This is a genomic window from Pseudomonas sp. AN3A02, assembly GCF_011765255.1.
Classification (GTDB): Bacteria; Pseudomonadota; Gammaproteobacteria; order Pseudomonadales; family Pseudomonadaceae; genus Aquipseudomonas.
The window spans coordinates 961,846-1,019,516 of sequence record NZ_JAARNI010000002.1 but is presented as its reverse complement, the minus strand read 5'-3'; the positions used below and the strand labels follow the sequence as shown (position 1 = coordinate 1,019,516).

The window sequence follows — 57,671 nt, the reverse complement described above, 5'->3', positions numbered from 1 at the left end:
ACCGCGGGTGACGGTCAGCGCCAATCTGACGGCGAACGGTGGCAGCATCAATGCGGGCAACCTGCTTAACCAGCCCGACAGGGATCGCGGCATGGCCGTGGGCGATGTGTACCTGCTGCCAACGGCGGGCAATCAGGCCTGGGTCAATGTGGCCGAAGGGGTCAAGCTGGACGCTTCCGGGCGCTGGAGCAACCTGGCGCAGGACGGCGTCAACAACGCCAGCGCGGCGTATCTGAATGGCGGCAAGGTCTCGCTGCGCAGCACCGGCGACCTGCAGTTGGCGGCAGGCAGTGGGGTGGACGTGTCCTCCGGGGCCACTATCGGCCTGGACGGCAAGGTCACCGGCGGCAAGGGCGGCAGCGCGACCCTGACGGCCTTGAACGCCCTTGAGCTGGGCAGTGAGATTCGCGGTTACGGCGTCAACGGCGGCGGCACGCTGGCCATACAGGCGCGCAAGGTGCAGATCGGTGACAACGCGAGTTCGCCGGGCGACGACACCCTGCACCTGGCAAGGGACTTCTTCAACAAGGGCTTCTCGGCTTACGACATTACCGGCAACGAAGGGCTGCTGGTCACTGACGGCACCCGGGTCGATGTGTCCATGCCGGTCTACCGATTGGGCGAACAGGCGCTGTCCACCCCAAGCGGCAGCGACCCGACCACGGCGCTGGAACGCTGGACACCCGAGCTGTATCAGCAGGACGCCGTCAAAGGCGTGTTGACTCAACGCCGTGGCGCGAGCCTGAACCTCAGCGCCGGTACGACGAATGCTTCAGGCGCGCTGGCCGCGACCACCGCCCTGAACGTCGGCAAAGGCGCGGTGATTAATGTGGACCCCGGCCAGGCGATCAACCTGCGCAGCATCGGCCAATTGACCGTCGACGGCACGCTCAATGCCTGGGGCGGCACTGTGAGCCTCGCGGGCTTGAGTAACACTGAGTCCTCACAAGTCGAGGGCAACGGCCATGGCCGTTCGATCTGGATCGGCGAACAGGCGTTTATTGACGTGGCCTCGCGGGCTGTAACCGCTGTCGACAATCGTGGCGGCGTGTATGGCCAGGTACGCGATGGCGGCAAGATTACCGTCGGTGGCGATATCGATCCGGCCACCGGCATCGCCAAGGCCAGCGACCTGTTTGTGGTGGTGCGCGAAGGTGCACGCCTGGACGCCTCTGGCAGCCAGGCGCTGCTCGATGTTCCGGGGCAGGGCCGCACGCGGGTGGCCAGCAACGGCGGCACTCTTGCGTTCGCGTCCAACAACGGCCTGTACCTGGACGGCAGCTTCGTGGCCAATGCCGGTGGCGCCGGCGCGGCGGGCGGGCGTCTGGCGCTGGCACTCGAGTCGCCGTTTTACTTGAAGCAGCACGTCAAAGACCGTGTGCTGCTGTTACGTGAACTGGTGATCAACCAGCAGCATCAAGCCAGCGCCTTGCCCGACACGGCAGAAGCGGCGGCAGACTCGTTGATCTACGGTCACGGCGCACTCGGCATCGACCAGATCCAGGCCGGTGGTTTTGACAACCTGACACTGCTGGTGCGAGGGGCGCTGAATCTCGACGGCGCTGCCTCGCTGCACATGGGGCAAAGCCTGCAGCTGTATTCCGGCGGTATTGGCCTGACCCGCGACGCAAACCCGACCTCGCAGATTAATCTCAGTGCGCCGCACGTGCTCCTCAGCGGCTTGCTTGAGCCGGACAGGTCCGGGATGGAAGCGTGGACCCGGGCGAACATCGGCGATACTTCGCCGACGTTTCGCAGCCAGGGCTTGTTGACCGTCGACAGCGACTTGCTGGACATCCGCGACCGCTTCACCTTTGGTGCCGATCAGGGCTTCGATCAGGTTCGGCTCAACAGCAGCGGCGACCTGCGCTTTCTCGCCGGGCGCGATGGCGGCAATACACCCAGTGGTTTCAGCACCGTCCTGAGTTCAGCAGGCGACATGACTCTGCGCGCCGCGCGTATCTACCCGGGCTCCGAGATCAAGGCCCAAGTGCTGGTAGGCAGCCTCGGCAACAACGGCAATCAACTGATCTTCGACCCGACTCGCACCCTGACGATCGAGAAGGTCGGCGATGACAACGGCGTTGCCCCGGACTCGGTATTCGGGCGCCTGCAAGTGGGCGCTGCCACCATCAGGCAGGGCGGTGTATTGCGTGCGCCGCTGGGGTTGATCGAACTCGGCAACCTGGGCAGCACCAAGGTCGAACTGCTGCCCGGCAGCCTGACTTCGGTCAGCGCCAAGGGCCTGGTCCTGCCGTATGGCGGCACCGTGGATGGCCAGGTTTATCGCTATAACGGCAAGACCGTGGTCTTCACCGGGCAGGGCGGGATCGGCGCTACCAACGGTGGAGAACTGTCGGTCGGGGTGATTCTGGGGGGCAAGTCGGTGGACGTATTGCCCGACGCCACGCTGGACCTGTCCGGTGGCGGAGAATTGCTGGGGGCCGGCTTTATTTCCGGGCGCGGCGGTTCTACCGATGCGCGTTTCAACCCGCTGGTGCAGTTCGGGGCCAATGGTGGTTTCACCTTGCCGGGGCTGAGTACAAACCCGGTCTATGCCATCGTGCCGGGGGTTCAATCCGGCTATGCACCCGCCACCGGCGAAGCCGGCGGCAGTACCCCGCTGGTGGGCCAGCAGATCAGCATCGTGGCCGGGGTTCCGGGCTTGCCGGCAGGCACTTACACCTTGATGCCGTCCACCTATGCCTTGAAGACGGGGGCGTTCCGGGTGGAGATCAACGGGCTCGCCGCCCAGGGCAGTGACGGCAGCACCACGCTGATGCGCAACGGTTCGTGGTCGACGGCCGGACAACTGTCGATTATCAACACCGGCATTCACAACAGCGTCAACAGCCAGGTGATCCTGACCTCGGCCGACACCTTGCGCCGCTACTCGCAGTACAACGAAACCAGCTACGCCCAGTTCGCGATTGCCGACGCCACGAGGCTCGGTGTGCCACGGCCGATGCTGGAAGTGGACGCCAAAACCCTCAAGCTGGGGTTTAACGGCGGCGGGGGCAAAGAGACGTTCTCGTTCCAGGGCATTGGCAACTTTGAAGCCGCCAAAGGCGGCTATGGCGGCACCGTGGGGGTGATCAACCTGGGCGGTGACACGGTTGAGAGCCGAAGCACCCAGATCGTTGATGCCAATAGTCCCTTGGCAGCCTACGAGGGCCTCACGCTCACCGCCCAAAGCCTTAATAATCTGGGCGCAAAACGCCTGGTTATCGGTGGCCTGCCCCAAGTCGAATATGGGCGTAACGGCAATATCATCAAGTTCCCCTTTGGTGCCAACGCCGCGGGTAATGGGGTCACCCTGCGCAGCGGTGCAACCCTCTCGGCACCGGAAGTGATCATGGTATCGGGCCGCGGCGACATCGTGGTCGAGCAGGGCGCGTCGATCAGTACCCTGGGGCGTGGTGCGGCGATCTACGACGCCCGTGACGGTTTTGTTTACCAGGGTGTGCCGAGCATGTTGGCCGTATCCAATGGCCTGCTCAATGTGCTGCCTTACGTAAACACCGGTGCCAATCCTTCGGGCGGTATCAAGATCGGTGTGTGCCCGAGCGGCAATTGCTCGGGCCAGACCACGCTCTATTCCGAGGGCAGTCTCGTCGCTGCGACCGATACAGCGCTGCAGCTGGACGACCAGGTGCGCTACGGCACGCGTCACCTGGCGCTGGCCCTGAGCAATATCAACGTCGGCAGCGCGGCGGGGCTGGCCGATGCCGCCGCGCGCAACGTGCTGCCATCGGGCCTGACCCTCAACCAGCAAGTGCTCGAACGCTTGCTGCGCGGTGACACCCAATCGGGTGCCCCGGCCCTGGAAACCCTGCAACTGTCGGCCGGCCAGGCGTTCAACTTCTACGGCACCACTACCCTTGATACCTACGATTCGGTGACCGGCAAGTCGTTGCTGAGCAACCTGGTGCTGTCGACGCCGGCGATCTACGGGGCGGGCAATGCCGATGATGTGGCGACCATTCACACCGCCAACCTGATCTGGCAAGGCGCCACAGGCGCACCGGGCGCAGTGATTGCTGACGGCGCCGGTCATGGCAGCGGACGCCTGGATATCAAGGCCGAGCGTATCGAGTTCGGTTATGGGGCGTTTGCCCAGCGCGATACCAACACGGTCTTTGATCGCTTGGTACTGGGCTTTACCAACGTCAACCTGAATGCCAGCGAGCGGATCACGGCCAACCACAAAGGCAGCCTGTCGGTGTATCAACGCCAGGGCGCGTATGACCCGGTCAGCGGTTTTGCCTACAGCGGCGGTAACCTCAACATCGTGACGCCGCTGATGACCGGTGAAGGCGGTTCGCTGAACCGCATTACCGCTGGCGGCACGCTTGATGTCGCAGGGGCTGCCGACACCCGTGGTGCGGTCACCGGCTACGGCGGCGAACTGTCGTTCAAAGGGCAAACCGTCCGCTTGGCGACCGCCGTGGTATTGCCCAGCGGCAAGGTCACGCTGCAAGCCACTGACGATCTGGTGTTGACCGATGCAGCGTTGCTCGACGTGGCCGGTCGTGCGGAGGTGTTTAACGACATCACGAAATATGGCGCAGGCGGCGATGTGCTGCTGGACAGCCGCAACGGCAATATCCGCCAGGCGGCGGGCTCGACCATCGACCTCTCGGCCAGGTACAACCAGGGCGGCAAATTGCGCGCCGTGGCGGTGAATGCGGCGGGCGGGTTGGTCGACCTGCAAGGCAAGATCCTGGGAGGCAGCAGCGGTTACTACAACGCCGGTGGCACCTATGTGCCGTATCAAGGCGGGGTTGTGGAAATCCAGGCCCAGCGCCTGGGCGCCAGTGGCTCGCTGGATCAGCCATTTGCCGCACTCAACCAGCGCCTGAACGAGGGCGCCGTGTTCGGCGGGCGCAGTTTCCAGCTCAAGCAAGGCGACCTGACCATCGGCAACGGCCTCAAGGCCAACACCATCAACGTCTCGGTAGACAACGGCAGCCTGCGCGTCAGCGGGCGGGTGGACGCCAGCGGTGAGCGGGTCGGCAGCATCAACCTGGCCGGCAAAAACGGCCTGACCCTGGACGGCAGCGCGGTGCTGGATGCCCACGGCAGCCAAGTGCGGGTCGACAGCTACGGCAAGATCATCGACTCACCGAACCGGGCGATGGTGGTACTGGGTTCCGGCAGCGGACAACTGACCCTGGCCGATGGCGCGACCATCGACCTGCGTCACGGCACGGCTGGCACGGCAGGCAATGACGGACGCAATCGCGGCACCCTGGAATTGAACGCGCCGCGCATCGACAACAATGACATCGCCATTGATGCACGAGGCAACCTGACGATCAAAGGCGCGCGTGCGATCACCCTCAACGGCATGGTGACTTACGACGACGCGCCGCTGATGACCGCCCCGACCGCCAGCGGCAGGCCGTACCAAGTCATCGATCAGGCGTATCTGGATGCCAAGCACGTGTTGAGCACGGCTTTTATCAACGCCGCGTTGCAAAACACCAACCTGCTGAGCAACAAGCTGGCCGGTTTGAACAACTCCACTTACGCCGACGCCTTCCACCTGCGCCCGGGCGTGGAGATCATCAGCAAGACCCCGGACGGCGACCTGGTGGTGCAGGGTGATGTCGACCTCTCCGGTTATCGCTACGCCAGCCTCAACCCCAACACACAGAAAACCTCGGTGTATGGCTCGGGCGAGGCCGGCAGCCTGACCTTGCGGGCCGGCGGCGACCTGAACATCTATGGCAGCATCAACGACGGCTTCTCGCCGCCACCGGAAACGATGAATGACAAGGGCTGGCTGTTGTTGGCGGGCCGGGACTTTGCCGGCGGCGAGATCATCGTGCCAGGCAATGGTGTGGTCTTGGCCGATGGCACCACCTACCTGGGCGGCTCGGTGCTGAACTACGACTTGCCGATCAAAGGCATGACCGTCGTCGCCGGCACTCGCCTGCCCACACGGGCAACGCTGGCCCAGGACCTGACCTTGCCCGCAGGCACCGTGCTCGCGGCAGCGGTCCTCGATGCTTCAGGCAATGTGCTGTTGGCGGCCGGTACGCTGTTGAACCAACCCTATGCCCTGCAAGCGGGCGTGCAACTGGAAGCCGGTAGCTTGCTGACCCAGGCCACCCAACTGCGCGCCATGACCTGGCCCAAAGGCGTGCCGTTGCCGGGGTTGAGCGGGGCGCTGGACGGTGGCCAGAATGTCGTCACCCTTGATGGCGACATTGCCCTGGCGCGTGGCGCGCTGATTCCGGTGGGCACCGACGTCAAGCTGGTGGGCGGGGTGGGTTCGATCGAGTTGCGCCCTGAAGTGGCCGGGCGCCAGGGGAAACTCTGGGCCATTGCGCCGATGCTGGCCGAAGGTTCGCAATCCTGGTCATTGCGTCTGGTGGCGGGGGCTGACACCGAGGCTGCGGACAGTCGCCTGCTCCAGCCTGACCCGAGCAGCGGCACGCTGCGCTTGGCCGACAGCCACTACGGCATGTTCGCCAAGGAAGTGCCGCCCAAAGGCGTGCTGGTGTGGACCGCTTTTGCGGTCGAAGACCTTGCCAATAACGGCGTGGAAGTCAAGGAAGGCGACCCGGTGGATCAAGCGATCCTCGATCAATTTGGCCTGGGTTCGGTTGCCGATTTCTGTAGCAGTAGCCCGGAATATTGCTCGGCCAAAGCGGGGTTTGCGTGGAGTCAGGAGGCTGAAACAGCGCTGGCTGAGCAAAACATTATTGTTAAGGCCGGAACGGCGATGGATGACGCCTGGATGCTGGAGATGACAGGCCAGACAGTGGCGCAATTTTGCCTGGATACACCGTCGTTCTGTGTGGCCCTGAGCGCCAAGGAATACGCGCCGACCCCATCAAACTCGCTGTTCAGCGTGGTGCGTACCGGCACCGGTGACCTGGAACTGCTGAGCGCAGGCAACCTGAGTGTGAACTCGACCTACGGTGTGTACACGGCGGGCACCTCGTCCACCACCACTGAGGCGGGTGACCCTTTCAACCAACCGCGAGCCCTGGCGGGCACCACCACGGTACTCAAGGATCCCAACAGCTACTTCGAACAGTTCGTCAACGGTGGCAGCCAGAGCCTGTACCGCGCCTGGTACCCGGAGGCGGGCGGTAACCTGACGCTGAACGTCGGTGGCAACCTGACCGGCCAGATGGATGCCGGTGGTCTCTCAGTCCCTTCGCGCCCAGACCCTTATGACGGCGGCAGCAATACGGCCGATGTCGGCAACTGGCTGTGGCGCCAGGGCAGCGGCAATCTGGCAACCGGCGGGCAGGCCCAGCCTACGGCGTGGTGGATCAACTTTGGCACCTACACCAACATCGCCGCTGACAACCTGATTGGCTTCACCGGTTTCGGTACCTTGGGCGGGGGCGACCTGGACGTAAACGTGGGCGGCGATGCGGGCTCGTTGAAAATCCCGAATTTTGTGGGGGACGTCACCAACAAACGTACCCAGGGCCTGGTGCTGGCAGTCGGCAGCACCGGCCGGGTAAGCAGCGACGGCACCCTGCAACTGACCGGTGGCGGTGACATGCGGGTGCGCGTCAGAGGTGCGCTCAACCCTGTCGCCACCCTGGAGGTTCCCGACAGCCGTAACGGCGTGCTGGTGAATACTCGCGGCAATGTGCAAGTGCAGGCCGCCAGCATCGGGCGTATCGACTTGCAGTACAGCACCACTAACCAGGTGCCCGGCGAGGTAAGGGCGGTTGAGCCTCTGCGCTCTAACCGCAGTACGCCACAAGGTGGGCTGACCCTGGTGGCAGGCGATTCCACGTTCAGCTTGCATACCCTGGACGACCTGGTGCTGCAGACGGTTGAAGATGCCGGGCGTGTGCGCCAGTACAACCGCTCGGCCTTCAGCCGTGACGGGGTGAATGGCGGCTCCAGCAGTTGGTTCACGTTGTGGACCCCCAACACCGCCATCGATCTGTACGCCGAAGGCGGCAACCTGACGCCGTTTGTCGGCGCTGTGACCAACACGGATTTGGCGGTGGTCTATCCATCGATCGTCAGGGCGACTGCGGCCAGTGGCAGCCTTTACTACGGCAAGGCCGCCACGCTCAATGATGTCGCCGGTTATCGCTATCCGCTGCTCCTGGCCCCCGGCCAAAACGGGCAATTGCAGTTCCTGGCGCAGGACTCGATTTACGCCGGTGGTTTTACCGTCACCCAATCCGGTGCGGCACCGAGCAGCATGGCCACCCCCTGGAATCCAGCCATTGTTGCCACCCTCGGCACGCAGAACTACGGCAATACGTCCAGCACCGGCAACTACAACACCTACGGCAATCAGGGGCTGTCGTTGTTCGCTTTCGGCCCGGGCACAGCGTCTGAACCGTTGAGCAACACCGCTGATCCGTCACGTTTCTACGCCCTGACCGGGGATCTGGTTGGCGTCAGCAGCGGCCGGATCATTGGTTTCAATAACGCGAATCTGCCCCATGCCGGCGAGACCTGGTACGAAGGCAGCCGGCCGGTGTGGATGATGGCCGGGCGCGATATCGTCAGCAGCGGTGCCAACCCCAACGACAACGGCGAGATCAATCTGGGTGTGCTCGCCACGGGCAACCTGTTCGTCCACAACAACAAGACCGACCTCTCCATCGTTTCCGCCGGGCGCGACATTATCTACAGCAGCTTCAACATCGCAGGGCCTGGCGCACTGGAGATCACGGCCGGGCGCAACATCGTGATGGACGACCAGGTCAGCGTGACCAGTCTCGGCCCGATCATTGCCGGCGACGTGCGTCCGGGCGCTAGCATCGTGATGCAGGCCGGTGCAGGTGCCAACGGTGCGGATTACCGGCGCTTTGTGGCGGCTTACCTCAACCCGGCGAACCTGATTGCCGTGGGTGAACCGCTATCGGCATCGGGCCGCAAGGTGGCGAAGACCTACGAAAACGAATTGGTGGCGTGGTTGACCGAGCGCTTCGGTTTTGCCGGTGACAGCGAGCAGGCCCTGGCGTACTTCATGCAATTGCCCGCCGAGCAGCAGCGCGTGTTTGCCCGTGAGGTGTACTTCGCTGAACTGCAGGCGGGCGGGCGCGAGTACAACGAGAGTGGCGGTGTACGGCAAGGCAGTTATGCCCGGGGGCGGGCAGCGATTGCGGCACTGTTCCCGGAGAAGGACGTGGCCGGCAACACCATCACCTACCAGGGCGATATCCGCCTGTTTGGCGGGGCGGGTGTACACACCGACTTTGGCGGCTCGATCCAGATGCTCACCCCGGGCGGTAGCCAGACCTTCGGTATCGAAGGCGTGGCACCACCGGCTTCGGCGGGCGTCATTACCCAGGGCACGGGCAACATCCAGCTGTATTCCCTGGGCAGCATCCTGCTGGGCCAAAGCCGCATCATGACCACCTTTGGCGGCTCGATCATGGGCTGGTCTGGCGAGGGCGATATCAACGCCGGTCGCGGTTCCAAGACCACCGTGGTGTACACGCCGCCCAAGCGTGTCTATGACAACTGGGGCAACGTGACCCTGTCGCCGGCGGTGCCGAGTACCGGGGCGGGGATTGCCACGTTGAACCCGATCCCGGAAGTGCCGGCGGGGGACATCGACCTGATTGCGCCGCTGGGCACCATCGATGCGGGCGAGGCGGGGATTCGGGTCTCGGGCAACATCAACATCGCCGCGTTGCGGGTGGTGAACGCGGCGAATATCCAGACCCAGGGCAAGTCATCCGGGGTGCCGGTGTCGGCGGCGGTGAATACCGGGGCGATGAGTTCCGCCAGTGCGGCCGGCGCAGCGGCGTCCCAGGCGGCGGAGGATGCGGCGCGCAGCCAGCAGGCGGCGGCCAAGCAGGGCCGGGCGTCGATTGTCACGGTGGAGGTGTTGAGTTTTGGCAGTGAGCCGGTGCAGCGCGGGCCCCAGGAACAGCAGAAGACCTCGGGCTACAACCCCAACAGCCCGGTGCAGGTGCTCGGTGCCGGGCCATTGAGTGACCAGGCGCGGGCGCGGTTGACCGATGAGGAGCGTCAGCAGATCAGTTTGTAGTGTTAGAAAAGGACCTCTCGTTGTATTTGGGGCGATCATTGATCGCCCCTTTTTTGTTGGCTGTCTTTGTAGGAGCGAGCTTGCTCGCGAAAAACCTGAGAGCGCCGCGTTCATTCAGGATGCCCGCGTCATCGTTAACGACCTTCGCGAGCAAGCCCGCTCCCACATTTGGACCGTGCCCGCTTTTGATTTGGCTTTTGCTCTAAAACACTCAAGCCGGCCTGTAGGCCGCTGTGCCCTTGATCTGCTTGTGATCTTGATCTTAGGCGCCCCGTTAAACCAGGCTCCAAAGCCTGCGTTCGGGCACACCGAGCCCAAGCGAGGTGCCGAGTGGTGGGGCAAGAGCCCTTTTGGTTACTTTTGGGGCTCTTTTCCAAAAGTGACCCGCTGTAAGAGCGGAACCAATACCCGCCATCACCCAAATAACGGATATACACCCAGCAGCGAACTTGCTCGCGAAAAACCTGAGAGCGCCGCGTTGAATCAGGATGCCAGCGTCATCGTTAACGACCTTCGCGAGCAAGCTCGCTCCTACAGAAGGCCTTCAGGGTTGGTCCTTGAGGGTCTGGAAGGCTTTCACGCGCTTGACCAGGCTTTTCTTGCTGGCCGAGTCGGCGCTGTTGAACAGGAACGAAAAGTCCGAGGCCAGCGTGGAGCTGCCGGCGATGGTCGCGTACTGATGACAGGCGTTGCAGTTATCGCCCTGGACGTAGGTCTCCAAAGTGGTGTTGGCCACCGGTACGTTGCCCTCGCTGATATACGGCCCGTAGGACAGCGGCACCGGCGCACCGACACCCGGTTCCGGTTGGATGGGCGGGTTGGGGCTGAGGGTCCAGAGTACGTTGATCAGTTTGTAGTACTGGAACACCGACTTGCCCTGGCTCTGCTGGGCGAAGTTGGCCTGCACCGCGCCGTTCAGGGCCTGCAGTGCGGTGGGCAGCGGATGTTCCCGGGTGGTCTGCACGGGCGCATCCCGTGGAAACGGCTCGGTGCAGTCGCGGTCGGGATGCTGCTGTTTGCACTGGATACGCGCCACGTTTGGCGTGCATTCGGGGCCGGTACCGCAGTTGGGGTTGTTGAAGGCAAAGCCGTCGGGCGGCGTCTGTTGTGGCGGCACCTGGTTGGGCTCCGGCACGTTGTCCACCTGCTCGAAGGTGGTCCAGATGAAGTTGGGTGAGGCCTGGGTCTTGTTGATGATGTGCAGGCCCACCAGGCCCACCACTTGCTGGGTGCACTGCAAGGTGGCCGGGTTTTTCAGCCAGGCGACGGTGGTCAGGTAGCGTCCGTAAAGCTCGGGTTTGCCAGTGAGGATCCGCCACGCCGCCTTGACCTCCAAGGCCCCCAGTTGCTCCTGCGGCACCGGGTTGGTCGGCAGCGAGCGCATGGGTTCACCGATAGGCAGGGAAAGCCCGCCCGGGTTCTGGTTGTTGAGGTTCTGCGCCACTGTCAGCTGGTTGGCTGCGTCGTACAGGCCTTTGCTGACGATGTAGTCGAACTCGGCCTTGCCCACCTTGCGTTCAAAAAACACCAGGTTCTGCGACTGGTCCGTCAGCCAGCCGCCGGAGGCTTCCATGATCGGGTCGGGAATCGAGGCGAGGGTGCCGCTGGACAAGTGAAAACCATGCCGGGCGTTGATCGCACTTTCGGAGGTGGCGGTCATGAACTTGCGCGCACCCACCGACATCGCCTTGAGGCTGCCCTGGGTGCTGCAATTGGACGGCACCAGGGTTTGCACGCCCCAGCCGGTGGGCGCGGGCGCGCCCGGCAGGAAGATATCGTTGGCGTCCTTGTAGCTGGCCCATACCGGCGCCACGCTCATTGGCTGGCCGGAGGCGGGCGGTACACCGAATTGCGCCGGGGTACTGTTCATGTCCGGCTCACCCGCGAGGGCGGGCGTGGCGGGCCAACCGGGATTCACCGGCCAGTTCAGGGCAATGAACAACTGCCAGCCAAAGCAATTCATAAAGCTCTGACCGGTGGCGTTGAAGTTGTTGACCGGCAGGAATCCGCCGCTTTTCGGGTTGAACACCAACTGTTGCTGCACGCAGGCGTCGGCGTCGGAAGTGGGGGATGCGTAGGCGGCCTGCATGGCGAACAGGCTCAGCACCACACTGGTCAGCAGCGATAAAACACTCAAACGTAACCTGGACATCATCGCGTTCCTTGCAAGCAGGTGAAGCCGCACCCTGGGTGGGTGCGGCTGATGGGCGGTATCAGTCAGGCGCCAGGCACCAGCGCCAATCCGGATTCCCATGGGTGTTCCGTTGCGCTTGGGTTATCGGCTTCGCCCGGGTTGAGCGCGCGCACCGTCACCAGCCCCGGTGCGGCAGTGGGGCTTACGGTGATGGTCAGCAGGTAGCCCTGGGTGCCACCGGAGTTGGTTTGCCCGGGGATGGCCGAGGCATCCGGCAGGAACCGGGTGACCTGCGCCGTCACCCCTGGATTGGAAAACTGCACCCGCGCCGTCTCGGCGGTGGTCTTGAGGTCGGCGCCTTGCACCACCAGGGCAAACTGCCCGCTGGTGCCGGGAGCGAGCCAGGCCGGCAAGTCGGTAGGCGACTGCCCGTAGAACAGATCCACCGGCAGCAGTTGCACCGGCCAGGGTTGCACGCCGTTGACCCGATCCGTCACGCAAGGGCAGGAATCCGGCGTCGGGCTGATCGGCGTGGTGGTCACACTCAGGCCCACCAGTAACTGCTGGGCAATCACCCACACATAGTCGATCGACTGGCCGCTGATGGTGATGTCGTTGATCGAGAACCCGGCGCTGACCGGCACTTCAAACACTGCTTGCAGGATCTGGTCGGAGCCGTTGACGGCGGATTTGGCGGCGCCACGGGTAATCTTCCAGTACTGGCTGACGTCCTGGCCTTGGGGGCCTTTCCACGCCGAGAAGTCGGTGGGTTGTTGCAGGTACAGGCCGATGGGATTGGTCAGGGACAGCCGGTTATTCACCGCCACGCCGTTGGCCGAGAAACCGATATGCGGGTCGGAGTTGCGGTAGTTCTGCCCGTATTGCGCGCAGCAGATCAACGCCTCGGAATTCTGGCTGCTGCTTACCGGCCGCAGAATGGTCGCGGCGGCGGCCAGGTACACCTCGGCACTCAGGGTGTTGGGACCGGAGGTCAGGTGCATCGCACCGCCGTATTGGCCAGGTACGCAGGCGGTGCCGGCGTTCCATTTGTTGACGGTGTCGTAGGCCGGTTGGCCGGTGGTGGGGTCGATGACCGGATCGCCGGTTTTGCCGGTCGGGCAGTCGGCGGTGTAGCGCAGGTAGAGGTCTTCGAGTTGCACCTGCGGGTCGATGTAGTCGCGATACAGCCCCAGTACCGCATTCGGATCGATGCGCCACATGGCCAGGAAATACGCCGGGTTTTCGCAGGTGAAGGTGATCTTGCGCATGTTGCCGTCGGCATCACGCACGATGGACCACTCGCAGTATTCGTCAAGCCAGCCACGCGGGCCAGATGGCGAGAAATCCTTGTACTTGCCTTGCCAGTCGATGCTGGGGCAACGGGTGGCGGGCAATTGCAACAGGGTGCCTTGCTTGTTCGGATCGTAGAGCGTGTAGAGGGTGTTGTTGAGGGTGATCTGTCCGTTGTCGGTCAGTTCCATCACCTGTTGCAGGGTCATGGCCTTGCCGCCCAATTGCGGGATTACCGCAGTGCCGTTGTTGTAGAAAAACGTCCATAGCCGGTTGGGGAAGGGCGCCCAGATGATCGCCGGCAGGGTGGTGGGGCCGTAGCCTTCCACCAGCGGGTTGTAATAGCCCGAGCGCGGCGCGTCATACAGGCCCGACCACGGGTTGCCGATGATCGCGGATTGGGTCCAGCCGGTGAGGTCGTTGTTCCAGTCTGTTTCAAACTGCGGCAACTGGTTTTCCAGGCCCAGCTTGTTGTAGTCCTTGGGTGCCTGCCCGGCGGGGGAGGTGAATTGTTTGAAGGGCGTGCTCATGGCGATTCTCCAGGTGTTGTGTGGGTGGAAGCAGCGCAGCAACCGGCACTGGGGGCAGGGCCGGTCATGGCCTGGCGCGGGTCGTCCCACACCAGTTGGGCGATAAAGCCTGGCAGCGGCGCGTACTCTTGCGGCGTCAACACCCGGGCACTATCGAGATGGGTTACAACCACGGACAACTGGGTAGTGTCGGTGGGAAGAAGGTTCAGCACCCTGGCATTGCGCGCGGCATTCAACGCGCGGCACACGCCGTGGGTGATGCAACGGCCCTTGTCATCCACCAGGCCCATGCCGATGCGACTGAAGCGCCCGACATAGTGCGGATTGTCGGCACTCACCTGCTGCGGTGTGGCGTCGGGCTGGTTGAGGAATACGTCGATCAGGTAGGTGTCGTGGGTGCAGCGCACATGGTCGAACACCACCCACGGCCCGAGCCCGGCCGCGTTGCCGGTGGCCGGGGCGGGTACCGAACTGTGTGGGCAGCACGCCTTCGCAGCGGCCTTGGTCGCACCAAACTGTGGGGCGACGGGCGTGCCGTAGTCGTAGCCGATATGGCGGCTGTCCTGGGCCATATCGCCCAAGGTGGTATAGCGCCAGGCATCCGCGCTGGTGAACGTGACGGTGCTGGCCCCACTCCCGGCAAACGGCTGCAGCAGGCACTGGGTGGTGTACTGCGCCGCCGGGTTGGCACGGATCCACACTTCCAGCATCCGGTCGATATTGGCGTGGTAGGAACTGAACACCGGGTCGAATGCGGTGTAGGCGTTGTCGGCCATGTCACCGCCGATCCAGCCGTGATAGTTGTCGTGGGGCTGCTCGTAGAGCCCGTCGAAATTCAGGGCGCGGTTGGGGTACAGGTGGTCTTTTTGCGGCGGGTCAAACACCGGAATATTCGCCCATGGATAACCCGGTACACCTTGAGGCTGGCTGAACGAGGTGAACTTCAGCGCGTCGACCACTTGCTGCTGGAAAATCCGGCTCATGGCATACAACTCAGTACGCTCACGGCGGAACGGCTCGCCTTGGGTATAGAACAGCGGGTTGCGCTGCACGAAGCGGCAGTCCACGCCGTTGACATCGCCCCTGGCACACACCTTCGAACTGCCGTCCTTGGCCGCCGCGTAACGCAGCGGGTTCGGCCGCACTTCACCGGTGTGCGGGTGTACGTAGGTTTCATCGAGAAACGCCTGGGGCAAACCGGCCTGGGGGCTGCCGTCGACACTGGCGTCTTCGGCCATCCAGTCCCAATAGGGAATCGCGCAGTCGATCAGCGCTTCGAGGTACAGCAGATAGGCCCGATGCCACAGGGCAAACGCTTCCTGGTAATGCAGGCACCAGTTGGTATGGATGTAGGCGTAGCGCTGCCAGGGCGAGCCGCTGTCGGGGTCGGCGACTTGCATCACATCATCCAGGCGCGAGCGGTACAGGTTCAGTTGTTCCTGTGTCAGGGCGCGAATGTCCTGACGTACCCGTTTGACCGGGTGGGGCAGGTCGGGCGGGGGAATGCGCTCGGCGACATCGAACGGCGAGCTGGGGGTCAGGCGCCAGCCCTGGTTGACCCACAGCCTGAAGGTTTCCAGTGCGTCGATGGGCCAGAACTGCTGCTGGTCGAGAGTCAGCGGCATGCTGCGGGAGGCCAGGTGCTGGTAGATGGTTTCGGACCAGGTCTTGACCGAGGCGGGGTCTTCGAGGAATACGAAGTAGGCGTTCATGCAGCCCACCCATGAGGCGGCGACGGCGGCGCGTTGGGCGGGCGGTATCCAGTAGGGGGTGCTGAAGAGGCCGTGGATGTCGGTGGCCCATGTCGGTTTCGCGACTATCATAAGATCCCTCTCATGCCGCCCCAGTGCCTGATTTGGCTGGGCTGCTAAGCTGGATTGATGTTAGTGCGCCGCTGCGCAGGATTTGTGCAAATTGGCGGGTGTTTACGGTGGATTCATTGCAGTTTTTTCAAGGAAGATATGGAAAAAATGACAGACGCCATGGATTTGAAGATTCTGGGGAAGTTGCAAAGGGATTGCTGCCAGAGTCTGGAGTTGTTGAGTGACAGTGTGGGGCTGTCGTCGACCAGTTGTTACCGGCGTATCAGGCGGCTGGAGAGTGTCGGGATCATAAAGGCGAAAGTGGCCGTGCTGGATGAGCGCAAGCTTGGGATTCAGGTGACGGCGTTCTTTTTGATTAAGCTTGATAGGGACAGTAATGATATCGACCGCAAGATGCAGCATATCCTGGCGAGTCATCCGGAGATTCAGGACTGTTATTTGCTGACCGGGGAGTTTGATTTTGTGATGGTGGCGAAGTTTCGGGATGCCACTGAGTACACTGATTATATCTATCGGTTTTTAGACATTTACCGGGATATTCCGATTCGTACTTATTCGTCTACTTTGGTGGTCAGGACGGTTAAGAAGTCCTATGAACTGCCGTTGCCGGGGGCTTTGGTTTGAGTACATATCCGTTGCTGCGGTAACGGCGGCTTATGGTTCCGCTCTTACAGCGGGTCACTTTTGAAAAGCGCAAAAGTAACCAAAACGCTCTGCCCCGCCTGTCGGCACCTCGCTTAGGCTCGGTGTTCCCTCACTCCGGCATTGCTCCGCGGGCCGCCGCGACGGGCCATCCATGGCCCGGCGCGGCTAAACCGGCGTCCTGCCGGTTTACCCGCTCCTCAATACCTGCGTTCGGCCTCGGGCTGAATGGGGCAGTCAGATCAAGATCAACAGCAGATCAAAAGCAGAGCACAGCGGCCTACCGGCCGGCTTGAGTGTTAAAAGCCAGATCAAAAGCCAGAGCGAATGCAGAGCTGTTTTTCTGTGGGAGCGGGCTTGCTCGCGAAAAACCAGAGGGCGCCGCATTCATCCAGAATGCCCGCGTCATCGTTAACTACCTTCGCGAGCAAGCCCGCTCCCACATTTGGACCGCGTTCGCTTTTGCTGTTGCTCTACAACACTCAAGCCTCCCGGCCGACTTGCTTCTCTGTAGGAGCGAGCTTGCTCGCGAAAAACCTGAGACCGCCGCGTTCATCCAGAATGCCCACGTCATCGTTAACGACCTTCGCGAGCAAGCTCGCTCCTACAGTGGATCGTGCCCGCCTTTGATTTTGCTGTTGCTTCACCACACTCAAGCCTCCCGGCCGGCTTGCTTCTCTGTAGGAGCGAGCTTGCTCGCGAAAAACCTGAGACCGCCGCGTTGAATCAGGATGCCCACGTCATCGTTAACGACCTTCGCGAGCAAGCCCGCTCCCACATTTGAACCGCGTTCGCTTTTGCTGTTGCTCTACAACACTCAAGCCTCCCGGCCGGCTTGCTTCTCTGTAGGAGCGAGCTTGCTCGCGAAAAACCTGAGACCGCCGCGTTCATCCAGAATGCCAGCGTCATCGTTAACGACCTTCGCGAGCAAGCCCGCTCCCACATTTGGACCGTGCCCGCTTTAGCTTTTGATTCTGCTGTTGCTGTTGCTTCACCACACTCAAGCCGGCCTGTAGGCCGCTGTGCTCTTGATCTGCTTTTGATCTTGATCTCAGGCGCCCCGTTAAACCACGCTGGCCGAACGTAGGCAGTACGGAGCGGGTAAACCGGCAGGACGCCGGTTTAGCCGCGACGGGGCAGGGACGCCCCGTCGCGGCGGCCCGCGGAGTAATGCCGGAGCTGAGGGCACACCGAGCATTAGCGAGGTGCCGAGTGGTGGGGCAAGAGCCTTTTGGTTACTTTTGGGCTCCTTTCAAAAGTGACCCGCTGTAAGAGCGGAACCAATAGTAGCCGTAACAAAACCAACGGATATACCCCCAACCCCCCCCCCCGCCCAAAAAAGAAGCTTTTATGACAAAAGTTCGGTAGCCCCCGGTGCCCCCAGTCTTGGCTATGTAACGCGCTCAACACCGCCAAACAGGCGATTTCAGAGCCGCAAGCAGGATGCCAGGAGTGGGGCGAATGGGAACTATGGAACGTTACTCGAAAGTCGGCATGCAGGAGCTCGACCAGCGCCTGTCAAAGATCGTCGAAGCCGCACGCAAAAAACCGGTCTCGGTCTACCGCTATGGCGCACCGTGGGTATGGATCGTCTCCCAGGACGACTGGCAAGGCGCCCTCAAGGAAGTCTCCAGCTATATCCCCGCCGGCCATTCACTGGTCCTGCTGCGCCCGCAGATCGACGAAATCCTCGACCACCACCGCGACCTGCTTCAGGCCGAACCCGGCACCCAGATCGCCCCCCAGACCGTATTGCAGATCCTGCTGCTGCAACTCCTGTACTCAGTCCCCAACGAACAGCAACTGCACGAACAACTCAACTACAACCTGCTGTTCCGCTGGTTCGTCGGCCTTGACCTGAACCAGAAAGTCTGGGGCATCAACCTCCTGCAACGCGACATCGCCACGTTCCTGAATAACCCGCAGGCGGTGCAGTTGATCCAGAAAATCATCGGTGAAGTGTTCTGTGGCGCCTTGCTGCACATGCCGGAGTTCTCCCTGAACTTCGCCCTGCTGCACACCTGGCTCGCCCGGCACGGCAACACCTCGATATCCAGCAATTGAACAGGCCAAACGCCGGGCAAACGGCGACGGCATTCATCTTGAGTAAACCAGGGGGCGGTGTGGAGCATCTGTTCAAATCAACGCTGGCGCTGTGCTGGCTGACGCTGGGCGCACTGGCGCAACCCGTGCAGGCCGAAGAGCAGGGCGCACAGCCCGAAACTCCGGCGCGGCTGGTGGACGTCAACGAGTACTTCGTGCGCGGCAATACCGTGCTCGATGCCCGCGCCATCGAAGAGGCGGTGTACCCGTTCCTCGGCCCGCAAAAGACCCTCGCCGACATCGAAGGCGCCCGGGATGCCTTGCAGAAGATCTATCAGGAACGCGGCTACCAGTCAGTGTTCGTCGAGCTGCCGGAGCAGAAGGTCGATGACGGTATCGTCTACCTGCAAGTCAGCGAAACCAAGGTCGGCCGCGTCCGCGTGGTAGTCGCCAAGCACTATTCACCGGTGGAAATCCGCGAGGAAGTGCCGGGCCTGAAGGAGGGCGCAGTCCCGGATTTCGCCAGCGTGCAAACCCAACTCGCCGGCCTCAATCGTGGTGTCGGGCGCCAGGTCACGCCGTTGGTACGCGAAGGCCAGCGCCCGGGCACCATGGACGTTGACCTGCAGGTGGAAGACCAGAACCCCTGGCACGCCAGCCTCGGCCTGAACAACGACTACAGCGCCGACACCAAGGAACTGCGCAGCGTTGCCACCCTTGGTTACGACAACCTCTGGCAACTGGGCCACAGCATTTCCATGACCTACTTCACCGCGCCCCAGGACAGCGATAACGCCAAGGTCTGGTCTGGCTCCTACACCGCGCCGTTGAGTGATCGCTGGAGCCTGCAATTTTCCGGTTATCAGTCCGACAGCAACATCGCCACCATCGGCGGCAGCAACGTGTTGGGCAAGGGCCATTCCTACGGTGTATCGGCGATCTACAGCCTGCCGGCCAGCGGCAACTGGGCCAACTCGTTCTCGGCCGGTGTGGACTTCAAGGACTTCAAGGAACAGATGAAGTTCGGCGGCAGCACGGACGATATCCCGCTCAAGTACGCCCCGCTGACCTTCGGCTACAACGGCTACCGCTACACCGAGCAGTCGCAGTTGGGGCTGGGCTTGAGCCTGGTGGTGGGCACCCGTGCGTTTTTCGGCTACGGCAGCGACGCCGAAGAGTTCCAGTACAAACGCGACCAGGCCAGCCCGAGCTTTGCGGTGCTCAAGGGCGACCTGAATTACACCTACACCTTCGGCAATGACTGGCAGTCGGCGTCCAAGGCCGGTTTCCAGTTGGCTTCGGGGCCGCTGGTATCCAACGAGCAATATTCCGCCGGCGGCGCCACGTCGGTACGCGGTTATCTCGCCGCCGAGCGCACCGGTGATGAAGGTTACCTGCTGTCCCAGGAGCTGCGTACGCCGTCCCTGGCCAAGTTCCTCGGCAGTTACGTGCAGGAGTGGCGCTTCTACGCGTTTGCCGAAGGCGCACGCCTGCGCCTGCATGACCCGCTGCCCGAGCAGGAAGACGAATACAGCCTGGCCAGTGTCGGCCTGGGCACCCGCGCCAGTTTGAGCAAGTGGTTGTCCGGCAGCCTGGATTGGGGCTACCCGCTGCTCGACGGCCCAAACACACAGAAACAGGACTCGCGACTGCACTTCAGTGTGCAGGCGACTTTCTGACCCTTTTTTTCGGAGACTGCTGACATGCAACGCCTATTTCTGAGCCTGTTGATCTGCCTGGGCTTCGCGCTCCCGGCCACCGCCCATGCCTGGTGGCAGGACGATTGGCACTACCGTAAACAGATCACGGTGGACACCACCTCCCAGGGCGCGGCCATCAGCCAGGCCTTGGGCCGCACCGCGTTGCTGGTGCGCCTGCACACCGGCAATTTCACCTTTGACGGGGTCAAGGACGACGGCGCCGACCTGCGCTTTGTCAGCGCCGATGACAAGACCGTGTTCAACCACCAGATCGAAAGTTTCGACCCGCTGATGGGCATGGCGCTGATCTGGGTGGATGTACCCAAGGTCGAAGGCGGCCAGCGCCAGGACCTGTGGATGTACTACGGCAACCAGAAGGCTCCGGCCACCGCCAACGGCCAACTGACCTTCGACCCGAATTACACCGCGCTCTACCACTTCGACGGCGCCAACGGCACGCCGCCCCGGGACACCACGGCCTACGGCAACACCGCCGTGAACGCCACCGGTGCGAGCATCGACGGGGTGATCGGCCGCGCGCTGCAGTTCAGTGGCCAGCCGTTGCTGCTGCCGGCGAGCCCGTCGCTGCAACACGCAGCGGGCGGTGCGTTTACCTTCAGCGCCTGGCTGCGCCTGGACCAGGCCGGCGGCGAGCAACTGGTCATGGCCCGTCGCGAGGGCACCCATAGCCTGTTGCTGGGCTTGAACCAGGGCATGCCGTTTATTGAAATCGACGGCCAGCGCGCCGTCTCGACCCAGCCGCTGAACCCGGGCCAATGGCAGCACCTGGCATTCACCGCCGAGGGCGACAAGGTCTCGCTGTACGTCAATGGCCGCGAGACCGCGACCCTTGCAGTGGCAATGCCGGCGTTCAATTCGCAACTGGCGATCGGCGCCGATTTGCCGGAGGCGGCCAGCGGTCACCTGCCGTTTACCGGCGCCATGGACGAGCTGCGCCTGTCCAAGGTGGCGCGCCCGGCAGCTCTGTTACTGGCCGATGCCACAGCCCAGGGCGCCGAGTCGAAACTGGTGGCGTACGGCGTGGATGAAGAACAGTCGGGCTTCGGTTTCGGCAGCCTGGGCTTCCTGCTCAAGGCCGTGCCGGTGGACGCCTGGGTGATCATCCTGGTGCTGGTGGGGATGATGTTTCAGTCGTGGTTCATCATGATTCGCAAGAACCGCCAGGTCAGCCGCGTGAGTGCCGCCAACGATATCTTCCGTGAGCAATTCGCGCAGATCGGTACGCGCCTGGAGATGTACTACGACGACGCGTTGCTGGCTGAGCGCCTGACCCATTCCTCGCTGTGGCGCCTGTACCGGGTGGCGGTCAAGGAAATCCGTACCCGCCGCGCCCAGGGCGCCGACACCTCGTCGGTCTCGGCAGCCACCATCGAAGCCATCCGCTGCTCCATGGACGGCGTGCGCACCCGGGAAAACCAGCAACTCGGCGCCAAGCTGTCGACCCTGTCCAACGCGATTGCCGGTGGCCCGTATATCGGCCTGCTCGGCACGGTGCTGGGGATCATGGTGGTGTTCCTCGGCACGGCGATGGCCGGTGACGTGAACATCAACGCCATCGCCCCGGGCATGGCGGCGGCCTTGCTGGCCACGGCCATGGGCCTGTTTGTCGCGATCCCGGCACTGTTTGGCTACAACCGCCTGATTACCCGCAACAAGGAAGTCAGCGCCGACATGCGCGTGTTCGTCGACGAGTTCATCACCCGCCTGGCGGAGATGCATGGCGAGAGCCAGCACAGCGAAGCGGCGCACCGTCGCGACCACCACGCCCACGTCCCGGCCTGAGGAGAATCAGCATGGCTTCCGTGAATGCCTCCCACGACGATGACGATGACGCACCCGTCGACAGCATCAACATCACGCCCCTGGTGGACGTGCTGATGGTGGTGTTGGTGATGTTTATCCTCACCGCCACCGCCCAGGTCTCGGGGATCCAGATCCACCTGCCCAAGGCCAGCGCTTCGGTGTCGTTGTCCGAGGCCAAGACCAAGGCCATCTCGGTGAACGATGGTGGCCAGGTGTTTCTCGACGCTTACCCGGTGACCTTGCCGGAGCTGGAGGAACGCCTGCGCATCGAGAAAGCGCTGAACCCGGACTTCCCGGTAATCGTGCGCGGCGACGCCATGGTGCAGTACCAGAAGGTCATCGAAGTGCTCGACTTGTTGCGTCGCCTGGAGCTGTCCCAGGTCGGGCTGGTCACCGGCAAACCGAGCCAGGGCTGAGCCATGACCGCACAGATGCCGATCACGCCGACGCCGCTCAAGAACAAGCCGCCGTTGCGCCCGCTGAAGTGGGGCGTTGGCCTGCTGCTGGCGGCCGTGGCTGCCTGGTTTCTCTGGCAGTGGGCCAATGACATGAGTGGCGTGCGCCGTGAAGCGCCCAAGGTGCCGACGATTATTCCGTTGCCGCCACCGCCACCACCGCCGCCGGAAAAACCCAAGGAGCCGGAGCCCGAGGTGCAGGAGAAAGTCCCCGAGCCGGAGCCCACCCCAACCCCCGACGAGGTCAAGCCCGAGGAAGAAGCGCCGCCTTCACCGGCGGACGACCTGGCCAACCCGATGCAGATCGACGGCGACGCGCAGTCCGGCAATGACGGTTTCAACATCGGTGCCGGCAAGGGCGGCGGCATGGCCGGTTCTGGCGGTGGCGGCCTGGGTACCGGGACGTTCAAGCAGTACCTGGCCGGGGTGTTCCAGCGCCTGCTGCGGGAAGACCCGGAGTTGCGCAAGAAGGCCTACACGGTGCAGGCCGATCTGTGGCTGAGCGCCGACGGCGAGGTGACCCGCGTGGAGCTGGCCAAGTCCAGCGGCGACGCCGAGACCGACGACCAGGTGCTGGCCGCGTTGCGCGCCACACCGCGCCTGAAGGAACGCGCACCCGCGTCATTGACCCTGCCGGTACGCCTGTCCCTCAAGGGCCGGCGCCCGGATTGATCGAACCCTTTTTTGCAGTTTTCTACAGGAGTTGTGTGCAGATGATTTCCCACGTGAATCGATTGACCCTGGCGGTCGGCATGGTCATTGCGACCCTGGTCGGCCAGGCGACGGCAGCCACGGCCGCGCCTTCGGAAAACGCCACGATCAACCTGATCCGCCTGCTGGTGCAGCAAGGTGTGCTCAAGCAGGAACAGGCCGAAGGGTTGATCGCCCAGGCTGAAAAAGAAGCACAGCAGGCACGCCAGGGCAGTACCGCCACGGCGGTAGCGGCAGGCCCTGCGGCGGCCCCCGGCGATGTGCGGGTGCAGTACGTGCCGGCAGCGGTGCGCGACCAGATTCGCGACCAGGTCAAGGCCGAGGTCATGGCCACCGCCAAGCAGGAAAACTGGGCCCAGCCCAACACCTTTCCGGACTGGGTCTCGCGTATCAGTTTCGACGGCGACATCCGCCTGCGGGATGAGTCGCGCTACTTCTCGGGTAACAACAGCAACGAAATCGTCGACTACGCCAAGCTCAATCAAAACGGGCCCTACGACGTCAACAAGAACACCAACACCCAACTGCCGCCGTTGCTCAACACCCGCGAAGACCGCGAAAACCTGTTCCGCCTGCGCGCCCGCCTGGGCATGAAGGCCGTGATCTCGCCGGAATGGACCGCCGGCATTCGCCTCGGTACCGGCAACGACAATAACCCGGTGTCCACCACCCAAACCCTGGGCGGCGGCTTTGGCAAGAAAGACATCTGGCTCGACCAGGGTTACCTCACCTGGAAAACCACCGACTACATGACCCTGACCGCCGGGCGCTTTGCCAACCCGTTCTACTCCACCGACATGATGTATTCCGGCGACCTCAACTTCGACGGCGTGGCGGCGATCTTCAACCACAAACTCAACAGCGACTGGGGCCTGTTCGGCACCCTCGGCGCGTTCCCGGTGGAGTACAGCCCCGATACGGCCACCACCAACGGGTTCGACAAGGACGAGAGTGAAAACAAATGGATGTTCGGCGGGCAGATCGGCGCCGACTGGAAGATCAACCGCAGCAACAGCCTGAAAGGCTCGATGGCCTACTACCACTTCGGTGACATCCAGGGCGAACGCTCCAGCCCTTGCTCGCCGTGGGCCGGCCAGCCGGCGTGCGACACCGACGGCACGCGCCTGGCCTTCATGCAGAAGGGCAACAGCCTGTTCCTGCTGCGAGACATCGCCCCCAATCCGGCGACGCCTGGCCTGACTCCGCAACCGCAATTCGTCGGCCTGGCATCCAAGTTCAACGTGCTCGACCTCAACCTGGCGTGGGACAGCGAGCTGCCGGAAGACCTCAAGCTGCGCAGCCAGACCAACTTCATCCACAACCTGGCCTACGACAAGGGCGAGATGCTCAAACGCAGCGAAGGCCAGATCGTCAACAACATCAACAGCGACGGCCAGTTCGAAAGCGGCGGCAATGCGTTGCTGGTGCAGTTCACCCTCGGCAGTGCGCTGGAGATGCGCCGCAAGGGCGACTGGAACGTGTTGGCTGGCTACAAATACATCCAGCCGGATGCCTTGCCGGACGGCTTTAACGACTCCTCGTTCCACCTTGGCGGCACCAATGCCAAGGGCTATTTCATTGGCGCCAACTACGGCCTCGACAAGAACATCTACGCCAGTGCCCGTTGGCTTAGTGCCTCCGAAGTGTATGGCGCGCCGTTTGAAGTGGATGTCATGCAACTGGAACTCAACACGCGCTTCTGATGCGCCGGAGAAAGCTCATGAACACGCGAATTTGCGTCCTGCTTTTGCTGCTCGTCACCACCGGCGCTTCGGCTGAAGGCATGGAGGAGCGCCTGCGCACCCAACTGCGCAGCACCACCCAGCAGTTGCAGGCGCTGCAAAGCGAGCAGGCCCAGGCCAGTGCCGCGCGTATCGCCGCCGAAACCCAGGCCAAGCAGGCTCAGGCGCAGATCAAGCAACTGACCGCCGAGCTGGAAAAGACCCGGGGCGTGGCTGAGCAATTGGTCGGCCAGCAACAGAACCTGCACAGCCAGGCCCAGGCCCAGGTGACCGCCAGCAACGAGCAGGTGGGCAAGTTCAAGAAAGCCTATGAAGACTTGCTGGTGATCGCCCGGGGCAAAGAAACCGAGCGGGCGCGTTTGCAGGCGCAACTCACGGAACGTGACACACAAGTGCAGCAATGTTCAGTCAAGAATCAACAGATGTACGGGGTGGCCCAGCAATTGCTGACGGCCTACGAAAAAATCGACGTGGCCGACGTGATGAGCATCCGCCAACCGTTCGCCAGCAGCACCCGGGTCAAGTTCGAGGAACTCGCCCAGGGTTTTGGTGATGGTCTATACCTTAATCGGTTCGATGCTCCACAGACCGTCACTAATCATTGATCAACAAGGAAGAGACCACTATGAGCGACGTACAACTGATCACCAGCGTGACCCCGCCATCCCTGACCGAGCTGCTGCAGGAAGCCGGCTACCGGGTCAACCAGACCGAGCAGAACGGCATCGTGCAATTGCTCAGCGCCAGCCAGGGCATCGGCTTTGCCGTGCGTTTCGGCAACCCGGCGGCAGAGCAGGGCAGCTACGTGGATTTCACCTACAGCTGCGCGTTGCGGGTGCAGGGCGAGTTGCCCGAGGGTTTGGCCCAGGTGTGGAATGCTTCCCGGCGTTTTGCCCGCTTGTCGTTGCAGGGTGAGTTCCTGCTGATGGAGATGGACGTGGTGGCCGCCGGCGTGGGCGCCCCGTACCTGCGCAACCAGCTGGAATTGTGGGACCGCCTGCTGCAGGAATTCATCGTCTACCTGCGCGAATACAGCCAGCAGGCCGCTCAGCTTCAGGCCCAGGCCGACGCCGCGCCTGCCGTCGATGCCCGTGAAGAGGCGCCTGCCCTGTGAAGAAACCAACCCTGGTGGTCGGCGCCGGCGCCCTGGTGGTGCTGGCAGTCGCGGTGGGGTTGAGCCTGCGACCGGGCAGTGACCCGGTCGCAGCCCAGCAGCCAGCGCCGGTGGCCGTGAAGGACGGGCCGGCGGTGGCGCGCCTGGGCAATCAGCAGATCGACCTGCTTGAACTCAAGTCGGTGCTGGCCGCCTTGCCGGTGGAAACCCGCGAGCAACTGCGTGGCAACCGGGGCGCCCTGGAAACCTGGCTGCGTTCACGCCTGGCGCAAAAGGCCGTGCTTGAACAGGCCGATGCCCAGGGCTGGCGCCAGCGCCCGGAAGTGGAACAGCAAACCCGCGCCGCCACCGAGCAAATCGTGTTTCGCGACTACATGTTATCGGTCAGCCAAGTGCCGGCCGATTACCCCAGTGCCGCCGAATTGCAGCAAGCCTATGACAGCGGCAAGGCGCAATGGGTGACGCCGCCGTTGTACCAGGTCAGCCAGATTTTCCTGGCCGTGACCGACCCGCAAACCGTCGACACGGTGCGGCGCCAAGCCCAGGAGTTGAGCCGCAAGGCGCAGGCTTCGCCGGGCGAGTTTACCGCCCTGGCCAGCCAATATTCCCAGGACCCCGACAGCGCCCGGCGCGGTGGCGATTCCGGGATGCAGCCATTGCAACAACTGGTGCCTGAAATGCGCAGTGTAGTGGCGCGGCTCAAGACGGGCGCGGTGTCGGAGCCGGTGCAAAGTGCCGCGGGTTTTCACGTGCTCAAGCTCACCGGGCAACAACCGGCGCGCACCGCCACACTGGATGAACTGCGGGGCCGCCTGACCGAAGCCCTGCGTGCGCAACGCCAGGAGCAAATCGCCAAGGCCTACCTGGAAGGCATGCTGAATACCGCCACCTTGAGCATCGACGGTGCCGAGCTGAACAAGGTGCTCGAGTAAAAAACGTCTCACCGCATTGGATGCACAGTACCCACAAGACAGGGAGTCTCCCATGGTATTTCTTGACCCGGCTGTACCCCACGGCACCACGCCCTATCGCGGGCTGACTGAGTCCCGCGAGGCCTGGCTGGCCCTGGCGGCCACTATCGAACCCGAGGTGGCGCAGTATTTCCTGATCAGCGCCCGCTGTGGGTGTTTCATGCAGGCGGCCCGCAGCCTGAATATCAAGGCCACGCAATTGCGCAAGCGCCTGGCGCAGTTGGAAGAGCAACTGCGGCGTTCGTTGTTCAGCTATCAGGGTAATGTTCTGGCCCTGAGTCGTGATGGGCAGCAGTTGCAGGCCCAACTGATTGCCCTGGCCCATGAACGACGGGTGCCGGTGCTGGAGCAACCGTTGATTCGGCTGGCGGTTGCGGAGTCGATCCTGCATGACATTTTGGGGCGCGACTTGATTGCGCTGCTGCGGCGCAATGCGAGTGTGCGGCTGGAGATTATTTCCATCGACAGCGAGTTGGGGTTGCAGGCGCTGGATGCGGATGTGGTGGTGTGGTTGTCGGGGATGGAGTCGCCGGGGGCTGGGCCGAGCTTTGCCATTGGGGCGCCTGAGGTGTTGGCGCGGCTGGATTATTCGCCGCATATTGCCAAGCGGTATTCGCGGTTGGCGGTGCGGCCCGACAGTATCGAGGACCTAGCGGATTATATGTTGGTGCAGTGGCAGCCGGACCGGCAGGTGGAGGCGTTGCGGCCGTGGAACAGTCTGGTGGAGCAGCGGTTGGCGGGGGTGGTGCAGGTGCAGGCGTATCCGTTGATGCTGGAGATGATTCGCTGCAGTGCGTGTATTGGGTTGTTGCCGCGGTATATGAGTTGTTTTGATCGTGGGTTGACGGCGTTGGATGGGGTGTTTTTGGAGGGGATGCAGCGGCAGGTTTGGATGGGGGTGAGTGCTGAGGTGCGGCATCCGCAGGAGGTGGGGTGGGTGGTGGAGATGATTCGGAATACGTTTCTTGAGCGGGGGGAGTGGTTTGATTGATTGATGGGGTACATATCCGTTGCTGCGGTAACGGCCGCTTAGGGTTCCGCTCTTACAGCGGGTCACTTTTGGCAAACGCCCGGAATGCCGGCCCAGCCAAAAGTAACCAAAAGGTCTTTGCTCCACCACTCGGTGCCTCGCCTGGGCTCGGCATGCCCGCACTCCGGCCCGATTCCGCGGGCCGCCGCGACGGGCCATCCATGGCCCGGCGCGGCTAAATCGGCTTCCCTGCCGATTTACCCGCTCCACCGTGCCTGCTTGCGGCCATCGTGGTTAACGGGGCGCCTAAGATCAAGATCACAAGCAGATCAAAAGCAAGAGCACAGCGGCCTACAGGCCGGCTTGAGTGTGGTGAAGCAGAGGCAAGATCCAGAGCGAAAGCAGGGCTGCTTTTCTGTAGGAGCGAGCTTGCTCGCGAAAAACCTGAGACCGCCGCGTTGAATCAGGATGCCCGCGTCATCGTTAACGACCTTCGCGAGCAAGCCCGCTCCCACATTTGGACCGTGCCCGCTTTAGCTTCTGATTTTGCTGTTGCTTCACCACACTCAAGCCGGCCTGTAGGCCGCTGTGCTCTTGATCTGCTTTTGATCTTGATCTCAGGCGCCCCGTTAAACCACGCTGGCCGAACGTAGGCAGTACGGAGCGGGTAAACCGGCAGGACGCCGGTTTAGCCGCGACGGGGCAGGGACGCCCCGTCGCGGCGGCCCGCGTAGTAATGCCGGAGTGCGGGCACACCGAGCCCAAGCGAGGTGCCGAGTGGTGGGGCAAGAGCCTTTTGGTTACTTTTGGGCTCTTTTCAAAAGTGACCCGCTGTAAGAGCGGAACCAATCTAAGCCATCACCCAATTAACGGATATTCACCCACCACCGGCCGTGATAAACCGCCGCGCCAAAAACCCATACAGCAGATACCCAAACGCCAACACCAGCGTCGCACCAAACACCGCCTCCTCACCACACGCATAAATCGCATACAGCGAATACCCCACGGCAATCAGCAACACCGTGGTATTGCGCGCATACACCACCGCCGCCACCCGTGCCTTGTGCATTATCACCAGCAACCCGCTCAGCGCAGTGACGTAAGGAATCAAATTGGTCACCACCGCCAGGTTCACCAGCTTGCCGAACTGGGCGCTGGCGGTGGGCGAGATGGTCGACAAGGCAATCAGGCTCTGCAACGCCGCACAGGCAATCAGCCCCCACACGGGGGCCTGGGCGCGGCTCACCCGGCTGAAGAACCGCGGAAACATACGCTGGTCCGCCGACATCTTGGCCGTTTGCGCCAGGGTGAACTGCCAGCCCAGCAGCGAACCAATGCACGCCACCACCGCCAGCGCCATGATGATGTCGCCCACCAGCGGCGTGAAAATCTGCGCATACACCAGGGCAAACGGCGCAGAAGACTCTGCGAGTTCAGCATTGGGCACGATGCCCTGGATCACCGTGGTCGACAGCACATACACCAGCGCCGCGCCGAGGGTGCCGAGCAGGCAGGCCAGCGGCACGGTGCGCTTGGGATCTTCCACCGCGTCATAGCCCTGGGCAGCGGACTCCATGCCGAGGAACGCCCAGAGGGTCAGCGGGATACTCGCGCCAATCGCATCCCACAGTTGCAACTGGTTGGGGTTCCAGGCGTCGCTGAACACCTCGGCCTTGAAATAGAACCAGCCGAACACGCTCAAGCCCGCCACGGGAATGATCACGCCCCACACGGTGATCACACCGATACGGCCGGTGAGGCGCGGGCCTCCGAAGTTGGCCACGGTGGTCAGCCAGATCAGCGCGAGGGTGCCGATAAACAACGGGATCGGCCCGCTGCCCAGCCACGGGATGAAGGACGACAGATAGCCCACCGCCGAAATCGCAATCGCCACATTGGCGATGATCAGCGACAGGAAATACAGGAACGAACAGAGGAAGAACCCCGACTTGCCGTGGGCCTCTTCGGTGTAGGCCGACATGCCGCCGGTGCGGGTGCAGAAGAGGCCGCACTGGGCAAAGCAGTACGCGATCGCCATCGAGCCCACGGCGGTGATCAGCCACGACAACAGCGAGATCGCGCCCAACTGCGCCATGCTGGCGGGCAGCATGATGATGCCCGAGCCCATCATGTTGATCGCCACCAAGGTGGTCAGGCCCATCAGGCTCATCTTTTTGCTTGGCTCGGCCATCGGCAACTCCTTGTCGTGGGGCGTGGGATGGCAGGCTAGCACGTTGTTGTCAGTTCGCCTTCGGGCCCCGGTTTTCCCCCAGGATTCGCGCCGCATCCCGCGCCGGTGGCAGGCCGAATACCCGAGCGTAATCGCGGCTGAACTGGGTGGCGCTTTCATAGCCGACTTCGAAGGCGGCACTGGTGACGTTTTTGGCGCTGGCCACCATCAACGTGCGGGCCTGCAGCAAGCGCACGCGTTTTTGATACTGCAACGGGCTCAGGTTGGTGACGGCCTTGAAGTGCCGGTGGAAGGCCGACACGCTCATCGCGGCTTTCTGCGCCAGGGCTTCTACCCGGATCGGTTCGGCGAAGTCCCGGCGAATCCACTGGATCGCCTGGCTCACCCGGGCCATGGCGGTGTCCGGCGCGGCTATTTCACGCAGCATCCAGCCGTGGGGGCCTTGCAGTACGCGGTAGAGAATCTCGCGCTCGTAAACCGGCGCGAGGGCGGCGATTGCCTCGGGGTTGCCCATCAGCCGCAGCATGCGCAGCCAGGCGTCTATCAACTCCGGGGTGACGGCAGCCACGGAAAAGCCGGCATCGTGGTCGTAGCGCCCGGCAGGTTCGGGCAAGTCGCTCAGTAGCGTCGCGAGCACCGTCGGGTCCAGTGTCAGGCTGACCGCCAGGTAGGGTTCACCGGTCGCCGCCGGGTGCACGGTGCCCACCGCAGGCAGCTCGATGGACATCACGAAATACGTCGCCGGGTCGTACCGCAGGGTGCGGTCGCCCACGGTCATGGATTTGCTGCCCTGCAGGATCAGGTTGATCATCGGGTCATACACGGCGGCCAGCATATGCTCGGGAATCGCGCCCTGGACCATGGCCACCCGCGGGATACCCGTTTCAGTGCGGCGGTTTTCGGCCTTGGCGGCCAAGGCACGCAGTTCGATCAGTTGTGTGTTCATGCCGGGCATGCTGAGCGCCCAGGCGTGTCATGTGCAAGCAAAAAGCAGAAACAGGCAGGTTTCGAGCAGGAACGGCTGCGGCGGATCAGGCGGACAAGCCTACTGTGGTGACTCATTTGAGCAAGCAGTGGAGCCACACATGGGCGTTATCCTTATCACCGGCGGCAGCCTTGGCATTGGTGCCAGCACTGCAGAGCTGTGTGCCCGGCAAGGCATGGGCGTGATCCTGACCTACAACCGCCATCCAGAGGCCGCACACGCAGTAGTGCAGAAGATTGAGGCGGCGGGCGGCAAGGCGCTGGCGCTGCCGTTGGATGTGGCTGACGTCAGCTCCTTCGAGGGTTTTGCCGAGGCGGTAACACGGGCGTTATCGGCGACCTGGGGTGTGAGCGGCCTGAGTGGGCTGGTGAATAACGCCGGTTATGGCCTGTTCAATCCCCTGGAATCGGTCACCGAGGCCCAGTTCGACGGCCTGCTGAATGTGCACCTCAAAGGGCCGTTTTTCCTGACTCAAACCCTGTTGCCGCTGCTGCGAGCCCACGCCTGCATCGTCAACCTCACCAGCGCCACGACTCGCGTGGCAACCGCCGGGGTCGCGCCTTACGCAGCCTTCAAGGGCGCGCTGGATGTACTCACCCGTTACATGGCCAAGGAGTTTGGCGAGCGGCAGATCCGTGCGAATGCCGTCTCTCCGGGGGCCATCCGCACCGAACTGGGCGGCGGGCTCAATGACGAGTTCGAAGCGCTGCTGGCTTCCCAAACGGCCCTTGGCCGAGTGGGCGAGCCCGAGGATGTGGCGCGCGTGATCGCCATGTTGCTGTCTGAAGAAGGCCGCTGGATCAATGCCCAGACGATCGAGGTCGCGGGCGGTTACATCATCTGAAAAGCGAGGCTACAGCATGCTGGATCATGTCTTTTTGTCGGTCAGCGATGTTCGACGTTCCATCGATTTCTACCAGGCCGCACTCACCCCGCTGGGCATCATCACGCGCCACGACTACGACGGTAAGGATGGCCCACCCGGCCATCCGGACCTCAAAGGGTTTGGCGCCAATGGGCGGATATTCTTCTGGTTGCGCGAGGGTGTGGTCGAGGGCAGGGCGGTGCATGTGGGGTTTGTCGCCAGCAGCAGGGCCGAGGTCGATGCGGCCTACCTGGCGGCAATCAATGCGGGTGCTGTCGACAACGGCGCACCGGGTGCACGTTTGCACTATGACCCGAACTACTACGCCGCCAACGTGCTGGACCCCGACGGCTACAGCCTGGAATTTGTCTACAAGAACTGGCAGCACACCCAATGAAAACCTTAATGATCTACGGCGCCACGGGCTACACCGGGCGCATGGCGGCCGAAAACGCTCAGGCACAAGGGCTGGACCTGGTGATTGCCGGGCGCAATCGCCAACGCCTGGAACCGCTGGCCGCGCAACTGGGTGCGCCGTACCGAGTATTCACCCCGGACACCCTGGGAACGGACGCCCTGGAGGGTATCGACGTGCTGTTGAATTTCGCGGGGCCGTTTGCGCAGACGGCGGGCGTGCTGATGCAGGCGTGTATCGCAGCAGGTGTCGACTACCTGGACATCACCGCCGAAATCAACGTTTACCGCTTGGCAGAGCAACTGGGCGCGCTGGCAACTGAGGCGGGCGTCATGCTGTTGCCCGGGGTGGGCTGGGACGTGGTGCCGACGGATTGCCTGGCGATGCAGGTGGCGAGTCGTGTGCAGAACCCGCAGTCGCTCAAAGTAGCCTTGCAGGTGCCCGGCTCCATGTCCCGGGGCTCGGCCTTGAGCGTGGGCGAAATCATCGGCGCGGGGATCCTGGCGCGGGTGGACGGGCAGCTCATCGCCACCCCGAATGCACAACCGTATTCCATGGATTTTGGCGATGGCCCGGTACTGTGTGCGCCGCTGTCCTTTGGTGATTTGGTGACGGCGTGGCATTCCACGGGCATCCCGAATATCGCCATGTTCGTGCACATCAGCGGCGATGCGTTTCCCGAAGGTGACCTGTCACAACTGCCCGACGGCCCCAGCCTTCAACAGCGTGAGGCCCATCGTGCCCGGGCAGTGGCAGAAGTCACAGGCGCGGATGGCCGGGTAGTGCGCTCGGTGATCGAGACCGTTAACGGCTACACCTACACCCCCTTGGCGGCGGTGGAAGCGGCACGCCGGGTGTTGGCCGGTGAACGCCAACCGGGGTTCGCAACGCCGGGGCAACTGTTGGGTAGGGAGTTTGCCGAATCCATCGCGGGCACCACGATTATTGACGTGTAAGCCAATCACCGGACCCTCGTCACCCGCCAGGCACCTTGAACCTGGCGGCATCACGCCCCGGCGGCAAGCCAAATAGCCGGGCATATTCGCGGCTGAACTGTGAGGCGCTTTCATACCCGACGCTGAATGCAATCGACGCCGCATCCTGGGTGTCGAACAGCAGCAACCAGCGTGCTCTTAGCAGGCGCAGGCGTTTCTGGTACTGAATCGGGGTCATGGCCGTAATGGCTTTGAAGTGCCGATAAAACGCCGCGACGCTCATGTCGGACATGGCTGCCAATGGCTCAACGCGAAAGGGTTGATTGAAGTGCTGGCGAATCCACTCGGTCGCGCGGCGGATCTGCGCCAGGCGGCCGTCGGGACGGGCCATGTCCAGTAACGTTGCCCGTAGAGGGCCCTGCAAGACCCGAAACAGAATTTCCCGCTCGATCATCGGCGCCAATACGGCAACTTCGTTGGGCCTATCCATCAGCCGCAGCATGCGCAGCCAGGCATCAATCAGCTCGGCGGGTGCAGGCACGGCGGCAAAGCAACTGTTGGTGGTGCGCTCGCCGGTCGCGATCTCGTCGGCCAATAGCGTGGCGATCACGTTGTGGTCCAGGGTCAGGCTCAGAGCCAGATAAGGCAGCCCCGGGGCACAAGGGTGAATCTGGCCGGTGGCGGGTACCTCGACGGGCACCACGAAATAGCTGGCGGGCCCGTAGGTTTGCTCCTGGTCGCCTATCCACAAGGTCTTCGAACCTTGCAGCACCAGGTGCAACATCGGCTGGTAGACCTGATCGGCACAGGCTTCGGCCCGCACCATCGTCACGCGCGGCAAGCCGGTGTCGGTCCATTGGTTGCCAGCACGCATGACGAGGCTGCGCAGTTCATCGAGTTGATTGTTCATGACGTTGAACATGAGGCACGCCGTCGGGCAACGCAAGCCAGGCGAGAAGAATAGGCAAGCACGGGAGAAGAACCGGCAACCGCTGCACCCGCTGCGGCCTGAATACTGTCGGCAAGCGGTATCACTTAACCTTTGGAAGGTCACACCATGAAGCTCGACGGAAAAATCGCAGTGGTTACCGGCGCCTCAAAAGGCATCGGCGCAGGGATTGCCAAGGCACTGGGCGCAGCGGGGGCTACGGTGGTAGTCAACTATTCCACCAGCAAGGCGGACGCCGATGCGGTGGTTGCGCAAATCCAGGCCAAGGGTGGCAGCGCGATGAGCGTGCGGGCCGACATGAGCCAGGCAGTCGCCGTGACGCAGCTGTTCGACACGGTCAGAAGCGAATATGGCCGCCTGGACATCCTGGTCAATAATGCCGGTGTCGCGGTGTTCCAGATGATCGAGGACTTGACCGAAGAGGCGTTCCATCGCCAGTTCAACCTCAATGTGCTGGGTTATCTTCTGGCTGCTCGGGAAGCCGTCAAGTTGTTTGGCCAAGGGGGCAGCATCATTAATATCAGTTCGATTCTCAGCACCGATCCCTACCTGGCCTCCAGCGTCTACTCGGCGACCAAAGGCGCGGTGGATACGCTGACCTTCGCCTTGGCGCGTGAACTGGGGCCGAAGGGGATCCGGGTCAATTCGATCCTGCCGGGGCATACAAACACGCCTGCCACCGACGGACATTTTGCCGGTGAGTTTGGCCAGCAGCTTATTGCGGGCACGCCGCTGGGGCGCTTTGGCGAGCCGGATGATATCGCGCCGGTTGCGGTGTTCCTGGCGTCCGACGACGCCCATTGGGTCACCGGCGAATCCATTCGCGCTTCGGGTGGGGTGCGTGGCGTGGGTTACTGATCAACGCAGGGCGGATCAGGCGGCCTGCGGCTGCATCCGCCATTCACCTTCCACATCCTTGACCAACCCACTGGCCAGAAACAGCGGTGCCACGCGTTTGTGCAGCTGCGGCTCGACAAACTCTTTCACCGTGTCCAGTGCCAGCGCGCCACTCAGCGGCAGCTCGGCCTTGGTGTAGGACAGCCAGGCCTTTTTCAGCATCAGCAGCACGTCGCTGCCGGCGGTGGAGGCGAAGCGGCGGTGGGTTTTTTTGGCGTCGAAATCGAACGTGTGCTGGAACTCGTAACCGGCCTCGCTGCCTTCGCTGGCGACGCAGCGGATACAGGTGCAGGGGCCATCGCCGAACGCGCCGCGCAGGTAGTTGTTGAAGTCCACCACGGGCCTGAGTGACAGGCGCTTGTCCACCTCGAACAGGTCCCCGGTCATTTTTTCGTCAGTGTTCAAGGTCGATTTCCTCGCAGCGGTTTTTTCAAGGGCGGGACGATACCAGCCGAAAGCGCCCGCGGGCAGTGTTTTTCGTATATCCATAGATCTCGATATTCTTTTTCGCACCGTACGCGGGTCGCTACGCTCGCAGCCCTTCTCTATGTCGCGGCAGCGTTCTCATGATAATAAAACGACCCACCCTGACCCTCCTGGCAGCAGCCGGTGTGCTCCTCAGCCTTGGTGCACACGCCGAAGGCAAAATCAGCATCGCCCAGCAATTTGGCATTGGCTACTTGATCCTCGACGTGGTTCGCGACCAGAACCTGATCGAGAAACACGGCAAGGAGCAGGGCCTGGACATCAAGGTGGAGTGGAACAGCATCTCCGGCGCCACCGCGATGAACGAGTCGCTGCTGGCTGGCGCGCTGGATGTGGTCTCGGCGGGTGTGCCGCCGATGCTGACGCTGTGGGACCGTACCAAGGGCAAGCAGAACGTCAAGGCTATTGCCTCGCTGGGGTCGATGCCCAATTACCTGCTGACCAATAACCCGGACGTGAAGACCCTCAAGGACTTCAGCGAGAAAGACCGCATCGCCGTGCCGGCGGCGGGCGTGGGCTTCCAGTCGCGCACCTTGCAGATTGAAACCGCCAAGCAATTCGGCGATGCCAACTACAAGAAGTTTGACGACATCTCCATCAGCCTGGCGCATCCGGACGCTACTGCCGCATTGATTGCCGGCGGTTCAGAGATCAACGCGCACTTTTCCAGCCCGCCGTTCCAGTACCAGGAATTGTTGAATCCCAAGGTGCACAAGGTGCTGAGTTCCTACGACATCCTCGGCGGCCCGGCCACGTTCAACGTGCTGTACACCACCGAGAAATTCCACGACGAAAACCCCAAGACCTACAAGGCGTTCTACGACGCGCTGGCCGAGGCAGAGAAGATTATCAAGGCTGACAAACCGGCAGCGGCCCAGGCATATATTCGTGTCGAGCAATCGAAGCTGCCGTTGGCGCTGGTGGAGAAGATCGTCCAGGACCCGGAAATCGACTTCACCATCGTGCCGCAGCGTACCTATATTTATGCGGAGAAATTGCAGGCGTTGGGGGTACTGAAGAACAAGGCGGGGAGTTGGAAGGATTACTTCTTTGAAGAGGCCCACGGCGGTGACGGGAGCTGACTCTATCCTGAATTGAAACGCACACAAAAATGTGGGAGCGGGCTTGCTCGCGAATGCGGTGGGTCAGCCAGCACATGTATCGACTGATCCACCGCATTCGCGAGCAAGCCCGCTCCCACAGGGGATCCCGTTCTCATTTTGGGTCTTTGTTGTCTGATGATCAGCGAAAGAACTCACCCGGTGTGGCATCGAACTGCTGGCGGAAGGCGTTGATAAAAGCCGACGTGGACTCATAGCCGCAGGCCAATGCCACATCCGTCACCCGTTCACCTTGTTCCAGGGCGGGCAGGGCGCTCAACAATCGCAGGCGCTGGCGCCACGCGCGGAAGGTCAGGCCGGTGTCGCTCAGGAACAGCCGGCTGAGGGTTTTTTCGCTCACCGCCAGTTTCTGGCTCCATTGCCCCAGGGTGGTTTGCTGCTCGGGGTGCAGGTTCAGGCTGCGGTAAATCTGCCGTAACCGGCTGTCGGCCGGCAGCGGCAACATCAGGTCGACCTGGGGGGCGGCGGCCAACTGGTCCAGCACAACCTGGGCCAGCCGCCCATCCGGGCCGTCCTCGGCATATTCAACCGGCAATTCACTGAAGCTGCGAATCAACTCCCGCAACAGGCTGCTCACCGCCAGCACCTGGCAGCGCTCGGCCGCCCAGCCGGTGACGCTGCAATCCAGGTACAAGCTGCGCATCTCGGTATGGGGCGAACTGAACACCCGGTGCGGCATGCCGGCCGGGATCCACACGGCCCGCTGGGGTGGCGCGACGAAGCGTCCTGCACTGGTCTGGATCTCCAGCACCCCGGAAATCGCGTAGGACAACTGCACCCACGGGTGACTGTGACGGCGGGTCAGTGCGCGGTTGGGCAGGGATTCGGTGCGGCCATACACCGGCCTCGGCAGGCTGGAAAGCCCGGGCACGCTGCGGCGCACGGTTTTGTCATGTCCTTTAGGCGGCATTTACTGGCTCATTGGCGTTAGTCGGTAACAAGCCGTTACGTTAGAGTCGCGACGATGCTCTTGGCAACCCCCGGAAGATTGGCTTATGACCCGCCCACGCTTTTTACCTGACAACTTCACCCTGACCCTGGTGGCCACGGTGATCCTCGCGTCCCTGCTGCCCGCCAGCGGCCAGACCGCCGTGGCCTTTGGCTGGGTGACCAACCTGGCCATCGCGCTGCTGTTTTTCCTGCATGGTGCCAAGCTGTCGCGCCAGGCCATCGTCACCGGTGCTGGGCACTGGCGTCTGCACCTGCTGGTGTTCAGCCTGACCTTCGTGTTGTTTCCGCTGCTGGGTCTGGCGCTCAAGCCGGTGTTGTCGCCGCTGATCGGCAAAGACCTGTACATGGGCATGCTCTATCTGTGTGCATTGCCCGCCACCGTGCAGTCGGCGATTGCCTTTACTTCCCTGGCCCGGGGCAACATCCCTGCAGCGATTTGCAGCGCGGCGGCGTCGAGCCTGTTCGGGATCTTCCTGACGCCGTTACTGGTGACCTTGCTGCTCAACGTGCATGGCGACGGCGGCTCCACGATCGATGCGATCCTGAAAATCAGCGTGCAGTTGTTACTACCGTTCATCGCCGGGCAAATCGCCCGGCGCTGGATCGGCGAGTGGGTAGGGCGTAACAAGTCCTGGCTGAAGTTCGTCGACCAGGGTTCGATCCTGCTGGTGGTCTACGGCGCGTTCAGCGAAGCGGTCAACGAAGGCATCTGGCACCAGATTCCGTTGTGGGAACTGGGTGGCCTGGTGGTGGCCTGCTGTGTGTTGCTGGCCCTGGTACTGGTGGCGTCCACGGTGTTGGGCAAGGCTTTCGGGTTTAGCCAGGAAGACCGGATCACCATCCTGTTCTGCGGCTCGAAGAAAAGCCTGGCCACCGGCGTGCCGATGGCCCAGGTGCTGTTTGCCGGGGCGAGCATGGGCGTGCTGATCCTGCCATTGATGCTGTTTCACCAGATCCAGCTGATGGTCTGCGCGGCATTGGCCCAGCGCTATGCCAAGCGTCCGGAATCGATTCCCGAGCTGATGGGGCAAGTCGATCCCTGAACCGTCGTGTTACTATTTTTTGCGCGCGGCTCAAGGGCCGGCATCGGGCCGGCAAGATCCGCGCGCACATGAGTACGACGACCTGTAAATGAGCATTTCCGCCGCAACACCTCAAGCCAACTGGCAACCGGTCTTCGCCCTCGCGTTGGCCGCCTTTGTCTTCAATACCACCGAATTTGTGCCGGTCGGCCTGCTGAGTGCCATCGGCGCGAGCTTCGACATGCCCATCGCCAGCGTCGGCCTGATGCTGACCATCTATGCGTGGATCGTGTCCCTGACCTCGCTGCCGGTGATGCTGCTGACCCGCAACGTCGAGCGGCGCAAGCTGTTGATCGTGCTGTTCGGCATGTTTATCGCCAGCCATATCCTGTCCAGCGTGGCCACCAGCTTTGGCATCCTGATGCTCAGCCGGGTCGGCATTGCGCTGTCCCATGCGTTGTTCTGGTCGATCACGGCCTCCCTCGCGGTGCGTCTGGCGCCGGAGGGCAAGCAGGTGCAGGCCCTCGGCTTGCTGGCTACCGGTACTTCGCTGGCGATGGTGCTGGGTATTCCGCTGGGCCGCCTGCTGGGCGAAGCCATGGGTTGGCGCACCACCTTCCTGGTGATCGGCGCTTTTGCTGCCGGGCTGGTGTTCTGGCTGGCGCGCACCTTACCGCTGCTGCCGAGCCAGAACTCCGGTTCGTTGCGCAGCCTGCCACTGCTGTTCAAGCGCCCGGCGCTGGTGGCGTTGTATGTGCTGACGGCGATGGTGGTGACGGCGCAGTTCACGGCCTACAGCTATGTTGAACCGTTCGTTGAAGGCGTTGCCGGCATGAGTGGCAACACCGTGACCCTGATCCTGCTGGTGTTCGGCGGCGCGGGCATCATCGGTTCGCTGCTGTTCAGCCTGGTGCATCGCTTTAACCCGCATCGGTTCCTGATCACCGCCGTGACCATCCTCGCGCTGTGCCTGGCGTTGCTGCTGCCGTTGAGTGGCGAGGTGTCGTACCTGGTGACCCTGAGTGTGTTCTGGGGCATGGCGATCATGGGCTTTGGCCTGGCGCTGCAATCGAAGGTACTGGTGCTGGCGCCGGATGCGACGGATGTGGCCATGGCGATGTTTTCCGGGATCTACAACATCGGCATCGGCGGCGGGGCGTTGATGGGCAGTTGGGTGGGCAGCCACTTTGGTTTCGCCTGGATCGGCGCGGCGGGCGGGTTGCTGGCGGCGGTGGCGCTGATCGGGTATTGCCTGGCGATTCATCGGTTTGGGCAAGGCGGGGCGCGCGCCCCTCTGTAGGAGCGAGCTTGCTCGCGAAAAATGTGAAGGACCCGCTGGTTATCAGATTACCCAGGTGTATTTAACGCCTGGGCAGTGTCCAGATCCGTGATCAAAACATCCAGATAGCCGCCCTTGAGCGCGCCGCGAATCGCCTGGCCCTTGCTTGGCCCCCCCGCCAGGCCCAGCACCCGCTGGATCGAACGCAGTTTCGGCAGGGCCACGGACACCACGAATTCCTCGTCCTCTTCGAGCACCGGGCGCCCTTCGGCGTCGAAGTAGCGCAGGCAAATATCCCCCACCGCGCCGCGCTCGGCCAGCAGGCGCAGCATGTCTTCGGTGTAGTAGTTGCCGCTGTTGCGCAGCAGTTGCGAGGGCTCCAGGTCGCCAATCCCGACAATCGCCAACGTGATGCTGTCAAAGCGGTTCAGCACTTCCTTGACCTCTTCCATCTCGATGATGCGCTGCTTGCTCTCCACCGATTGCTCGATGCTTTGGGACGGCAGCAGGAATGCCGGGCAGTTGAGCAGGGTGGCCAGGCGTTGGGTCAGCAGGGTGGCTTCAAACGCACCCTTGTTGCCGACACCGCCGAGCAGTTGCACGACTTCCTGGGCGCCCTGTTTGCCGGGCTGGGCGTGCAGGTGCCCGACCATGGCGCGAATGGTGCTGCTCCACGACGAGATGCCGATGTGGTCCTGGGGCGACAGGCTGGTCTCCAGGTAGTGCGCGGCGGCCGAGCCAATGGCTTGCTTGATGCTCTCATCAACCCCCGGTTCGGTGGCCTCGACCACGATCACCCGGCGCACGCCATAGCGGCGCTGCAACTGGGTTTCCAGCTCCAGGTGCAGGCCCTGCAGGCGCATGACGGTGATCTTCACCACGCCTTCCTGCAGCGCCCGGCGCAGGGCGCGACTGATAAAGGATTGGGACAAATCCAGCTGTTCGGAAATCTCGGACTGCTTGAGACCTTCTTCGTAATAGAGGCTGGCGATCTTGGTGATCAGCCGTTGTTCTTCGATCTGGCTCATGACGGTCTCAGTCAATGACATCAATAGCCGGTGAGGATACCAAACCGGCGCCGCTCGTTACGACATGATCAGGCCGCCGTCGATATTGATCGCCTGCCCGGTGAGGTAAGCCGCGTCGTCCGAGGCCAGGAACGCCACCAGGCCCGCCACGTCCGAGGGCTTGCCGGCGCGGCGCAGGGGGATGTTCTTGACCCATTCGGCCATCAGCTCGCCCTTGCCGTAGCGTTTTTCGTCGGTGCTGAGGATTTCGCCCCACACCCGGTCGTTGTAGTCCCACATTTCGCTTTCGATGATGCCGGGGCAGAACGCGTTGACCGTGATGTTGTGCCGCGCCAGTTCCAGCGCCAGGCTTTGGGTAATGCCGATCACGCCCATTTTGCTGGCGGCGTAGTGCGGGGTATAGATGAAGCCCTGGCGGCCCTGCCCGGAAGAGGTGTTGATCAGGCGCCCGCTGCCTTGTTTGACCATGTATTTGGCGGCTTCCCGGCAGCCGAGCCACACGCCGGTGGTGTTGACTTGCAGCACCTTGTCGAAGTCGGCGCGGGGCATTTTGTCGAAGTGGTCAATGGTGATGATGCCAGCGTTTTGCACCGATACGTCGATGCTGCCAAAGCGCGCGTGCGCCTCACTGTAGAGCTTCTCGATATCGCTTTCACTGGTCACGTCAATGGCCAGAGCCAGGGCGTTGACCGCGTACTCCTTGGCCAGCTGCTCGGCGGTGAAGGTCACGCGCTCCAGATCATTGGAGGCCATCACCAGGTTGGCGCCTTCCTGGGCGAAGCGTTCGGCAATGCCGGCACCGATGCCACGGCAGGCGCCAGTGATCACTACGGTTTTACCGCTGAATCGTTGAGACATTTGAAGGGCTCCAGTGAGTTACCAGCACACAAAACCGCCATCGACCAACAGGTCGACGCCGGTGCAGAAAGACGAGGCCTGGCTGACCAGGAAAATCGCCGGGCCGACCATTTCTTCAACGCTTGCCATGCGGCCCATGGGCGTGGTCTGTTCGAAAATCTTCACCTGGTCGGCCACTTCCGGGCGCGAGTTCATCGGTGTGGCGGTGTAGCCAGGGCTGATGCAATTGACCCGCAGGCCCTTGTCTGCCCATTCCATCGCCAGGCTTTTGCTCAGGTGAATCACCCCGGCCTTGGAGGTGTTGTAATGAGCTTGCAGCAGGCCACGGTTGACGATGCTGCCGGACATCGAGGCGATGTTGACGATGGCCCCTTTGCCTCGGGGCAGCATCACGGCCGCCTGGGCCTGGCAGCTCAGGAAAATCCCGGTGAGGTTGATGTCGAGGGTGGCTTGCCAGCGTTGCAGTTCGAGGTCTTCGGCGGCCTGGGCATTGGCGATACCGGCGCAGTTGACGGCCACGCTGAGGTCGCCCAGGACTTTTTCAGTGCGGGCGATGGCGGCGTCGAGGGCATTGCGGTCGGTAACGGTACCGGCCAGGGCCAGGCCACGGCGGCCGAGGGCTTCGATGCGTTCTACGGTGCTGCGGATACCGGGGCTGCCGGGCAGGTCGAAGCAGGCCACATCGGCCCCGGCTTCGGCCAGGCCCACGGCGATGGCCTGGCCGATGCCGCTGCCGGCGCCGGTGACGAAGGCGACCTGATCTTTAAGACTGAAAAGTTGCATGGGTTGCTCCACGTCGAATTGTTTAAGCCGTAGCCATTTCCATGACTGAAACCGGGGTTGCCGCGCCGCGCTCCAGAATCCCCATCTGCCGCCCTCGGCTCATCACCATCACCCGGTGCGACAGGCCGAGCACTTCATCCAGGTCGGAGCTGACCACAATCACCGCCATGCCATTGGCCGCCAGGTCTGCGATCACTTCATAAATCGCCGCGCGGGCGCCGACGTCGATGCCTCGGGTCGGCTCATCCAGAATGAATACTTTCGGGTTACGGGCGAGCCATTTGGCAATGATCACTTTTTGTTGATTGCCGCCGGACAAGCTGGAGATGCGTTGCTGCGGCGCACCTTTCACACCCAGGCGTGTCGCGGCTGCCTGGGCAAACTCCCGCAGGCGGCCGGGCAGTACCCAGCCACGCTTGTCCAGCAGGTCGGTATTGCCATACATCATGTTGTCTTCGATGCGATGCTCGACCACCACGCCTTGTTGCTTGCGGTCTTCGGGCACCAGCACCACGCCGGCCTGGATCGCTTCGGAAGGGGAGCGCAGGCGGCGGATTTCACCGTCCAGCAGCATATGGCCCTTGATGTCCTGCGCCGCACCGGCGATGGTGCGCACCAGCTCGGTACGGCCTGCGCCCACCACGCCAGCGATGCCGAACACCTCACCGGCGCGCACGCTGAAGTCGATTCCGTGCAAGGCAAATTCACGGCAAGTGAGGTCTTTGATCTGCAACATCACCCGCGCTTGTGGCGGCTGCAAGGCGGGAAAAATCCGCTCCAGGCTGCGCCCGACCATTTGCTCCACCAACTCGCGCACCGGCACCTGGGCGCTGGCGTGCAGGGCGATCTGGCGACCGTCCCGCAGCACCAGGATCCGGTCGGCGATGCGTGCGATTTCTTCCAGGCGATGGCTGATGTAGATGAACGACACGCCTTCGGCCTTGAGCCGCTCGACCTGCTGGAACAGCAACTCGGTTTCCTCGCCACCCAATGCCGCGGTGGGTTCGTCGAGGATCAGCAGTTGTGCATTCAGGGTCAGCGCCTTGGCAATTTCGACAAGTTGCTGGGCCGCGACGCTCAAACCTTCAACCTTGTGCGACGCCGGGACCTTCAACCCCAGGCGCTCAAGTTGCTTCTGCGCCTGGGCCTCGATGTACTCGCGGTCGACCCGCCCGTGACGCATGGGCAGGCGTCCGACGAAGATGTTTTCGGCAATCGACAGTTGCGGCAGCAGGCGGATTTCCTGGTGGATCAGGCCAATACCTGCGCCCAATGCAGCACCCGGAGAGGCCGGCGCGTAAGGCTCGCCGAGCCAGGTCATGCTGCCCCCGGCCTCGGGTTGCACCAGGCCGGCAATGATCGACGACAGCGTCGACTTGCCCGCGCCGTTCTCCCCGAGCAACGCCAACACTTCGCCGGGGCGAATGTCGACGTTGATCTGCGACAGCACCTGCACCGGGCCATAAGCCTTGCCGATATTGCGCAGGCACAGCACCGCTTCCGGTTGTGCCTGGCGATTATCCAGAGCTGCTTGCATGAAGACCTCCGGGGCTTACGGGTGCTGTTGCAGGAAAGGCGCGACGTTGTCCTTGGTGGTCAGCACGGTAGGCAGCAGTTGCTCCTTGGGTACGTCTTTGCCGGCCTTCAAGTCAATTGCCGATGCCACGGCCAGGCGGCCCATCTTCTGGGTCTGCTGGGTCATGGTTGCATTCAGCACGCCGCTTTCCACCGCCTTGAGACCGGCGACGTCACCGTCGAAGCCCACCACGACCACCTTGTGATCCAGGTTACCGACCTTGACCGCTTGGGCTGCACCCAGCGCCATGGCATCGGCACGCCCGAAGAACACGGTAATGTTCGGGTCACGCTGGAGCAGGTCCTGGGCCACGGCGAAGCCTTTATCCTGGGCCCATTCAGCCGGTTGTTCGGCAACGATCTTCAGGCCGGGGAAGGCTTTCAGGCCTTCCTGAAAACCCTTGGCCCGGTCGTTTTCCGGGGTGGTGCCCAACTGGCCTTGCAGCACCGCGATGCGGCCCTTGCCGTCGGTGACCTTGCCTACGTATTCGGCCAGCGCCTTGGCGCCGGCCACGCTGTCGCTGGCGATAAAGGTATCGCCGGGGGCGTCAGGGGCGTTGCGGTCTACGGCGATCACTGGAATGCCGGCAGCTTTGGCGGCTTTTACCGGCACACCGGCGGCAGTGGCGCCGGCCGGGATGTAGATCAGCACGTCGATCTGGCGGGTGATCAGGTCTTCAATCTGGCTGACCTGGGTCGAGGAGTTGCCTTGGGCATCCACGGTGATCACCTTGATCCCCTTGGCCTTGCCTTCGGCTTCCACCGATTGCTTGATCTGGTTAAAGAAGTCGGCCTGCAGGTTGGCCACGGCAAGGCCGATGGTCAGGTCCTTGGCCCAGGTGGTGCCGGCGGTGGCTAAAGTGGCGGCGGCGAGGGCGGTAGCCAGTAGCAGTTTCTTGGTGCTGAACATGTCGGTGACTCCTGGTTTTATTGTTGGAGGGTGTCAACTGTCGAACAGGTTTAACGGGCAGTGCTGGAGCGGCGTCGCAGGGTATCGATGGTTACGGCGAGGGCGATGACCACGCCGATCACCACTTGTTGAATAAAGGGCGAGACGCCCAGCAGGTTAAGGCCATTGCGCAACACGCCAATGATCAGCACACCCACCAGGGTGCCGCCGATACTGCCCACGCCGCCGCTCAGGCTGGCACCGCCGATCACCACCGCAGCGATGGCGTCCAGCTCCAGGCTCAGGCCGGCACTCGGTTGCGAGGAGTCGAGGCGGGCAGCCAGGGTCACGGCGGCGATGCCGGCGAGAGCACCGCTGATGGCGTACACCCACAGGGTAATCGCGCGCACCTTGATGCCTGACAGCCGTGCCACTTCCGGGCTGCCGCCAATCGCATAAAGGTTGCGACCGCCGGCGCGAAAGCGCAGGAACACCCACGCCACCACCAGCATCACCAAAAACAACCCGACAGTGGCCGACAGAAAACCGAAGTGGCGTACGGTGGCCAGGCTGGTGAACCAGTCGGGGAAGCCGACAATCTGCCGGCCTTCCGTCAGGATGTTCGCCAGGCCGCGAGCTACCGACATCATGGTCAGCGTGGCAATAAACGGCGGCAGCTTGGCGTAGGTAATCAGCCCGCCCGACACCAGGCCTGCGAGCATGCCGGTGCCGATCGAGATCGGAATCGCCAGGCCCAGCGGCACGGCCTGGTCCTGATACAACCAGCCGAGCATCATCATGGAGAAGGCGAGCACCGAGCCTACTGACAGGTCGATCCCGCCGATCACAATCACGGCGGTCATGCCGATGGCGAGAATGCCCAGCACGGTGACCTGATCCAGAATGTTCAGGCCGTTACGCAGGGAAAAGAAGAATTCGGAACTGAAGGAGAAAACCAGCACCAGCAGCACGAGGCCGATCAGCGGGCCGCCGATATTGCTGGGAAGCAGTTTCACCAGGCGTGGGCGGCGGGTCGGCTTGAGGTCGGCCGGGTGATGGACAGAGGCTTTGGCGTCCACGTTGTTCTCCTGACTTATTTTTTTTGGAGTTCGTCAGGTGGCTTTGAATATTTATGCATGCCTGACTGTTAATTCAGATTCTAGTGACACGGTGTCAAAGTCAAGCGCTTTAATTTTCTTGAGTCCTCCCTAACCTGCGTTTTTGCCGCCCTGAAACCAGCGCGATAGACGAGTGCGCGAAGGTTTTTCGCCGTCTGTCCGAGGGGTATTTGCGACTTTTATTTCATTTTTCAGCCGTTCGCTCCCTTGACCTGCTGGCGGATCGGCGTCTAAATAGAAATATATTGTCATGGCTGAATAAATATTCAAAAGGCAGCCTTGGACACTTTCACCTCGCGTGGTCAGCCTCAAAGGAGCCGCTGCATGAATGCTTTCCAGTACGACGCCCGCCAGATAAAAGAACAGGCCCGCCTGATCCGGCGCCACGTTATCCGCCTGAACGCCGACTCACCGGCGGGCGGCCACACCGGTGCTGACCTCTCGGAAACCGACATCCTCGCCACCCTGTACTTTCGCATCCTCAACACGGGCCCGGAACGTACCGAAGACCCCGAGCGCGATATCTACATCCAGAGCAAAGGCCATGGCGTGGGCGGGTTGTACTGCTGCCTGGCACAAGCCGGCTACATTCCAGAGGAATGGCTGGCCACCTACCAACACTTCAACTCCCACTTGCCGGGCCACCCGGTGCGGCAGAAAACCCCCGGTATCGAACTCAACACAGGTGCTTTGGGCCATGGCTTGCCCGTGGCGGTGGGGTTGGCGCTGGCAGCAAAAATGTCCGGCAGTAAAAAACGCATTTATGTGCTCACCGGCGACGGCGAGCTGGCGGAAGGCTCCAACTGGGAGGCGGCCATGGCTGCCGCCAAATACGGCCTGGATAACCTGTTTGTGATCGTCGACAAGAACAAGCTGCAACTGGCGGGGTTGACCGCGGAAATCATGCCGCTGGACCCGCTGGACGTGAAATGGGCGGCGTTCGGTTTCGGCGTCAGCGAGTGCGACGGCAATGACGTCGGCCAACTGATCGAAGCCCTGGAAACCATGCAGACCCACACAGGCGCCCCTCAAGTGCTGATTGCCCACACCATCAAAGGCAAAGGCGTGTCCTTTATCGAAGCCCGTCCCGAATGGCACCACCGCGTGCCCAAGGGTGATGAAATCAACGCAGCACTGGAGGAGTTAAGTCATGGCGAGTGAACATTTGGCGAGCGTCATGGTGGAAGCCTTCATTGCGGCGGTCGACGCCGGGCTCGACGTGGTGCCGGTGGTCAGCGATTCCACCTCCACGGCCAAGATCGGGCCGTTTGTGCAGCGTTTTCCCGAGCGCTTGATCAACGTGGGCATTGCCGAGCAGTCACTGGTCAGTGTCGCGGCCGGGCTGGCGCTGGGCGGCAAGATCGCGGCGACGTGCAATGCCGCGCCGTTTTTGATCTCCCGGGCGAATGAGCAGATCAAGGTGGACGTTTGCTACAACCAGGCCAACGTCAAGATGTTCGGCCTGAATGCCGGCACCAGCTACGGCCCGCTGGCCAGCACTCACCACAGCCTGGATGACATTTCGGTGATGCGCGGTTTTGGCAACGTGCAGATTTTTGCCCCGGCAGACGCTATCGAATGCCGGCAGATTGTCGATTATGCCCTGCGTTACCACGGCCCGGTATATATCCGCCTGGATGGCAAAGCCCTGCCGGACGTGCATGGCGATGATTATCGCTTTGTGCCAGGGCAGATCGATGTACTGCGCCACGGGGCGCACGTCAGCATCGTCGCGTTGGGATCGGTGGTGCATGAGGCGGTGGACGCCGCCCGCGTTTTGGCGGAGCAGGGGATTGAGGCGCAAGTGATCAACCTGTCGTCGATCCGGCCGTTGCAGCGTGATGCATTGCTCAGTGCCCTCAGTGTGACGGGCGGTGTGATCACCGTCGAAGAGCACAACATCAATGGCGGCCTCGGCAGCCTGGTGGCCGAAGTGCTGGCCGAGGCCGGGCTGGGCATCCCGCTGATCCGCCTGGGCATCGGCGATGGCGAATACGCCGCTGCCGGCGCCCGCGAACCGACCCGTGCCTTGCATAACATCGACGCGGCTGGGATTGTGGCGGCAGCCACTCGGTTGCGGTGAATCACATGACTGAAAATACTCCGCTGATCCTGGCGATAGACGAAGGCACCAGCAACGCCAAGGCGGTGCTGGTCAACGAACGTGGGCAGGTTATTGCCCGAGGCTCGCGGGCCTTGAGCATCAGCCATCCCCAGGCCGGATTCTCCGAGCAGGACCCGTTGCAGATATGGACGAATACCCTGGCGGCGATTGACGAGTGCCTGGCCCAGGTTGATCGGCCGATTACGGCCTTGGCCATCAGTAACCAGCGTGAATCGGTGGTGGCCTGGGACCGTCACACCGGTGAGCCGCTGTCGCCGTGCATCAGTTGGCAGTGCCGGCGCTCCACGGCGCTGTGTACGCAACTGCACGAGCAGGGGCATGAAGCAACCATCCTCGCCAAGACCGGCCTCGCCCTGGACCCGATGTTTTCGGCGGGTAAGTTTCGCTGGATTCTGGACAACCTTGAAAACGGCCATGCACGGGCGGCTGCCGGTGAAATCTGCCTGGGCACGGTCGATAGCTGGTTGCTGTGGAAACTCAGCGGCGTATTCGCCACCGATTACTCCAACGCGTCACGTACGCAACTGTTCAACCTGCACACCTGCGCCTGGGACCCGGAGCTGCTGGCGCTGTTTACCATTCCGGCGGCGGCGCTGGCACCAATCCAACCCAGTGCGGGGTTCTTTGCACAGACCAAAGGTTTCGGGCGTTTGCCTGCCGGGGTTCCGGTGATGTCGATGATGGGTGATTCCCATGCCGCGTTGTACGGGCAGGGTGGGTTTGCGCCGGGGTTGGTCAAGGCCACCCTCGGTACGGGTTCTTCACTAATGACGCCCATGAGCGGGCCGATTGCGTCCACCCATGGTTTGTCGACTACATTGGCGTGGCATGACGGTTCGGCACCGACCTACGGCATGGAAGGCAACATCGTGCACACCGGTGCGGCGGTGCAATGGGCTTCGCGGTTGGTGGCGGGTGAGTCACTGGATGCGTTGACCGAGCAGGCGGCGCAACTGCCCGACAATGGTGGCGTGTACTTTGTCCCGGCGCTTTCTGGGTTGGGTGCTCCGCACTGGAAGGCCGACGCGCGTGGGTTGATCTGTGGCCTGACTGAAGCCACGTCGGGTGCACATATTTTGCGGGCCTCGCTGGAGTCCATCGGCTATCAGATTCGGGATGTGTTCGAGGCGATGCAGCAGGATATTGGCAGCCCGTTGAAAGAGCTGTGGGTGGATGGTGGCGCCACGCGCAATCGCTGGCTGATGCAGTTTTTGGCGGACCTGTTGCAGCGGCCGGTGGTGCGAAGCCGGTCGCCGGAGGTGTCGGCGCTGGGGGCTGCGCATTTGGCAGGCCGGGCGTTGGGCATCTGGGCCAGTGATGCGGCGTTGGTGGGGTTGGAGCGACAGCGGGAGCGGTTTGAGCCGGCTGTGGACGCCGCCATGGATGCGCGATATGGCGAATGGAGAAAAGCACTGCAGCGAACGCTGTGCTGATTGCTCGCGAAGAAACTGAGAACGCCGCTGAGTGTCAGACAGACGATCAACAGGAGGATATTTCCATGGCAGTTCGTTTGTTTAAACCGGCGGTATTCGCAGTGCTCGCCGGGTTTTCCGTGTTGTGGCTAAGCCCTGCAAGCCTGGCGGCCAGTTTTGACTGTGACCGGGCGAAGGCGGCTGACGAGAAAACCATCTGTGCCACGCGCTCCCTGAATGATCAGGATGTGACAATGGCGCTGCTCTATGACCTCAACCGGCACTTCATGGCCATGGGAGGGCGCGGTTCGTTGATGGATGATCAGGCTGCCTGGCTCAAGCAACGGCATACGTGCGGTGCCCAAGTCAGTTGCCTGAGCAAAACCTATACGCAGCGTATTGCGATGTTGCGTAGCTTTATTGATGAGCGGGTGATGACGAAAGGACCGTTCTGAACGGCCGCTTACTGTAGGAGCGAGCTTGCTCGCGAAAAACCTGAGAGCGCCGTTGGGTGTCAGGCTTCCCGAGTTATCGTTGACGTCCATCGCGAGCAAGCTTGCTCCTACAGAAGCAGGGTGTGCTTTGTTCAGGCGTTGCTAGGTTGGATCCGGCGGCCTATTACGTCCATCAGGTCACAGCCATCGCGTAGAGGAATGGCGAGCAGGCGTGCAAAGTCGTGAAGCACGACGGCGTCACTGCTGATTTCTTCGCGGAAGGCGATATTTTCCAGCAGTTGGGTCACAGCGTTGATGCGGTAAGCGGCAGCCTGGTGGAGTACGTCGAGCGGCGCTTGGGTGTCGATGAGCAGGGAAGGGATGTCGCAATCGTTGCCTGTAAGGGGCATGTATCGATTCATGGTAAAGCCTCGGTCTAATTAATTGAGGCTGTCACCTATCGTCGCCAAACGAATGGGTGACAGCTGTACGCAGGTTGGCGAACCGGGACCGAGTTCCGGCAGACCCGAAGGTCTCCCGCGCACAGCTGCCATAAAGCAGCTTTGCGGGTGCGAAAGTGCCTGCAATCAAGCAGAGCGCTTTCGCATACGGTCAACGGATCGCCAAATCCGATCGCCATGTCGGGCGACCGGCGGACTATAAGCGCTGCCCTTCAACCCATGCAAGGCAATCGTCGACACGCTATCTATTACAGATCTTGTAATAATTTTAGATTGTAAGAAATTCTTATTTCGCCTGTACGATTCAAGTCCTTTTTCCACAACAGGACCTACATGAACACCCTCTCGGAGCCTCCCAGTCGTCTTTCCCCAAGACATGCACTGTCGCCGTTCCCGCTGATCGCCTGCCTTCAGGCCAAGCATCCCGTCTTCCGATTGCCTACCCTTACCCGGTCCCTCGACCGTGCGTTGCCGTGCCCGGCATTCTGAAAAACTTGAAGAGATACTGAAAAATGGAATGGTTAGCGGATCCAACGGCCTGGCTCGGCCTGTTGACTTTGATTGTGCTGGAGCTGGTGCTGGGCATCGACAACCTGGTGTTTATCGCGATCCTGGCGGACAAGCTGCCGCCGGAGCAGCGTGACCGTGCGCGTCTGATCGGTTTGTCCCTGGCATTGCTGATGCGCCTGGGCTTGCTGGCAAGTATTTCCTGGTTGGTGACCCTGACGCAGCCGCTGTTCGAGGTGTTCGACAAGAGTTTCTCGGGCCGTGACTTGATCATGCTGTTTGGTGGTGTGTTCCTGTTGTTCAAGGCCACCATGGAATTGCATGAGCGGCTTGAGGGGCATGTGGCTCAGCGCACTGGCAACGTGGCTTATGCGATGTTCTGGCCGATCGTTGCGCAGATTGTGGTGCTGGATGCGGTGTTCTCCCTCGATGCGGTGATTACCGCCGTGGGCATGGTGGATGAGCTGGCGGTGATGATGATCGCGGTGATCATTTCCATCGGCCTGATGATCGTTGCCAGCAAGCCGCTGACCCGTTTCGTCAACGCCCATCCGACGGTGATCATGCTGTGTCTGGGCTTCCTGATGATGATCGGTTTTGCCCTGACCGCCGAAGGCCTGGGCTTCCACATTCCTAAAGGCTATCTGTATGCGGCCATTGGTTTCTCGATCCTGATTGAGGTGTTCAACCAGATCGCCCGGGCACGCCGCAAGAAGTCGGCACAGGGCACGCTGCCGGTGCGTGAGCGTACGGCCCATGCGGTGATGCGTTTGCTCGGCGGGCGTAACCTGGCGGTGGAAGAGGTCGGTGACGAGGTCGCCGACCTGCTGGATAACCCCGATGCCAACGGCGGGCCGCTGTTCGACCGGCGTGAACGCGTGATGATCAGTGGCGTGCTGCAACTGGCTGAACGTCCGATCCGCACGCTGATGACGCCTCGGGCGAAGGTGGACTCTATAGATCTGTCGGACGATCCCGACACTATCCGCCTTAAACTGATGCATTCGTCTTACTCGCGACTGCCCTTGATCCGCAACGGTGCTGTCGACGAGCCATTGGGTTTCGTGCACAAGAAGGAGTTGCTCAAGGAATACCTGGGCGGAAACGAGCCAAATCTGGAGCACTTGGCGCGCCGGGCGATCAACCTGCTGGAGAGTTTTTCGATCCTCAATGCCTTGGAGCAGATGCGCCAGGAATCCACCCACATTGCCTTCGTGATCAACGAATTCGGCGACTTTATCGGGGTGTTGAGCATGACCGACATCCTCGAGTCCATCGCCGGTGAGTTGCCGGACGCGAGTGAAGTCGAAGGGCCGGATATCGTTGAGGAAGAGGGTGGTTTCCGGGTCAATGGTGCCTTGAACCTTAACCTGATCAGCCAGCGCACCGGCTTCAAGGCGGTGGCGACGGAGGATTACCAGACTCTGGCCGGTATGGTGATGAGCCTGCTGGATCGCCTGCCGGTGGTGGGCGACAGCCTGGAGCATGAAGGCTGGCGCCTGACCGTGGCGGCGGTGGAAGAGCGGCGGGTCACGCAGGTATTGCTGGCGCCGCTTTAGCTGGATAGCATCGCCGCTCACTGAACCGTTAAGTAAGGGTTGCCCGAATGACTTTGGACGTGCTTAAGATTTCTGCATTTTGTGACGGTAACCAGGGCGGTAACCCGGCAGGCGTATGGATCGGTGACAACCTGCCGGAAGCCGCAGAAATGCAGCGTATCGCCCACGAAGTCGGGTTTTCGGAAACCGTATTCGCCTGCCCGCAGGATGACGGCTGGCGTGTGCGCTACTTCGCGCCGGAGTCCGAAGTCGCGTTTTGCGGGCACGCCACCATCGCGCTCGGCGCGGCCTTGAGCCTGGCGCTGGGCGACGGTGAATTCCACCTGACCTTGAACAACGGCGATATTTCCGTCAGTGGCCGCAGCGAAGGCGACCTGATCGAAGCCGCGCTGCAATCCCCGCCAACCCGTAGCGCACCGGCCGATGATGCGCTGGTGGACGCGGGCCTGACGTTGTTCGGCTACACCCGCAATGACCTGGACCCCAGCATTCCGCCGGCGATCGTCCATGCTGGTCTCTCCCACCTGGTGCTGGCCCTCGACAGCCGCGCCAAGCTCAGCCAGATGCACTATGAACTGGAGGCCGGTCGCCGCTACATGACGGACGCCGGTTTGGGCACCGTGGTGCTGGTGTTCGCCGAAAGCCCGACGCTGTTCCACACCCGCAACCCGTTTGCGGTGGGCGGTGTGTACGAAGACCCGGCTACAGGCTCCGCGACGGCCGCATTTGCCGGCTATCTGCGGGACCTGGGCTGGCCGCACAACGGGTGCATCAACATCATTCAAGGCGAGGACATGGGCAGCCGCTCGCGTTTGCAGGCGCAGATCACCGATGAGAAGGGTGCCTCGATTCGTGTTTCCGGCACGGCGCGGTTGATGTTGGAGGACTGATTCTGGTCTCGGCGAACGTTTCCCTCAGAGTTTTTTCGTCGAACCCCTTCAGCCTATTGATCATCTTGCCATTCTGAAAAACCAGGAGGGTGGGAGTGCCGGTTACCTCGGGGTGTCTCGGGGTTTGGGCTGTGTCGAGCACCAGGCTTTTCACGGTGCGACCGTATTTCCTGGCAAAGCGTTCAAACAGTGGCCCGGCTTCCCCACAGGCCGGGCAATGCTGCGAAACAAACAGCATGAACACCGTTTCATGCGACTTCAGTACCTGCTGATACGCCTCGGCATCGGCAATCACCGCCGTTGCAATTCCCATAATGATCTCCTTGGCAAAAGGGCATGGCCCACGCTAAGCCCGGCGATCAAAACGGTCTACTGTCAAAACTAACAGGTACCCACCTCCAAGCAGTCTAACCGGCCATTGTGGCGAGGGAGCTTGCTCCCGCTGGGCTGCGCAGCAGCCCCAAGGCTTTCAGCGCTCCGCCCGTTCCCGAGCCTTCTTCGCCAGCCCCACGCACTGCTTGTAATCCCCTTTCTCCTTGGCGTCCTTGGCCCGGCGATAACCGTGATGGTTTTGACTCATATAGTCGGTCGCAAACGCCGCCTTCAGCTTGGCCAACTCGGCCTTGCATTCACGACGGTCATCCTTGGCGAACACAGTGCTGGCAAACACCAGCGACAACAACATAAGGACAAGGCTGATCTTCATCTGAACGCATTCCTTGGGGAGGGCCGATCATCTGCCAAGCCTAGCCCAGCCACAGGATTCTTCCATCCAGCACCGCACCGCTTTCGTGCCCGGTAACGAACCGCACCCGCACCCAAATGTGGCCTGTCACCTCGCCGTGTAGCCAACGGTAGCAACCTGATTTCAACCGATGGCCCAGCGCCTCATCGCCGATACAAATTTATCCCGTTGATTTAAAAAGAAATTAATCCCGCAATATTTTTCTGTTACCGCGTATGGCACACTTTCTGCTGTCTATTCCGTTGTTACATACTAAGTTCCGGTATAGCGGAATACACAACCCCTGGAGTGCTTGTCATGCATCACCGACCTTCCGTGTTCAAAGCGTGTGTTTTTCTCTTCGCCGCATCGGCTTCCCTCGCAGCAGCAGTGCAAGCGGCGGACAGCAAGCTCGATACAGTGCTCAAGCGTGGGCACCTGATCGTGGGTACAGGCAGTACCAATGCGCCGTGGCACTTCCAGGGAGCGGATGGCAAGTTGCAAGGTTTTGATATCGACATCGGCCACATCGTGGCCAAGGGGTTGTTCAACGACCCGAGCAAAGTCGAATACGTGGTGCAGTCCTCCGACGCTCGAATTCCCAACCTGCTGACTGACAAGGTCGACATGAGCTGCCAGTTCATCACCGTCACCGCCAGCCGCGCGCAGCAAGTGGCCTTCACCCTGCCGTACTACCGCGAAGGCGTGGGCCTGCTGCTGCCAGCCAACAGCAAGTACAAGGAAATTGAAGACCTGCAAGCCGCCGGCGACAGCGTCACCGTGGCCGTGCTGCAGAACGTCTACGCCGAAGAACTGGTGCACCAGGCCTTGCCTAAAGCCAAGGTCGACCAGTACGACAGCGTCGACCTGATGTACCAGGCCGTGAACTCCGGGCGTGCCGACACCGCCGCCACCGACCAGTCCTCGGTCAAGTACCTGATGGTGCAAAACCCGGGCCGCTACCGCAGCCCGAGCTACGCCTGGAGCCCGCAAACCTACGCGTGCGCCGTCAAGCGTGGCGACCAGGACTGGCTGAACTTCGTCAACACCGCGCTGCATGAAGCCATGACCGGCGTGGAGTTCCCGATGTACAAGGCCTCGTTCAAGCAATGGTTCGGTGTGGATCTGCCAGAGCCTGCAATCGGTTTCCCGGTTGAGTTCAAGTAATCCGTAAACACTGGGGCGTCGCTGACGGCGCCCCAATCAGGTACTGCTGACCATGAACTATCAGTTGAACTTTGCCGCTGTGTGGCGCGACTTCCCCAGCTTGCTGGCGGGCCTCGGCCTCGGCCTTGAACTGGCACTGCTGTCCATCGCCATCGGTTGCGTGATCGGCCTGTTGATGGCGTTTGCCATGCTGTCCAAACACCGTGCGCTGCGCATTGGGGCCTCGGTGTATGTGACGGTGATCCGAAACACCCCGATCCTGGTGCTGATCCTGTTGATCTACTTCGCCTTGCCCAGCCTGGGGATCCGGCTGGACAAGATCCCCTCGTTCATCATCACCCTGTCGCTGTACGCCGGTGCCTACCTGACCGAAGTATTCCGCGCCGGCCTCTTGAACATTCCCAAGGGGTTGCGTGAAGCGGGCCTGGCCATCGGCCTGGGCGAATGGCGTATTCGCGCGTACATCACCGTGCCGGTGATGCTGCGCAACGTGCTGCCGGCGCTGTCGAACAACTTCATCTCGCTGTTCAAGGACACCTCCCTGGCGGCCGCGATCGCGGTGCCGGAGCTGACCTATTACGCCCGCAAGATCAACGTCGAAAGCTACCGGGTGATTGAAACCTGGATGGTCACGACCGCGCTCTACGTGGCTGCCTGTTACCTCATCGCCATGCTGCTCCGTTACCTGGAACAGCGTTTGGCGATTCGCCGCTAAGGAGCGCCCATGTACGAATCCCCCAGCTGGCTGCATGAGTTGTGGATCGCCCGGGAAACCCTCTGGGCGGGGTTCCAGACCAGCGTCTACTGCTCGGCCCTGGCCATTATCTTCGGCACTCTGATCGGCATCGTCGCCGGCTTGGTGCTGACCTACGGCAAATTCTGGATGCGTGCACCGTTTCGCCTGTACGTCGACCTGATCCGCGGTACACCGGTGTTTGTGCTGGTATTGGCATGCTTCTACATGCTGCCTGCACTGGGTTGGCAGATCACCGCGTTCCAGGCCGGCGCCGTGGGCTTGACGCTGTTCTGCGGCTCTCACGTTTCGGAAATCGTGCGCGGTGCTTTGCAAGCGATTCCCAAGGGGCAACTGGAAGCCGGCAAGGCCATCGGCCTGACGTTCTATCAATCCCTCGGCTACGTGCTGTTGCCCCAGGCCCTGCGGCAGATCCTGCCGACCTGGGTCAATTCGTCCACGGAAATCGTCAAGGCGTCCACCTTGCTGTCGGTGATCGGCGTGGCTGAATTGCTGCTCAGTACCCAACAGGTCATCGCCCGGACCTTCATGACCCTGGAGTTCTACCTGTTCGCAGGCTTTATGTTTTTTGTCATCAACTACGCCATCGAATTGTTGGGGCGTTACATTGAAAAGCGGGTGGCGTTGCCATGAACCAACTCTCAAAAGAAAGCCAGCCACTCCTGAACATTAGCGGCCTGCGTAAACAGTACGGCCCGGTGGAAGTACTCAAGGGCGTCGACCTGAGCATGCAGCGCGGCAACGTCGTAACGTTGATCGGCTCCAGCGGCTCGGGCAAGACCACGCTGCTGCGCTGCGTCAACCTGTTGGAAGAGTTCCAGGGCGGCCAGATCACCCTCGACGGTGAATCCATCGGCTACAGCGACGTCGGCGGCAAGCGGGTGCGCCACCCGGAGCGCGTGATTTCCCAGCACCGCGCGATGACCGGCATGGCATTCCAGCAGTTCAACCTGTTCCCGCACCTGACCGCCTTGCAGAACGTCACCCTGGGCCTGCTCAAGGTCAAGAAGATGGGCAAGGACGAGGCGGTGGCGCTGGCGGAAAAATGGCTGGACCGTGTCGGCCTGCTGGAGCGCCGCAATCACTTTCCGGGCCAGTTGTCGGGCGGCCAGCAACAGCGCGTGGCGATTGCCCGGGCGATTGCGATGAGCCCGAGCCTGATGCTGTTCGACGAAGTTACCTCGGCCCTGGACCCGGAACTGGTGGGCGAAGTGCTCAGCGTGATCAAAGGTTTGGCGGAAGAGGGCATGACCATGTTGCTGGTCACCCACGAAATGCGGTTTGCCTATGAAGTCTCGGACAAGATCGTCTTCATGAACCAGGGTCGCATTGAAGAACAAGG

At 62.1% G+C, this 57,671-nt stretch carries 45 protein-coding genes and 2 pseudogenes (2 of these 47 only partly in view); 29 read left to right on the top strand and 18 right to left on the bottom strand.

Going from position 1 to position 57,671, the window contains the following annotated elements; all coding sequences use genetic code 11:
* Positions 1-9,997: the 3' portion of a filamentous haemagglutinin family protein gene (locus tag HBJ59_RS14420; protein WP_167663929.1), read on the top strand. It extends 2,519 nt beyond the left edge of the window; only the last 9,997 of its 12,516 coding nucleotides appear in the window; its start codon lies off the left edge, out of view; its stop codon occupies positions 9,995-9,997.
* Positions 9,998-10,541: 544 nt separating this feature from the next.
* Here the strand turns inward: HBJ59_RS14420 and HBJ59_RS14415 are convergent.
* From HBJ59_RS14415 to HBJ59_RS14405, 3 genes are all read right to left on the bottom strand, one after another.
* A complete protein-coding gene (locus HBJ59_RS14415; protein ID WP_076016356.1) occupies positions 10,542-12,149 on the bottom strand; it encodes a hypothetical protein in 1,608 nt (535 codons plus the stop codon).
* Between the two features lie 65 nt (positions 12,150-12,214).
* The gene (locus HBJ59_RS14410) at positions 12,215-13,951 is read right to left on the bottom strand and encodes a hypothetical protein (protein WP_167663928.1); all 1,737 of its coding nucleotides are present in this window, start codon (positions 13,949-13,951) and stop codon (positions 12,215-12,217) included.
* On the bottom strand, positions 13,948-15,774 hold the full coding sequence (locus HBJ59_RS14405; RefSeq protein ID WP_167663927.1) for a tyrosinase family protein: 1,827 nt from the start codon (positions 15,772-15,774) through the stop codon (positions 13,948-13,950). Before HBJ59_RS14405 ends, HBJ59_RS14410 begins: the two co-directional genes overlap by 4 nt.
* 159 nt (positions 15,775-15,933) lie before the next feature.
* Between HBJ59_RS14405 and HBJ59_RS14400 the strand changes: the two genes are divergently transcribed.
* From HBJ59_RS14400 to HBJ59_RS32045, 10 genes and pseudogenes are all read left to right on the top strand, one after another.
* Complete coding sequence (locus HBJ59_RS14400; protein WP_167663926.1) at positions 15,934-16,398, top strand: Lrp/AsnC family transcriptional regulator; 465 nt, start codon at positions 15,934-15,936, stop codon at positions 16,396-16,398.
* 1,488 nt (positions 16,399-17,886) lie between these two features.
* The gene (locus tag HBJ59_RS14395; protein WP_167663962.1) at positions 17,887-18,480 is read left to right on the top strand and encodes a transposase; all 594 of its coding nucleotides are present in this window, start codon (positions 17,887-17,889) and stop codon (positions 18,478-18,480) included.
* 113 nt (positions 18,481-18,593) lie between these two features.
* On the top strand, positions 18,594-20,138 hold the full coding sequence (locus tag HBJ59_RS14390) for a ShlB/FhaC/HecB family hemolysin secretion/activation protein (protein WP_372241477.1): 1,545 nt from the start codon (positions 18,594-18,596) through the stop codon (positions 20,136-20,138).
* Positions 20,139-20,162: 24 nt separating this feature from the next.
* The gene (locus HBJ59_RS14385; protein WP_167663925.1) at positions 20,163-21,962 is read left to right on the top strand and encodes a DUF2341 domain-containing protein; all 1,800 of its coding nucleotides are present in this window, start codon (positions 20,163-20,165) and stop codon (positions 21,960-21,962) included.
* A gap of 11 nt (positions 21,963-21,973) precedes the next feature.
* On the top strand, positions 21,974-22,399 hold the full coding sequence (locus HBJ59_RS14380; RefSeq protein WP_003211540.1) for a biopolymer transporter ExbD: 426 nt from the start codon (positions 21,974-21,976) through the stop codon (positions 22,397-22,399).
* Positions 22,400-22,402: 3 nt separating this feature from the next.
* Complete coding sequence (locus HBJ59_RS14375; RefSeq protein ID WP_167663924.1) at positions 22,403-23,110, top strand: energy transducer TonB; 708 nt, start codon at positions 22,403-22,405, stop codon at positions 23,108-23,110.
* Between the two features lie 41 nt (positions 23,111-23,151).
* A complete protein-coding gene (locus tag HBJ59_RS14370; RefSeq protein ID WP_076016349.1) occupies positions 23,152-24,852 on the top strand; it encodes a putative porin in 1,701 nt (566 codons plus the stop codon).
* Between the two features lie 17 nt (positions 24,853-24,869).
* Entirely contained in the window at positions 24,870-25,496 is a 627-nt protein-coding gene (locus HBJ59_RS14365; protein WP_167663923.1) for a coiled-coil domain-containing protein 22, read from the top strand.
* Between the two features lie 20 nt (positions 25,497-25,516).
* Positions 25,517-26,005 carry a YbjN domain-containing protein gene (locus HBJ59_RS14360; protein ID WP_076016347.1) on the top strand — a complete coding sequence of 163 codons (489 nt, stop codon included), beginning with the start codon at positions 25,517-25,519 and terminating at the stop codon, positions 26,003-26,005.
* Between the two features lie 374 nt (positions 26,006-26,379).
* Positions 26,380-26,799, top strand: a pseudogene (locus tag HBJ59_RS32045) (peptidylprolyl isomerase); the annotation flags it as partial.
* Here HBJ59_RS32045 and HBJ59_RS32040 read toward each other — a convergent pair.
* A pseudogene (locus HBJ59_RS32040) lies at positions 26,740-26,991 on the bottom strand (hypothetical protein); the annotation flags it as partial. The pseudogenes HBJ59_RS32045 and HBJ59_RS32040 sit on opposite strands and share 60 nt — an antisense overlap.
* Here HBJ59_RS32040 and HBJ59_RS14350 point away from each other — a divergent pair.
* Positions 26,990-27,967 (top strand): LysR family transcriptional regulator, encoded by a 978-nt coding sequence (locus tag HBJ59_RS14350; protein WP_167663921.1) that lies wholly within the window; start codon positions 26,990-26,992, stop codon positions 27,965-27,967. The pseudogene HBJ59_RS32040 and the gene HBJ59_RS14350 sit on opposite strands and share 2 nt — an antisense overlap.
* 856 nt (positions 27,968-28,823) lie before the next feature.
* Here HBJ59_RS14350 and potE read toward each other — a convergent pair.
* Positions 28,824-30,140, bottom strand: a complete 1,317-nt coding sequence (potE, locus tag HBJ59_RS14345; protein WP_167663920.1) for a putrescine-ornithine antiporter — start codon at positions 30,138-30,140, stop codon at positions 28,824-28,826.
* A 49-nt stretch (positions 30,141-30,189) separates the two neighbouring features.
* On the bottom strand, positions 30,190-31,086 hold the full coding sequence (locus HBJ59_RS14340; protein ID WP_178124268.1) for an AraC family transcriptional regulator: 897 nt from the start codon (positions 31,084-31,086) through the stop codon (positions 30,190-30,192).
* Between the two features lie 139 nt (positions 31,087-31,225).
* Between HBJ59_RS14340 and HBJ59_RS14335 the strand changes: the two genes are divergently transcribed.
* Genes HBJ59_RS14335 through HBJ59_RS14325 form a run of 3 tightly spaced genes read left to right on the top strand, consistent with a single transcriptional unit; the run spans position 31,226 to position 33,361 of the window.
* Positions 31,226-31,969: an SDR family NAD(P)-dependent oxidoreductase gene (locus HBJ59_RS14335; RefSeq protein WP_167663919.1), complete on the top strand. Its 744-nt coding sequence runs from the start codon at positions 31,226-31,228 to the stop codon at positions 31,967-31,969.
* Positions 31,970-31,985: 16 nt separating this feature from the next.
* The gene (locus HBJ59_RS14330; protein ID WP_167663918.1) at positions 31,986-32,387 is read left to right on the top strand and encodes a VOC family protein; all 402 of its coding nucleotides are present in this window, start codon (positions 31,986-31,988) and stop codon (positions 32,385-32,387) included.
* Entirely contained in the window at positions 32,384-33,361 is a 978-nt protein-coding gene (locus HBJ59_RS14325) for a trans-acting enoyl reductase family protein (protein WP_167663917.1), read from the top strand. Before HBJ59_RS14330 ends, HBJ59_RS14325 begins: the two co-directional genes overlap by 4 nt.
* Before the next feature lie 19 nt (positions 33,362-33,380).
* Here HBJ59_RS14325 and HBJ59_RS14320 read toward each other — a convergent pair whose 3' ends face one another.
* Positions 33,381-34,250: an AraC family transcriptional regulator gene (locus tag HBJ59_RS14320; protein WP_167663916.1), complete on the bottom strand. Its 870-nt coding sequence runs from the start codon at positions 34,248-34,250 to the stop codon at positions 33,381-33,383.
* 147 nt (positions 34,251-34,397) lie between these two features.
* Here HBJ59_RS14320 and HBJ59_RS14315 point away from each other — a divergent pair, with 147 nt between their 5' ends.
* Complete coding sequence (locus tag HBJ59_RS14315) at positions 34,398-35,147, top strand: SDR family NAD(P)-dependent oxidoreductase (RefSeq protein WP_167663915.1); 750 nt, start codon at positions 34,398-34,400, stop codon at positions 35,145-35,147.
* 15 nt (positions 35,148-35,162) lie between these two features.
* Here the strand turns inward: HBJ59_RS14315 and HBJ59_RS14310 are convergent, their stop codons facing one another.
* The gene (locus HBJ59_RS14310) at positions 35,163-35,591 is read right to left on the bottom strand and encodes a hypothetical protein (RefSeq protein WP_167663914.1); all 429 of its coding nucleotides are present in this window, start codon (positions 35,589-35,591) and stop codon (positions 35,163-35,165) included.
* 161 nt (positions 35,592-35,752) lie between these two features.
* Between HBJ59_RS14310 and HBJ59_RS14305 the strand changes: the two genes are divergently transcribed.
* On the top strand, positions 35,753-36,754 hold the full coding sequence (locus tag HBJ59_RS14305; protein WP_167663913.1) for an ABC transporter substrate-binding protein: 1,002 nt from the start codon (positions 35,753-35,755) through the stop codon (positions 36,752-36,754).
* Positions 36,755-36,914: 160 nt separating this feature from the next.
* Here the strand turns inward: HBJ59_RS14305 and HBJ59_RS14300 are convergent, their stop codons facing one another.
* A complete protein-coding gene (locus HBJ59_RS14300; RefSeq protein ID WP_088425796.1) occupies positions 36,915-37,703 on the bottom strand; it encodes a helix-turn-helix domain-containing protein in 789 nt (262 codons plus the stop codon).
* 85 nt (positions 37,704-37,788) lie between these two features.
* Between HBJ59_RS14300 and HBJ59_RS14295 the strand changes: the two genes are divergently transcribed.
* On the top strand, positions 37,789-38,787 hold the full coding sequence (locus tag HBJ59_RS14295) for a bile acid:sodium symporter family protein (RefSeq protein WP_167663912.1): 999 nt from the start codon (positions 37,789-37,791) through the stop codon (positions 38,785-38,787).
* A gap of 88 nt (positions 38,788-38,875) precedes the next feature.
* A complete protein-coding gene (locus tag HBJ59_RS14290; RefSeq protein WP_167663911.1) occupies positions 38,876-40,066 on the top strand; it encodes a sugar transporter in 1,191 nt (396 codons plus the stop codon).
* 47 nt (positions 40,067-40,113) lie between these two features.
* Here the strand turns inward: HBJ59_RS14290 and HBJ59_RS14285 are convergent, their stop codons facing one another.
* From HBJ59_RS14285 to HBJ59_RS14260, 6 genes are read right to left on the bottom strand one after another with little or no spacing between them, the layout of a single operon-like run.
* A complete protein-coding gene (locus HBJ59_RS14285; protein ID WP_167663910.1) occupies positions 40,114-41,073 on the bottom strand; it encodes a sugar-binding transcriptional regulator in 960 nt (319 codons plus the stop codon).
* 57 nt (positions 41,074-41,130) lie between these two features.
* Positions 41,131-41,931, bottom strand: a complete 801-nt coding sequence (locus tag HBJ59_RS14280) for a glucose 1-dehydrogenase (RefSeq protein ID WP_167663909.1) — start codon at positions 41,929-41,931, stop codon at positions 41,131-41,133.
* Between the two features lie 18 nt (positions 41,932-41,949).
* On the bottom strand, positions 41,950-42,714 hold the full coding sequence (locus tag HBJ59_RS14275) for an SDR family oxidoreductase (protein ID WP_076016333.1): 765 nt from the start codon (positions 42,712-42,714) through the stop codon (positions 41,950-41,952).
* 22 nt (positions 42,715-42,736) lie between these two features.
* Positions 42,737-44,251: a sugar ABC transporter ATP-binding protein gene (locus HBJ59_RS14270; RefSeq protein WP_167663908.1), complete on the bottom strand. Its 1,515-nt coding sequence runs from the start codon at positions 44,249-44,251 to the stop codon at positions 42,737-42,739.
* 15 nt (positions 44,252-44,266) lie between these two features.
* Positions 44,267-45,199 (bottom strand): sugar ABC transporter substrate-binding protein, encoded by a 933-nt coding sequence (locus HBJ59_RS14265; RefSeq protein WP_076016331.1) that lies wholly within the window; start codon positions 45,197-45,199, stop codon positions 44,267-44,269.
* A gap of 50 nt (positions 45,200-45,249) precedes the next feature.
* The gene (locus tag HBJ59_RS14260) at positions 45,250-46,257 is read right to left on the bottom strand and encodes an ABC transporter permease (protein ID WP_076016330.1); all 1,008 of its coding nucleotides are present in this window, start codon (positions 46,255-46,257) and stop codon (positions 45,250-45,252) included.
* A gap of 363 nt (positions 46,258-46,620) precedes the next feature.
* Here HBJ59_RS14260 and HBJ59_RS14255 point away from each other — a divergent pair, with 363 nt between their 5' ends.
* From HBJ59_RS14255 to HBJ59_RS14240, 4 genes are read left to right on the top strand one after another with little or no spacing between them, the layout of a single operon-like run.
* The gene (locus HBJ59_RS14255; RefSeq protein WP_076016329.1) at positions 46,621-47,457 is read left to right on the top strand and encodes a transketolase; all 837 of its coding nucleotides are present in this window, start codon (positions 46,621-46,623) and stop codon (positions 47,455-47,457) included.
* Positions 47,447-48,379, top strand: coding sequence for a transketolase family protein (locus HBJ59_RS14250; RefSeq protein WP_167663907.1), 933 nt, complete (start codon positions 47,447-47,449; stop codon positions 48,377-48,379). Before HBJ59_RS14255 ends, HBJ59_RS14250 begins: the two co-directional genes overlap by 11 nt.
* 5 nt (positions 48,380-48,384) lie before the next feature.
* Entirely contained in the window at positions 48,385-49,854 is a 1,470-nt protein-coding gene (locus tag HBJ59_RS14245) for a glycerol kinase GlpK (protein ID WP_167663906.1), read from the top strand.
* Positions 49,821-50,288, top strand: coding sequence for a lysozyme inhibitor LprI family protein (locus tag HBJ59_RS14240; protein ID WP_372241473.1), 468 nt, complete (start codon positions 49,821-49,823; stop codon positions 50,286-50,288). Before HBJ59_RS14245 ends, HBJ59_RS14240 begins: the two co-directional genes overlap by 34 nt.
* 131 nt (positions 50,289-50,419) lie before the next feature.
* Here the strand turns inward: HBJ59_RS14240 and HBJ59_RS14235 are convergent, their stop codons facing one another.
* Positions 50,420-50,677 carry a hypothetical protein gene (locus tag HBJ59_RS14235; RefSeq protein ID WP_076016326.1) on the bottom strand — a complete coding sequence of 86 codons (258 nt, stop codon included), beginning with the start codon at positions 50,675-50,677 and terminating at the stop codon, positions 50,420-50,422.
* Positions 50,678-51,240: 563 nt separating this feature from the next.
* Here HBJ59_RS14235 and HBJ59_RS14230 point away from each other — a divergent pair.
* Together HBJ59_RS14230 and HBJ59_RS14225 are read left to right on the top strand one after the other, a co-directional pair.
* Positions 51,241-52,794: a TerC family protein gene (locus HBJ59_RS14230; RefSeq protein WP_167663905.1), complete on the top strand. Its 1,554-nt coding sequence runs from the start codon at positions 51,241-51,243 to the stop codon at positions 52,792-52,794.
* A gap of 47 nt (positions 52,795-52,841) precedes the next feature.
* Positions 52,842-53,684 (top strand): PhzF family phenazine biosynthesis protein, encoded by an 843-nt coding sequence (locus tag HBJ59_RS14225; RefSeq protein WP_167663904.1) that lies wholly within the window; start codon positions 52,842-52,844, stop codon positions 53,682-53,684.
* On the opposite strand, the gene HBJ59_RS14220 is transcribed toward HBJ59_RS14225, so the two are convergent.
* Positions 53,620-53,997: a co-chaperone YbbN gene (locus tag HBJ59_RS14220; RefSeq protein WP_167663903.1), complete on the bottom strand. Its 378-nt coding sequence runs from the start codon at positions 53,995-53,997 to the stop codon at positions 53,620-53,622. The two genes, HBJ59_RS14225 and HBJ59_RS14220, sit on opposite strands and share 65 nt — an antisense overlap.
* A 156-nt stretch (positions 53,998-54,153) precedes the next feature.
* Entirely contained in the window at positions 54,154-54,390 is a 237-nt protein-coding gene (locus HBJ59_RS14215) for a hypothetical protein (protein WP_167663902.1), read from the bottom strand.
* Between the two features lie 336 nt (positions 54,391-54,726).
* Here HBJ59_RS14215 and HBJ59_RS14210 point away from each other — a divergent pair, with 336 nt between their 5' ends.
* The 4 genes in view from HBJ59_RS14210 to HBJ59_RS14195 are tightly spaced (at most 52 nt apart) and all read left to right on the top strand, a layout consistent with a single transcriptional unit that may run on beyond the window.
* Positions 54,727-55,575: a transporter substrate-binding domain-containing protein gene (locus HBJ59_RS14210; protein ID WP_076016321.1), complete on the top strand. Its 849-nt coding sequence runs from the start codon at positions 54,727-54,729 to the stop codon at positions 55,573-55,575.
* 52 nt (positions 55,576-55,627) lie between these two features.
* On the top strand, positions 55,628-56,290 hold the full coding sequence (locus HBJ59_RS14205; protein ID WP_076016320.1) for an amino acid ABC transporter permease: 663 nt from the start codon (positions 55,628-55,630) through the stop codon (positions 56,288-56,290).
* A gap of 9 nt (positions 56,291-56,299) precedes the next feature.
* Complete coding sequence (locus HBJ59_RS14200; protein ID WP_003207996.1) at positions 56,300-56,962, top strand: amino acid ABC transporter permease; 663 nt, start codon at positions 56,300-56,302, stop codon at positions 56,960-56,962.
* Positions 56,959-57,671 carry the 5' portion of an amino acid ABC transporter ATP-binding protein gene (locus HBJ59_RS14195; protein WP_167663901.1) on the top strand. It continues 73 nt past the right edge of the window, so the window shows 713 of its 786 coding nt (coding positions 1-713); it begins with the start codon at positions 56,959-56,961; its stop codon lies beyond the right edge, outside the window. The genes HBJ59_RS14200 and HBJ59_RS14195 overlap by 4 nt, the downstream gene beginning before the upstream one ends.

Excerpts from the sequence above, each read along its gene's own strand:
- HBJ59_RS14410 (WP_167663928.1), bottom strand. The coding sequence starts at position 13,951 with ATGAGCACGCCCTTCAAACAATTCACCTCCCCCGCCGGGCAGGCACCC.
- HBJ59_RS14325 (WP_167663917.1), top strand. The coding sequence starts at position 32,384 with ATGAAAACCTTAATGATCTACGGCGCCACGGGCTACACCGGGCGCATG.
- HBJ59_RS14350 (WP_167663921.1), top strand. The coding sequence starts at position 26,990 with ATGGTATTTCTTGACCCGGCTGTACCCCACGGCACCACGCCCTATCGC.
- HBJ59_RS14295 (WP_167663912.1), top strand. The coding sequence starts at position 37,789 with ATGACCCGCCCACGCTTTTTACCTGACAACTTCACCCTGACCCTGGTG.
- HBJ59_RS14405 (WP_167663927.1), bottom strand. The coding sequence starts at position 15,774 with ATGATAGTCGCGAAACCGACATGGGCCACCGACATCCACGGCCTCTTC.
- HBJ59_RS14200 (WP_003207996.1), top strand. The coding sequence starts at position 56,300 with ATGTACGAATCCCCCAGCTGGCTGCATGAGTTGTGGATCGCCCGGGAA.
- HBJ59_RS14400 (WP_167663926.1), top strand. The coding sequence starts at position 15,934 with ATGGATTTGAAGATTCTGGGGAAGTTGCAAAGGGATTGCTGCCAGAGT.
- HBJ59_RS14270 (WP_167663908.1), bottom strand. The coding sequence starts at position 44,251 with ATGCAAGCAGCTCTGGATAATCGCCAGGCACAACCGGAAGCGGTGCTG.
- HBJ59_RS14335 (WP_167663919.1), top strand. The coding sequence starts at position 31,226 with ATGGGCGTTATCCTTATCACCGGCGGCAGCCTTGGCATTGGTGCCAGC.
- HBJ59_RS14215 (WP_167663902.1), bottom strand. The coding sequence starts at position 54,390 with ATGAAGATCAGCCTTGTCCTTATGTTGTTGTCGCTGGTGTTTGCCAGC.
- HBJ59_RS14275 (WP_076016333.1), bottom strand. The coding sequence starts at position 42,714 with ATGCAACTTTTCAGTCTTAAAGATCAGGTCGCCTTCGTCACCGGCGCC.
- potE (WP_167663920.1), bottom strand. The coding sequence starts at position 30,140 with ATGGCCGAGCCAAGCAAAAAGATGAGCCTGATGGGCCTGACCACCTTG.
- HBJ59_RS14380 (WP_003211540.1), top strand. The coding sequence starts at position 21,974 with ATGGCTTCCGTGAATGCCTCCCACGACGATGACGATGACGCACCCGTC.
- HBJ59_RS14285 (WP_167663910.1), bottom strand. The coding sequence starts at position 41,073 with ATGAGCCAGATCGAAGAACAACGGCTGATCACCAAGATCGCCAGCCTC.
- HBJ59_RS14255 (WP_076016329.1), top strand. The coding sequence starts at position 46,621 with ATGAATGCTTTCCAGTACGACGCCCGCCAGATAAAAGAACAGGCCCGC.
- HBJ59_RS14365 (WP_167663923.1), top strand. The coding sequence starts at position 24,870 with ATGAACACGCGAATTTGCGTCCTGCTTTTGCTGCTCGTCACCACCGGC.
- HBJ59_RS14415 (WP_076016356.1), bottom strand. The coding sequence starts at position 12,149 with ATGTCCAGGTTACGTTTGAGTGTTTTATCGCTGCTGACCAGTGTGGTG.
- HBJ59_RS14340 (WP_178124268.1), bottom strand. The coding sequence starts at position 31,086 with ATGAACACACAACTGATCGAACTGCGTGCCTTGGCCGCCAAGGCCGAA.
- HBJ59_RS14245 (WP_167663906.1), top strand. The coding sequence starts at position 48,385 with ATGACTGAAAATACTCCGCTGATCCTGGCGATAGACGAAGGCACCAGC.
- HBJ59_RS14205 (WP_076016320.1), top strand. The coding sequence starts at position 55,628 with ATGAACTATCAGTTGAACTTTGCCGCTGTGTGGCGCGACTTCCCCAGC.
- HBJ59_RS14370 (WP_076016349.1), top strand. The coding sequence starts at position 23,152 with ATGATTTCCCACGTGAATCGATTGACCCTGGCGGTCGGCATGGTCATT.
- HBJ59_RS14280 (WP_167663909.1), bottom strand. The coding sequence starts at position 41,931 with ATGTCTCAACGATTCAGCGGTAAAACCGTAGTGATCACTGGCGCCTGC.
- HBJ59_RS14375 (WP_167663924.1), top strand. The coding sequence starts at position 22,403 with ATGACCGCACAGATGCCGATCACGCCGACGCCGCTCAAGAACAAGCCG.
- HBJ59_RS14385 (WP_167663925.1), top strand. The coding sequence starts at position 20,163 with ATGCAACGCCTATTTCTGAGCCTGTTGATCTGCCTGGGCTTCGCGCTC.
- HBJ59_RS14235 (WP_076016326.1), bottom strand. The coding sequence starts at position 50,677 with ATGCCCCTTACAGGCAACGATTGCGACATCCCTTCCCTGCTCATCGAC.
- HBJ59_RS14330 (WP_167663918.1), top strand. The coding sequence starts at position 31,986 with ATGCTGGATCATGTCTTTTTGTCGGTCAGCGATGTTCGACGTTCCATC.
- HBJ59_RS14220 (WP_167663903.1), bottom strand. The coding sequence starts at position 53,997 with ATGGGAATTGCAACGGCGGTGATTGCCGATGCCGAGGCGTATCAGCAG.
- HBJ59_RS14265 (WP_076016331.1), bottom strand. The coding sequence starts at position 45,199 with ATGTTCAGCACCAAGAAACTGCTACTGGCTACCGCCCTCGCCGCCGCC.
- HBJ59_RS14210 (WP_076016321.1), top strand. The coding sequence starts at position 54,727 with ATGCATCACCGACCTTCCGTGTTCAAAGCGTGTGTTTTTCTCTTCGCC.
- HBJ59_RS14305 (WP_167663913.1), top strand. The coding sequence starts at position 35,753 with ATGATAATAAAACGACCCACCCTGACCCTCCTGGCAGCAGCCGGTGTG.
- HBJ59_RS14250 (WP_167663907.1), top strand. The coding sequence starts at position 47,447 with ATGGCGAGTGAACATTTGGCGAGCGTCATGGTGGAAGCCTTCATTGCG.
- HBJ59_RS14290 (WP_167663911.1), top strand. The coding sequence starts at position 38,876 with ATGAGCATTTCCGCCGCAACACCTCAAGCCAACTGGCAACCGGTCTTC.
- HBJ59_RS14300 (WP_088425796.1), bottom strand. The coding sequence starts at position 37,703 with ATGCCGCCTAAAGGACATGACAAAACCGTGCGCCGCAGCGTGCCCGGG.
- HBJ59_RS14315 (WP_167663915.1), top strand. The coding sequence starts at position 34,398 with ATGAAGCTCGACGGAAAAATCGCAGTGGTTACCGGCGCCTCAAAAGGC.
- HBJ59_RS14230 (WP_167663905.1), top strand. The coding sequence starts at position 51,241 with ATGGAATGGTTAGCGGATCCAACGGCCTGGCTCGGCCTGTTGACTTTG.
- HBJ59_RS14395 (WP_167663962.1), top strand. The coding sequence starts at position 17,887 with ATGGAACGTTACTCGAAAGTCGGCATGCAGGAGCTCGACCAGCGCCTG.
- HBJ59_RS14240 (WP_372241473.1), top strand. The coding sequence starts at position 49,821 with ATGGAGAAAAGCACTGCAGCGAACGCTGTGCTGATTGCTCGCGAAGAA.
- HBJ59_RS14225 (WP_167663904.1), top strand. The coding sequence starts at position 52,842 with ATGACTTTGGACGTGCTTAAGATTTCTGCATTTTGTGACGGTAACCAG.
- HBJ59_RS14360 (WP_076016347.1), top strand. The coding sequence starts at position 25,517 with ATGAGCGACGTACAACTGATCACCAGCGTGACCCCGCCATCCCTGACC.
- HBJ59_RS14320 (WP_167663916.1), bottom strand. The coding sequence starts at position 34,250 with ATGAACAATCAACTCGATGAACTGCGCAGCCTCGTCATGCGTGCTGGC.